The organism is Photobacterium obscurum (genome assembly GCF_026191635.1).
GTDB lineage: Bacteria > Pseudomonadota > Gammaproteobacteria > Enterobacterales > Vibrionaceae > Photobacterium > Photobacterium obscurum.
The window spans coordinates 115,344-171,966 of the sequence record NZ_JAKRRW010000007.1 but is presented as its reverse complement, the minus strand read 5'-3'; the positions used below and the strand labels follow the sequence as shown (position 1 = coordinate 171,966).

Below are 56,623 nucleotides of genomic sequence, written 5' to 3'. Positions count from 1 at the left end.
GCCACTATGATACACGCGAAGAAGCCAAGCGGGCATTAAATGCATTGCCAAGAGATGTAAAAAATTATGGCCCATTTATTAGAAGCTTGGATGAAATTAAATCATCACCATCACCTAAGCTGACAAAGCTGTATTAACTTATAAAAAGAGAGCCTAGCGCTCTCTTTTTTGTCTTTAACGGTTTAGCGAAGAGAATCGTTAAGCCGTCACTCTCTCACTTAATAGAAAAAGTTAAATTAGTAGTAATATTGTGGTTTTTATGACCGCTTTATGTGAATTTATTGAAGTTTTTCACCAATAAGCGGGTGGTAAGGTGCAATAGTCCGCTTTTTTTTATTACTATGGGACAAAATTTTAGTTCTGGCGTTAGGTTTTGAATATTCATTAACGCTGAACGGCAACATATAATTACTGGCAAGGCAATGGTTGCCAGTTTGTACTACAAGGGATGATAATGAGCTCAATCCACGTTTTATTACTGTGTGGCGGCGGTAGTGCCGAACACGAAGTTTCTCTCGTTTCTGCGAACTACATAGAACAGCAGCTCCAGCAGATTGAAGGCATTAGCTATACCCGCGTTGAGATGAAGGCCAACGGTTGGTTCGATAAAGAAGGTATGCACTGCCAGTTGAACCTTGATCGCACCTTGCAAGTGGGCGACGAGAAAACAGTTATCAACTATGTAATCCCATGTGTTCATGGTTACCCGGGTGAAACTGGCGATCTGCAATCATTCCTGGAGATGGCGCAGTTGCCATACTTTGGTTGTGGTGCAGAAGCGAGCACTAATTGTTTCAACAAAATCACTACCAAGCTGTGGTTTGATGCACTAAACATTCCAAACACTCCTTATGTATTCTTAAGCGAAAACAACGCAGAAGCCCACAGCCAAGCAGAGTCAGCACTTGAAAAGTGGGGCAAGGTGTTCATCAAAGCAGCTTGTCAGGGCTCATCTGTGGGTTGCTATCACGTTGCGGACAAAGCTGAACTTGCAGATGCGGTTAATAAAGCCTTTACCTATTCCGAACAAGTGCTAATCGAAAAGGCAATTAAACCTCGCGAGCTTGAAATCGCTGCTTACCAGTATGGTGACGAACTGGTGATCACTAAGCCTGGTGAGGTTTCGTGCCCGGATGATAAGTTCTATACCTATGAAGAAAAATACAGCTCAGACAGCCATTCAACTACTACGGTTGAAGCACCGGATCTGACGGAAGAACAAGTTGAGCTGATCCGAGGTTATGCGCGTAAAGCTTTTGTTCAGATGAAACTGAAAGACCTTTCTCGTATTGATTTCTTCCTAAGCGAAGACAATGATATTCTGCTAAATGAAATCAACACTTTCCCGGGTATGACTCCTATCTCTATGTTCCCTAAGATGTTGGAACATCATGGGCATAAGTTCCAGCTATTTTTGGAGCAAGCAATAAAGGCAGCTGCACAATAAGCGGCTGACATGGTGGGGCTGTTATTGTTGAGTATTCGATACTTGGCAATACAGCCCACAAGATTGTCAATATCAATTGGCGGTTTTAACTTAAGCTGTAATACTGGTTATAGGTGCTGAACAAGGAAAGCTATGCTGACAATAGAGCAAAAACGAGGGCGATTTAAGGCTTTGCAAGCTCGTAACTATCGAGCAAGCCTCCAGCTTGAGGGGTTTGATGTTGAGCCTTCTAAGAGAAATGTAGAGGCCGAGACATCAACTGAATCCGAGATAATAGCCAAACTGAAACGACAATATGCGAGATAAATATGGTGTAAGCCAAGACCCGGATTGTTATCCCAATACATCCGTTCTGAAAAATCTCTTATCTATCAAGGATGAAGATGAGCTTGAACTCGCCGAGAGAGACTTTACCCGAGTTCGAGCAGAGCATTTTGAACCTGAGTTTGACCAATTTAACCTCCCTTACCTGCAGAAAATCCATCAATACCTATTTCAAGATTTGTACTCTTGGGCCGGTCAAATACGGCAGGTTGATATTACGAAGGGGCAGACGCGTTTCTGCCATGTTCACAACATCCAACGGGAAGTGGAACGCCTTTTCCGGGAGTTAGAGCAAGATGATCTCCTTTGTGGTTTACCGTTTGAACGTTTTATACACGCCATAGCGCATTATTACTGCGAACTGAATGTCATTCACCCATTTCGTGAGGGGAACGGAAGGGTACAGCGTATCTTTTTCGAAATATTGGCCATCAATGCGGGTTACGAACTGTGCTGGGAAGGCATAAACTTGAAAGAGTGGGTTGAAGCCAATCAACTTGGGTACTTTGGAGATTTGGCGCCGCTAGAAAAACTGTTTGAACGTATAACTCTTCCTATCGATTACCAGCAGGGCTATGGAGAACACTGGACTGATAGCCCCAGTGGCTAATGTCATTGACTAGCTTGTGGCTGGAAACTACTGTTATCATGTTTAATCTAACGCACTATAACTTTGTATTATTCAACTTATCAAATACACATAACTACACTATTTCTCCCACGGCTTCTCCTTTACATATTTAGCTATTTCTTTGTCATGTAGGTCCGTATTACCGACGTACTGCGCAGGCATTGCTGGGCTTTTCCAGCGTCCCTGGTCCTGAATCTCACTAATTGATAATCCGGAATCTGCCAGATCTTTTGCTGCGCCAACACGAGGGGATTGGCCAGAAAAAATAATCGATGTAGGTAGGCCCAATTCATCACTGGCGCGGCGAAAAACACGGTAAATAGATGAATGATCGAGAGGGGCTTCGCCAATATTACTGTGCCGATCTATCCGGCGGAAGATATATCCATCGTTTATCATGCTGACAACTAACCAGCGCTGTAAAGCTTTAGAAGCTACCGAGCTCAGTGCGATGGTTTTATCCGCAACGGTAAGTTCAATAAGGCCATTGCTGTGAATCTCGGTGGCATCAAGGGTAAGATTAGCTAATTCACTTCGCTTTAGCATAGCTTCAAACGCTACCGCCCAGATTGCCATATCTCGGATATCTTTAACTTTGACCGAAAGTTCAAAGCGATAAAGCAATCGCTGCAAGTGCTCATCACGAAAGGGCGATGCATTACGATAATCATCGTGCTTTTCCAGTTGCTGTTTTTTCATCGCGAGGCGAATTTCTGTTTTTGCACAGGGATCTGGTAACTGATGGCATCGATGAACCAAACCAATCGTGACCACGTAACGTTTTAGGCTGGAGAGCTTACGTGTGCGTGACATGTGTTCTATATAGCGATGAACGGTATCTGGCGTCGATGGTAATGGCGTGACTTTGTTTTCAATACAGAATGCTAAGAAATTATTCCAATCATTTTTAAATGCGACTAAGGTATTTTTTGCATATTGTTGATGTGTGAGGATAGACCAAGGTTCGATCGAGTCTATATAACGGTTAAAAGTCACCATGCTGGATGTTTTTTGTTCATCATTATCAATTGGGGGGATGGTTTTCGCCATAGTATAAAATCTCTGATGCACTATAACTTTAAATATACAACATAAACAAAAAAAATCAGACTAAAAATGATGATCACTCACATAAAAAAATAAATTTATATGCTTATCAGGAAGACAAAAGTGTAACTTAATGCTTCAATATTAGGAGCTGATTGGTGTCTATCAAATGAAGATTGTTCATTTGAAGTAGCTCAGATTATGCTTATGTTTTGCACTGGTTTTAGCTCAACATCGTTGAGAGGCGTGAATGAAGAAAAGACTGTTCCATCGGGGGCACAATATTGAAAATTCGACTGGTGAGCCAGATGGTTGGAAAACTATCATTAACGGACGTCCAATCGAAAGTAAACTGACACTGGTTAAGAAAAGCATTGACTGGTGGTGTGATATGAAAGCATTTATGCCACCTGAAAAATTTGCAGGTATTGGTTCTCAATCACAACAAACAGCTAAAAATAGCGAAGACTACAAAGGCTTTAAGCTTATGAACGATAGCGGAAAGCCTAACGAGTGGTACGTTTTTTTACGGGGCCAGTTACTAAAAGGCTCACCAGCCGCCATTAAAAAACACTTAGATGCTGTTCTAGATAAATTACAACAAAAATAGAGCAGGGCAGATAAAACTAAACGCCACACCGGCGTTTAGTTCGTTTTCAATTAATCGTCTTCATCTAATTTATCGACATCGACCACATAATCACCACTTAGCCAATTACGGCCGATCAGTAATTTATAATCAAGTTTGCTTCTGTCTCGTAAATTAACTGCTACGGTTTTATGTTCACCATTCCAACCTAGATCCATTTTTACAGCATAACGCCGCTCGACACCTTGTGCATTTCGAATCTTACTGACTTTGATGATTTTGCCTTTATACGTCGCTTTATCACCATTTTCATTAATAGATGTAAACTCAACCATTTCACCAAGGTGATCACGCATATCTTCGCTATCAGGCTCTTCGCCATTTACTGTTATGTCTGTAGCGTGAATCGAGGTTGTCGCAGCTCCTGTATCAATACGGGCTTGAAAATCCATCTCCAGTTCATGGACTTTAATGGTTTCAATTTGTCCAACAACTGATTTCTGCTTGTTTTCTTCACCATTAGCCATAGCTAAGTTTGCGCTGGTCATCGAGAGCAAAATCAATGCAGGTAAGAGAAGTTTTTTCACACAGGCTCCTAAGCTTTCTAAACTGTTTAATCTATAGACATTAGATAGTTGATAATGTTCAACTTTACAAGAAAAGATAACTGAACTAACGCTGAATTTTGCGTACCGAGTTAGCTTGAGTATACAAGATATCAGGAGATACCTAGTAACACTCGAATATTGTTGATACATGATTCGCTTGGCTCAAATTGAACCGTCTGAAAGCCTAGAGCCTTAGCAGCATCAATATTAGCTGCATGATCGTCAATGAATAGTGTTTCGTCCGCGGCTAAGTCATAACGCTGAATTAACAGTTTAAAAATGTCGGGTTCGGGCTTTATCATCAGCTCTTTGCTTGAGACCAAACCGCCGTTAAACAGTGATATGAAGCTATTTCGTTCATTCAGAGTTTCAAAAAAAGCAGTACTCATATTGGTAAGATAATAGGCCGAATAGTCATGATCTAATACTTGGTATAAAAGCGCTAAGGTTGCCGTGTTTCTGACTAAGCTGTTTTGAATATGTTCGATGAAGTCAGCCATGCGGGACTCGGTAAACCCGGTTCTGGCGGCAAATTTGGGAATCTCTTCAGCCATGAGCATCGTACCACGATCGAGAGAAACCCAGTCTGGATGGTAAATAACTTCATGCAGCAATAGGTTTTGCTCATAGGAGGAATCTGTAAATGACTCCACAATTTGAGGTGGATTCCACTCAAAAAGGACTGCGCCAAAATCAAAAACCACATTACGAATCATAACAGTTTCCGTTTTACTACCATTTATTGATAATATTCAGTAACTGGTAATCCGCAAGGTCGAATGACAAACTTATTACCAGGCTCACAAATCTAAAAAGTAGACGAGATTTTTTCCCAATGAATGATAACAGCCGCTTAGTATTCTCAACAGAAACGGGCCGAATCAAAGAAGAGAAAGCAACACCACAACGTGTCAAAGGCGACGGTGTTGTTCGCATTCAACGTCAAACTAAAGGTAGAAAAGGCAAAGGTGTTTGCATCGTAACAGGCCTTGATCTTGAAGATGCTCAGCTAAAACTGCTAGCTGCAGAGCTGAAAAAAGTTTGTGGCTGTGGTGGTTCAGTCAAAGATGGCAACATCGAAATCCAGGGAGACAAGCGAGACGTTATTAAGGCTGCGCTTGAGAAAAAAGGCCACACAGTAAAACTGGCCGGCGGTTAAAACGCAAATTACCCAAAGCCCGAGTGAACTCGGGCTTTATACTATAAGGCTGGCCAAATAACCGCGCTGACATTTAATCCGTATATGAGTTTTTGGCTCATACATACAAAGTAAATTCTGAGACTTCATCAACAAGCGGTATGATTCACGCTGTTTAATTTCAGCTAGCTTTGAAGCACCAGGCAAACTGAACATTTGCAGCAGCGCTTAAAAATAGGTGTAAATTACCTATTTTATGGTAAATCAAGAATACTGTTAAATATACAGAATTACATGAACCTAACAAAAAAACCAAAACTACAATGTATGAAGTTATAGTAAACCCATCATATAAAGTTGGTAAGGGCTTAGAGAGGAGCTAAGTCATTGATCTTTGACTCATCATGAACCTAACTTAAAACCCAAACTATTTAACATAAGGTACATAATGCGCACTGAAGCTTGGGTTCACTCAGGGCTAGGAATCCAGTAATACCAAGGGTTAAGCCCCTAAATCCTTGGTTGCTTAACTTTGCCGTGATGTCCTGCCAAATCTGTTGTGCCTTAAAATTCTTGGCTTTATCAGCAGCTAGAAAAATTAACGCCTCATGTGGGTCTATGTTTGTACTTTCAGCTAAGAAAATTGCTTCTTCATCAGTAAGATAGCGTTCACCTTTGCGAATTTTGCTGACCTTTTGCGGACTGATAGCAAGGTCATGCGCAATTTGCTTGTCTTGGATATAGTTTTTGACCTGTTTATAGGCATCTAACAGTTTATTTGCGTACATGATTTGCCTCCGTTTTTATCCATTGTAGCTGGAAAATCCCGAAATTTGTCTATTTACAATCCCGATTATTGTCACTTACGCTATACACAAATCGGGATTTATAGGCACTGAGGCACGCATGGCGATTACTGTTCAACTTTCTGAAGGCACTCGTTTCTTTGATAACGGTCGTGAAATCATTGCCGTGTCTGCTTCCTATGCACCGACTTATCTCAAGTCAAAAGCCTATGCCCATAAAGAAGTTTTCGAGGTCAATGATTTGGCTAAGGAAGTTGCTGCTGGTCGTGCTATCTCGTTTTGGTCTGACTCTGTTCAGTCAGTTATCAAAACTGTTAAGGATTCCAAAAATGATTGATTGGATGTCTTTTTGTCTTGGTATGTTTGTTGGTTTGATTTTTTTTACTCTGCTTACTCAATTTAGTTAGGTTTTGATGATGCTTTCGCAGCTCTATTACGAAATCAACGATGACGGTACGGGTTTCGCCTTTATAGATGGTGAGCCTGAATACTTCCGCTCGTTGGCTGAGCTGCACCAGATTGGTTCTGAATTCTATCCCGCTGGCTATGAGCTTCATCAGGTTACGGCGGACAACTGGCAATCACTTTACGACTCGGGGGTTTTCGACAATGAATGCGATTATTGATTACCTCTCGTTTACGTGGACGCCTGAGGAATTGGCGCAAATCTTTGAACTAGCCAAAGTTGGTGCGGAAATTAAGGCTATACGCGGTTTTGAGTTCAACGAATATGGTGACGCGGTAACAAATCAAGCATTGGACACTGGTGCCATTGATTATAAGTCTGCGGTACGGGCAAAACTTCGTGATACGGAATTTGCTGTTGGTGCTGACTCTCGCAAGTTTTACGAAATTAAGCGTGACCTACTCGACCACTTTGGTCTGAATACCTTGGATGCGTTGTGCTGTGGTGAGGTTGACCGCTTTATCAATCGTCTTAACCACGGCTTGGGAAAATTTGGTAATGATTGGTCATTTTCTTTGCGTTCTGGTGGTTTCTCGGGTTATCCGCATTCAGCTAACATCTTGGTTAATGGTCAGCAAGCTGGTTTGTGTGCTTGGGGAGCCAAAAACCACGGTTGCTATGTGTCGTTCTCGGGTACGGGTACGGCGGTACTGGATTTAGAGCAGGTTCATAATGCGTTGCATCAACTGCCTGGTGCAAAAATTACGCGTGTAGATATCGCTCACGATTCATTGAATGGCAAATATGACATCAAGACAGCGCGAAAAATGGCGGAAAATGGTCAGTTTGTAACGCGTGGTCGTCCGGCTTCTTATTGCTATATCGAGTCTGGTCACTTGTCTCAAGTGGCTAGCTATCAGAAATCATCGGGTAACTGTGAGTCCGTCAAAAAACGATTTGGTTTTGTTGCCGACAAAGGTAAATCGTTTTATGTCGGTACGCGTGATGCGGGAAAAATGCTGCGCGTCTATGAGAAAGGAAAGCAACTGGACTGTAAACAGCATCCTGACTGGGTGCGCTGGGAATTGGAATTAAGGGCGAAAGACAGGGTTATACCGTTTGATGCGTTGTTGGAGCCTGCTAAATATTTGGCAGGTGCTTACCCTGCCCTCGCCTTTGTCAATTCTGAGGAGCAGTGTGCCATTGCGACCCATAAGCGCAAGTGGTTTACCAGTGTCGATAATGCGGTTAAGAACGGTGCTACCCAGTGCGGGAAATTGGTCAACTTCCTTAAACACTGTGTCGGCCTTGATAATCGCCAGATTGTTAATTTGCTGACGAATCACCTTGAACCATTTGAAATTCCAGACCGTTTAAACCAGCCCGTAATTGAAGATACGGAGCACTCAGAAAGCATTGAATTGCAATTTAAGCGGTTAATTAAATTCTCATACGATATTTATTCTAAGCACAATGAAAGGAAAATAAGCAATGACTACATTGACAGTGATGGTAATTGGCGCGGTTTTGGGTTCGGGGGTTTCAAAGAAATCGGGTTCGCCTAAACCGTACCAAATGGCAAATATTTCATACCTTGCCCCTGCTGAGGGTTTTATGAATGATGACCACAATATTCAGCGTTGCGGTATGGATGTAAAACAAATCCCGATGGTGTTTGATAATAATGTTTATGCGCAATTTGCCCGTGTGGAATATCCGGTTCAGCTGCAATTGATTCTGGAACCTGACCCTAAAAACCCAACTCGAAATGTGGTCGTTGATTTTGCCGATGCCTAGTGAGTTGGAATTATTTGAAAAGCAGTTTTACCAGTCGGCAATGAAGGCGGTTAGTTCTTACGGTTATTTGTCATTAGATACTTTGGTAAATAGCCAAATTAACCATCGTATGACGGGTTTGCGTCAATCATCCTTCAAGCCATTAGAGAAACAAATAACAGTTTGACTTTGGGTGAGGCAATGGAAAATCAGTGTGTACAAATTAATGAGCAAGGTTTCCTATTTGCTTCGCCTGAGCCAATTACGGAATGTACGGGTTATGTATTAGTCAGTCATTCCACTTATGACAGCTTTATAACTGATATTACGATTAATCCTGTTGATATAGCATCATCATTTACCTTTGGTTTTGCTGCGGTGATTATTACGGGTTATTTTGCTGCCTACCCTGTTGGAATAGCCAAAGCGCTAATCCGAAAACTTTAAACACTTTAACTTTATATTTTGGAGAGAAATTATGGCTGATATTTTTGCTGCTGTTGACCTAGCGGGTATTGCTACTTTTGTGGGTACTGCGGGTGTGGCGATTGTTGGTGTGGCAATGGCATTTAAGGGTATTACCTTGGCCAAACGTGCCGTTAACAAGGCTTAATTATGTCGTCGCTGATGGTTGACTTGATTTATACGGTGTGGTCGCTGATTGGTGCAATTACGGCGTATGCGGTCTTGCAGGGTTGGCGATAAATATAATTAATTCAATTAAGGCGGCTTCGGTCGCCTTTTTTTATGGGTGTTTTATGCGTCATTTAATAATTACACTGTTAGTGTTTATCTCTGTTGATTCTTTTGCGGTGCCTGCTGATGTTGTGCCAGTGAGTAATAATAATGTTGATTCTTTCTGTAGTGCGTTTAATCCGGGTTATCAAGTTAAGGGTACTGTTGATTCAAGGGGATATATTACTTGTTTAATGTTTAATGAAGAAAAAAACAGGTGGCAACAGTTCCATTATTCTAATCCTTCAACAGTCTTGTCTTGTCCCCCTGCTGGTTATCCTGAATATACAGATGGGCCTGATGGTGATGGTAATTGTAGTAATCCTAATCCTAACTATTGTGATACTTCAGGCGCTCAAAATGAAATTGATAGTAAGATAAATTCATGCGTTGCTGATACTCCAAATGGAATGACGGCTAGTGCGAATTATACTTGTGATTATCAATCAGAAAGAGTGACTGGATCGTGTGACTATACGCCTAAAGATGGTGGTGATACTGGCGGTGGTGATACTGGCGGTGGTGATACTGGCGGTGGCGATACTGGCGGTGGTGATACTGGCGGTGGTGATACTGGCGGTGGCGATACTGGCGGTGGCGATACTGGCGGTGGCGATACTGGCGGTGGCGATACTGGCGGTGGCGATACTGGTGGTGGCGATACTGGCGGTGGCGATACTGGTGAAGCTTCGGGCAATGATACGGCGGCTATTATATCAGCCATTAACAAGGGTAATGATTCGATAGCTAACCATCTTAATAAGCTGTTGGACGCTGATGTGGCGGTTAATTCAACGCTTGAGGAACAATTGGCTTTATACAATAAATATATTGCTACGGCTGAAGCTGCTAATAACCAAATGGAACACATGGCTAATTTTACTGAGCAGGAACTGAATGTATTACGTTCGATGCAAGGTGAATATGGCACTCATTTTGACCGCAACTATAAAAAATTAGATGAGGTTCGGCTGGCTATTAATAGTTCGTCAAATACCAATCATGCTGACAACAATAAAATCAATGACAATATTCAGGGTTCAAATAGCTTGCTGGCTAGTATCGAGCAATTAACCAAGGGGCTTGGTGATGGCTCTCAGGTGGCAAATGATTCCTTGGCTAATATCGAGCAACTAACCAAAGGGCTTGGTGATAATCAGGTAGCCAGTAATGAAAAAATGGATGATGTGAATAATGCATTGTTGGCTTTGAAAGAAACATTATTAGCCAGTGATGATAAAGATTCTGAGCGTAACCAACAATTATTGGAGGCAATAGCCAACCTCCCTAGCCTAGACGGTGACATTGATAAGTTATTGGAGGCACAAAACACGGGTAATGACTTGCTTGGTGATATTGGCTCTGGCATTGATGATATTGCGGGTAATTTGGATGCCTTGGCTGATTTAGATGTTTCGGGTGCGGGTGTGGTGCCTTGTTTTGCCAATAGTTCGTGTAAGGGGTATTACCAGACGGCCTATCCTGAGGGCTTGACGGGATTGGTGTCTGATTTTACTGATGATATGCGCCGTGGTGGTTCGTTCGCTTTTTTAGACCAGTTTAATGTTGATGTATCCAATGCGGCCAAACCGGACTTTTCAATTAATTTTGATTTGGGGCGTATGGGAAATTATGGTCGTCATAGTTTTGATTTGCCTCCCTATGTCTGGTTGTTTATTCGTGCCTGCATAATGTTTGGTGCGGCTGTCTTGTCTCGTTCTTTGGTATTTGGTGGGTAATTTATGTTTGATTGGATAGTTGATTTATATAATACCTTGCTTATATATCTGTCTAACCTTGTGGTTTCACTGGTGACAATGATTAGCGATATGTTGCTGGCTTTATTTGAGCAAATGTTAGTGGCGGCAAAGGGGCTGATATCGTTAATCAGTGACATGTTGTCGCCAATTGATATCTCACAATATTTGTCGGGCTTGCCTCCAAGTGTGGCTTGGGTGATGTCGCAAATTGGTTTGCCTCAGGCTCTAGCGATGATTATTACAGCCATTACTATTCGCTTGTTATTGCAATTAATTCCGTTTGTCAGGTTGGGCTCTTAATATGATTAACTTAATAATCGGGCGTCCGGGAGGCGGGAAAAGTTACGAGGCGGTGGTCTATCATATTATTCCGGCGATAAAATCAGGTCGCAAGGTGGTGACTAACCTCCCCTTGAATGTTGACCATTTTGTAAAGGTATTCGGTGAGGAGGTGCGAGAGTTAATCGTTATTATTGATTCCAAGCTGGATGACTTCGGTAATGTTAACCGCCCGTTCTCCAAGCCTGATGATTATCGGGATGAATGGAAAAACGAAAAGGGTCAAGGTGTGCTGGTTGTGGTGGATGAAGCGCACATGGTGTTACCGACTAGTGGTGCATCAAGGGAGGTGTTGGAGTTTCTGAGCCTTCATCGTCACTACGGCATTGATATTATTTTGATTACCCAGTCAGACCGCAAAATTAACAAGGATGTGCGGGATATGGTGCAATTGCAGTATCGTTGCTCCAAGAATACGGCGCTGGGCAGTGACAAATCATATACGCAAAAAGTGCAAGACGGTTGCCGTGGTGAGGTAGTCAATACAAACCAGCGTCGATACAACAAATCATACTTCCCCTTCTATCAATCCCACACGGCATCGAATACGGCGGTTAAGGAGGCGACGGCCAGTGACGTTAAACCGATATGGCAGCATTGGTCTATTATCGGGTCGGTTATTTTGTTAGGTGGTGTGCTGATATTTGTATTGAGTGGTGGTGTGAAAAATCCGCTGTCGGTGAAAGAGCCAGTTGAACAAAAACGCGTAGCGGTTGAAAAGCCCGTTGATGATAATTCGCCTGGTCAACAAAAAGCAGTCGTGCCGGCGATGCCCAAACAGCATCCCCTGTCAGATTTTGTATTGTATGTGACAGGTCATAGTCGCCAGTTGGCGATTAAGTCAGATAACACGTTTGATTTGGATTTGTCGTTTGACCGTGTGTATTTGGAGGCGTACCAAAACAACCTCAAACAGTTTGCATTGAACTCGGATGATTTACGCAAGCTTGGATATAAAATTACGCAAAAAGCTGACTGTATGTATTCTCTGGAGTATGAAGGCTATGATTCTTTGGTTGTTTGCAATAACAGCCGCGAAATTGAAATTGAATCGCCGATGAGCTTTATCTCTATCTGATGTTGATGCGGTTAGGAGGGGTTCCCCGCTCTGCGGGGAGGTGCCTAACTGTCATCAACAAACAGGCTTTGTTTTTTCATGCCGCTAGGCATATAAGGCCACTCGCCTAATCTAAATGTTTGCACCTTGCCCCTGTTGGCCGAAGCCATTCCTAATCTGAACAATCCGAAAATCCCCTCCTTCCTGCCAAGCTTGCTTTTGCGTGCAGCGCTCTCCTACCTTATTTGTGTCTGTAGTAGCTGTTTCCGGCAAAGTATTCGTTAGACCATTCAAGCTTGCACTTTACACAGATATAGCAGCGCTGTTTAAAGCTATACCTAATGATTGATGTTCCACTGCAACAACGGTTACAAATTTCGAGCTTATCTGGATACTTAGCTCTTAGTATTCGACTGTAAAGTTGAGGTTTACCCATAGCGCCACCACTGTATAAAAACACAGTATAGCGTAAAACCTTTACTTTTAACCGTTTTGAGGTGATTTCAGCCTTTAGCTCATTACGCGATTTTGGGTCTGAATTGTGGCTACACTCTGTTGTAAACTTTCAAGGCACACCTGTCTGGATTTCTGTATTTAGGGGTGTAGAATGCTGTTTAGCATACGATATGATGCTGAGTTGGCCGTTTTACTACGCTAAATCAGCTATTTAACGTAATTGGTATTATATGAACGAAATTTTGGTGGAAAATGGATAACTTGGATGCAATTTTAAGTCAGTATGATAAGAACTTATCTACATATACCAACTGTTCTAATTCTTTAAAGTCCCTATTAATTAGTATTTTTGAAAGTGAAGGAATTATTGTTCACTCTGTTTCATCCAGAGTAAAAGAGCGTAATAGTTTAGAAAACAAGACAAAGCAGAAGAATAAATATCAATCTATTAATGATATTACTGATATTGTTGGTGTTAGAATTATTACTCACTATTCTGATGATGTTGACAAAGTCTCTAATCTTATTGAAAGAGAGTTTAATATTGACAGTGCTAACTCAATTGATAAAAGAGCATCACTAGAGCCTGAGAAGTTTGGCTATTTGTCAGTACATTATGTAGCAAGATTTAATAATGACAGGGATAAGCTCTTAGAGTATCAACCCTTTAAAAAGATTAAATTTGAGATTCAAATTCGTTCAATTCTACAACATACATGGGCAGAGATTGAACATGATACAGGATACAAGACTGAGACAGACATACCTGCACATATTCGTCGTCAATTCTCTAGGCTTGCTGGTCTTCTCGAAATAGCCGATAGTGAATTTATTAGGATCCGAAATTCACTAGAGAGTTATGCAGATGAGGTAAATACTAAGATTGAAAATTCGACTGAAGAACTATTAATAGATTCAGTAACATTAGAACAATTTATTAAAAACAATTCATATGTTATTCAGTTAACTGAAAATATTGAAAATGTTTTTGGTGGTAAATCCCATGAAATTGATAGAGATACTATTTCACGTTATATAAATGAATTAAGCACATATGATATAAAATCAATATCTCAACTTCTTGACGCACTAAAAGAACATGAAGATGCCATCATGGAGCATTCAAACAATGTTTATGAAAAACTAAAGGACAAAATTGCAATTAGTCAACTAGATACTTTTCTTATTGGGGGAGTAGCAATTTACTATCTAATCAATATCCTTGAAGGCAACATAAGCGAATAGTTTTTTTCAACCCCGTCTAGTAATACGGGGTGAAAGTTTTTTGTGTGCGATGGCCTATCCGCGCGTTCTTGGCTAGGCCACCTACTCCTTAGTTTATGTTCCTCAATAACCTTGCAGCACGAATGATAATGGCTTTGCTTTGACGGTCGTTTTCGGCATTGATCTCTAGTAGTGCATTACCAGCTATGATGCGGTCAGGTGTCAAACTCCAACCGCCAGGTACTATCAATTCCTCTTTGCAGATGCGCCAATCCTTCCATTGTTCGTTTAATACACCTAGCTTCCTTCCTGAATACATCCTCATTAGCCTTTTACACTCGGGCGGTATCTCCTGCCCTGAATCCCACCGTGTGACAGTCCTCACACTTTTAAAACATAAATCTGCGGTCTCTCTTCTGGTTAAACCGCAAGTAAATTTTCTAAATATGTAGTTGTTAGTTATTTTTTTGGACATGGTGTCTCTTTTTGCATTCCCTCGTTTTCAGGAAATCGCATAATAACCACGGTGAATAGTGCATTGTTGGGTATGGGGCTGGATTATGCATTTAACATAACAAAATCATAATGCGCACTGAGATGTAAGATCTAATTAGAAGTGTCAGATTTGAGCCAGATTGAAATGTCCTGTTTTTCCTATATTGCTCAGACTCTATCTGGCCTGTGTGAGATTAACTTAACGATGCTGCTACCATGAATGACAAAGAGATTTTACGCCTGAGTGCTATTCGTGATGTTTGCGATAAACGTATTCGACATGTAGATGCCGCTTGCACTCAAATGTTCGTCAAGTCCCGCGTTTAGTTACACGCTCCGTCAACCAGGAGCTGTTGGTCTTGTTCATCAACACTGTGGTAAACCTTCTTCGAATAAAATTAGCAACAACATCCGTTATCACTGTCTCAATCTAGTTAATGAAAATATTCTGACTTTGGTCCGACACATTGCTAATGAAAAACTCACTGGCATTAACATTTCGTTTCGCAGTCTGCGTTAGTCTCAGTCAAACGCTGATTATCCGGCTAGACGGACGTCAACCCGATGGCTGAGAAACTGCTCATTATCTGTACCCGCGCAAATCTTGTAATAAATAGCTGCCGGATGATACCCGCTGGACGGGTTTTCGTATCGACGAGAATTATGCGGTGATCATTACGCCCACTGGGCGTCGGTTCAGTCCCAAGGAATTGGATTCGTGGGCGGAACGCTGTGACGAGTACCATGCGCTCAAACGGATGTATGAGCTGGATTATATTCCGGTCCGTTGCAACGTGGTCACGCCGCTGCCGTTCCGTGGTGGCCTACGGATTAAAGAGCCCAAATGTGACACGGTGACAAAAGAGAAAAAGAAGGCTTACCGTAAAGCTCAAGGCCAAGAAAGCTAAGTAGCTTCCCTAGCCTTTAGATATGAAAAAGCCCGCGATTGCGGGCTAAATTAATTTAGGCTTCATTCAAACAAACCAACGGCACAGAGAATTGCTTACTTTTCTCGGCAATCTTTGAAGGTGGTAGCGATTTTTTATTAGAAGTCGTCTTATAGTTAATGCTGGATTCGTTCAAGAAAATAGTAAACATCGAAGACTTAGTGGACTCTTTCTTCATGTCATCAGTAACCAATCCAATAACTGCGCCATTTTCTGCAATTACAGGGCCACCGACGTTTCCTTGATCAACTGCATTGATCCTGACATCATTTTTGCTCCATGACGCAGAGCTAATGATTCCGTCAGTGATTTTTCCTTGGATTGCAATTAATGTTAGGAATGCACGATGCTGAGAATGGTGTTAATGCGACAATAAGTGCGCCTACTACGACGTAATTTTAAGTTCATCTATGAGTGGCTATAACCTGAAGCACTTCAAAAAAAACACCAAAAGTATTTTGCTATCATGGTATTAGCTTCAGGAAGATAAGATGACGTCTTTTTCAAGGAGGTGAAATGGGTGCATTTTCAAAATCACAAATTGATCTGCGGCAAATGATTATTGCTATCGAAGCCGCTGTGTCTCTGGTTGGAATGAATGACACCAACCATGGGAAACGTGTTGGCTATATTGCCAGCCAGATAGGAAGGCAACTTGGCTTTAAAGACGACGCCCTTCAGTTCGCTTTTGAGCTTGGGTTATTACACGATTGTGGCGTCTCTACCGAGATGATGCACTCGAAGCTCGTCAGTAATCTTTTCGGGAATGATACCCAACACCATTGTGAGGTTGGCTACCATTTGTTGAAGCAATTCGAGCCACTATCAGACTTTGCGCTACCTATCCTTCATCACCATACCCCTTGGCAGCAGCTGAAGGAACTCAATATCGATATGCAGAGTGTTATAATGGCCAATCTTATATTCCTGTCTGATCGTGTTGATATTTTAGCTGCACCTTATTACGAGAAAGGAATTTTACAGGCCAGAGAAGAAATCGTTCAGACAATTGAGAATTACGAAGAAACACATTTTGATCCTCTTATTGTTAGTGCATTTAAGCGTGCTGAAAAGTCTGAGGCATTCTGGATTGCATTAGAGGATCGTCATATCACCCGATACACCTGGGATATCGAGAAATTTAAGAGTAATCGACCGTTATTAAATGTCTCCCAGCTTAAGCAACTTTCAATGATTATGGCCTGTATCGTGGATCAGAAAAGCCCATACACTGCTCAGCACTCCATAAGGGTTGCTAAGTTAGCGAGATACTTGGCATCCCATTTCGGGTTAAGCCCTGAACAATGCGATAAGATTGAAATTGCTGGGCTGTTGCATGATCTCGGCAAGCTACATATACCAGATAAGATCCTTGAGAAGCCGTGTCGCTTGAATGATCTTGAACGCTCAATTTTCAAGCAACATAGCTTCGAGACATATGAAATTCTGCGGCATATAAAGGGATTTGAAGAAATTGCTCGGTGGGCAGCTTACCACCATGAAGGGTTGCACGGTATAGGCTACCCTTTTCATCCTAGCAATAAAGACTTGAGCATTGAGGCTCGGGTACTTGCTGTAGCTGATGTTTTTCAGGTCCTTGTACAGGGAACACCTTACCAGCATAGCATGCCACTCGACAAGGCCATTGAAACTCTTGATGATTTAGCCCGTCAAGGAAAGCTCGAACCAAATATTGTCAATTTGCTCAAACAAAACCAAAAAGAATGCTTTGCGATAGTTCAAGGCAACAAAGATTAAAGAGCACAGCCCGCCACCACGGCGGGCTTATTGTTCTAATAAACTTGAATATACAATTCTGACTCAGGTCGAGAATGGTTAAAGTTAATCTCGACAGTCCAACCGTTATCTTCGAGCAGCTGAGATAGCCTATTTTTTACCTCAATAACGACACCTGGTACGCAGCTATATCGGAACTCCTTATTAATATAGCCTTGTTGTTCTAGAATAGAAGCAACTTGGTGCAGTGTTTCGTCATAAGTTTTTGATATCAGTAGCTCGTGTTTATCAATAAACTCTTGCCTCTTAAGCATCGTCAGATCCCTTCAAAACATGCCAATTACACTTAAACAGTAGCCTATCCTCATAACTGATGAATTGAATTTCATCACATATTTCATGTGATGCTCAGTCACAATCATAATCCAGCCAGTTAAGTTGTTACAGTGTAATGGCGCGTATTTAAACGACACTGTATAGTTACAGTTGAATCGACTCAATCAGAGTTATTTTGTTTATATGTATCGTTTATGCACAAAACTCAGCCTAAAAACTCAGAAATAAGTGACTTTAGTACCAACAAACAGTCATTTCTTTATATATATAAAAATTTAATGCATATACTCGTGATGTGATAGTTAGCGGAGATCATTATGCGTTATATGTGTGTATTAATTTTGTTGTTTGGCTCTGTGCCCAGCCAAGCTACATCAATAGATCAGTACAAGAAGCAATACAGAAACTTGCCTTGTGACGACATTACAAATGCTATCTCTGGTATTAAAACAAAACAACATGATGCCAAGGTCAAAACTAAAGAGTTCACCAAAATCTATGTTGCACTAGCCGAGCTTCGCTTAGCTAAAAGCTGTATTGGTAAGGCTTATAGCTAATCAGCTTCCTTCCCAGGTAGCAACGGCGCCTACTAACAATTCTGTAGAATCGACTATAGAGCAGGTTATTTAGCCTGCTCTTTATACTTCTGAGCATTAGCGTACCAGACATCAGCATCTTTAAATAATTTAATGTAATACCGGTTGCAAAATGACAGCCCCACAGATGCAGGTGACGATTTCCCTTTCTTCATCAACCCAATACTCTTCATATTGGCCGCAATACGGGCAAGGCTCAAAATCAAAATTAGTAATCAATTGATACTCCTTGGTAATAACCTACAAGCACTAATAGCATTGATAGATAGAATATTAATCCTAAGATCAGCAAGTGTAGGGGTACCTCTCACTTTTATTGCACATCTCTAACGGAAATACCGCTAAATTCAGATTCACTACACACAATTGAGAGTTTGCGTGGAATTGCCAATTGTGACACTGTGACATAACCCTGATTATCTATCATACAGTGATTCTGTCACCATTATCATAGGCTTTTTCTACGAAATTTAATTCTAAAAAGTAAGATATTTCTACCTGATGGGACAATGAAAGAACCCATACACCGGTATTAAAAATGGCACATTGTCTCAACACGCACCTCACTATTCTGATCAACATATTAAGAATAAGAAGAGAGTTGGCTATGCGTGGAATACTGACACTAGTGATGCTAATTGCAGCTTATAGCTTCGCATCTATTGATGAGTACATTGCTCCCCCCTCCGAAATCGAAAAATCATTGTCTGACGATATCTTCGAAGGCACGGTTATCGATATTCGAGACGATGGAACAGGTACATACAACATAATTCACTTGCGTTCAGGTGATCTTGAGTGGTCGATAAGATACTTTGATCAAGTTAAAAACGATGACTCTGGCCTGGTTAGTTTGCGAGAAGCAGCAAGACAGAAAGGAAATATCAGAGTAGAGCTTGATTGTGTTGGTGAGAATAAACGAGATGACCTATATGTCAGGACATCAAATCAAGGGCGCTTACTAAGGAATATCCATATTATTCCCAATAAAAAAGGGACATGCCAGGTTATCTCGTCAACGATGCTTTAAATCATAAGCTCAATTTATGTGACAATGTCACAAATAGAGCAATACATCTTTCAATACAAAGAAACATAAAGTTAAGTGCGTCGAAGGAATAACGGTGCAATTAGACTGACGATACGGCTAACACTATGAATTTCTTATAATCTGCTAAGCAGTATTAATTATGGGAAATTGTGATGATTAGGATGATTGGCTTTAGTTTGGTGATAGCTTTGGTTGGATGCGGGGGTGATAACGCCTCTGATGGAGATTACAATAAGATAGAAGACAGCAAAAACGATCTGGCAGGTGATGTGATCATTAATAGTATCTACCAGTCAGAAGACGCTGTAATGTTGGTTGATACTGAGGCTAGCAACAATGGTGTAATTATCGTAGACAATAGCGGCTATTTGTATAGCTTTGATAATGAAACCAAAACAACAGATTCAATGCTTCTAACAGGCGTTCATGTTAGATCGGCTTATCAATATTACTACGACCTATCTCAAGAAGTATCTATCAGCTTCAGTGACTCAAGCGCAGATGTCGCCACATCAATTAACAAGCAACCCTTTGTACACTCCTTCACTCGTAAAGCTTACAGCCTTCGGCTGGACCAGTTAAAAGGGATATACCTGAATAGTGATGATGAAGCACAATGGATGATTGATGAGGTGGGTAATTTAGTTATTGATAGTGTTTGTTATCTCAGCGGTAAGCTAAAACAAGCAAATTATTATTACTCATTAGATGTCACTGCTGAACAATATGATAAACCTGAACTAAATGGTGAATACAGCGGTGTATTTTTTACTGTTTCCTCTAATGGAAAAGCAGAAATATATAGTGTACTAAATAATAACGAACACCAAATCTTCGGTTCAGTTACTATCAACTGACATTGAAGTCAGAGTGTATAAAAAGCAGTTTATGCACTCTGAGTGTACCCAATCAAATAAAAAAATCACTGCCCCATATGCTCCAAACCCACAGGGCTTGTTGCATACTTGTTAACCTGAAATTAAGGCAAGCCTTTTTAAGTGACCGCGTCACTCTTTAGCGGCGCCCTTTCCTTCTCCACTGCTTCACCATTTATATATAACGTTCATTATCGTGAATACTCTTGGCATTGGTCAATAACACACTGATTATATTGTCAATATTAGCGGCATATACTCTTACTGCATTTCACTAAGGATATCATGCTATATATAGAAAAGATGGCTAGATATCATCGCTAACACCGGTTCTAATAACAAACCGTTATACCTATTTGTTATTTTTTGCAACTTAACGAATGGAATATGCAACATGTGTGTGTTAGTGTCATAAGTAACAAATAATAAGGATAAATAATTAGATCGGACGCTTTATTATTGAGGGAAATGATATGGATATCAAATCACAAGAAGCACAAGGTTTTGATACAGATGTTATTCATCTATATCTTCAGGATATTGCGCAAAAGCCACTACTTTCAAAAAATGAAGAGATCTTGTATAGCCGTAAGAGTCTATTAGGCGATAAATCAGCCAAAGCAACAATGATTGAAAGTAATCTGAGATTGGTTGTTAGTATCGCGAAAAAATATCGTGGTAGCGGTATGCTGCTAAGCGACTTAATTGATGAGGGAAATATTGGATTAATTACTGCTGTCGATAAATTTGATCCCGAGCGTGGTTTTCGCTTTTCAACGTATGCCACATGGTGGATAAAACAGACAATTGAGCGTTCGATTCACAACCAGGCTCGTACTATTCGCCTCCCCGTTCATGTATCAAAAGAAATAAACACCATTATCCGTACACATAAACAATTGATGAAAAGCTCAAATCAAGAGCCCACTCATGAAGAAATTGCGGATAAGCTTGAACGGAGTGTTGATGATATTTCAGGGATTCTCGCATACGATGCGCCGGTTATGTCAATCGATCAAGCTATAACAGATGATACGAACTCTCAGACAATATCTGCATTTATTGCCGATGATTCATCGACACAGCCAGACAGCGAAGTGAACCAGCAAGACATAAGTCGGTTGGCAATTTCAATGCTAGAGTGCCTAAATTCACGTGACCGGGAAATTCTGTGCCGTCGTTTCGGTTTATTAGGCTATGAATCACAAACCTTACAGCAAGTCGCTGACGAAGTGGGTCTAACCCGCGAACGAATTCGCCAACTACAGGTTAGCTCTTTACATAAACTCAAAAAAGCCATGAAACGAAACAACTATGATCTTGAGATCCTCTTTTCTGAAACTGCTTGATATTGTCATAATGAGTGTCCAGGTTGCTTTGGACACTCGTTATGAACAGCAACCTGCTTTTTAGTAAATACGCTGTTACTTGATATCTGATTCTGTGCCTTTCCTCCAATCCACCGCTTATCCTGCTGTTTGAAACTATTGGACTTCTTATACTGCCTGAATAATTTCAAACTAGGTGTTTAACGATGAAACAACAATTAAAGCTGTTCCTAGCAGTTATCATAATTGCTATGTGCTTTTCCTCTCATATTTTGGCCAAGAGCAGCAAAGCTGACAAATGTTTGAAAACTAGAGAAAAAATAGTGAAGATCAACAACAAAATGCGTCATCAGTACTCAAATAAGCAAGGCGCAAAATACCGTAAAAAACTAGAAAAATTGTATAAAGACGAGTTTAACTACTGTTTTTAATCTGTCTCGATTTTGCACTGGCATAATACTGAGTGATTGTTGATACTTGAACGAAGCTTAGTACTCAATTTATAGGTTTTCAGTGAAGAATATACACGTTCTAATTATGTCCTTCTTGTTATCGTCCTGCGTTAGTTACAGCGTAACAGAGGAAGAAATCCAGGATTATCTTGATAGTCGGGCATCCTTTGAACGCACAGTGGGAATCAAAGGCTTAGCTTACGCTAATGTAAAGTTCAGTGATATAAAGGTTGGTATAGGACGTGTATCGAACGACCGCGTCAATTTAGATGCAAAGTCTCAGGCTAAAATTATGATATCTGGCCAACCTCAGCAAGAAGTTATGATTGATGTCAGTTTTAGTGCTATCCCCTATTATGACAAAGACGAAGGTGCCATTTTTTTAAATGATCTTGAAGTCGAGTCACTTGAATTACAACCAGATGAGTTAACTAATTTTGCTGGCAAACAACTCCTTACACCCATCGTTGAAATGATCGGTCAATTAATCCTGACTAATCCTGTTTACCGTTTAGATGAAGATGATTTTGAGCAGTCTGCATTGAAAACAGCTAAGCCTGAACTATTAATAAAAAACCACTCCTTGGTTGTACAAATATGAGCCTTGGCTTCCCACAATGAAGCCAAGGGTTACTGTTGCTTTTTTGATTGTTCTAAAAAATTGGTTCCTGCAGCTTCATCTATGATATGAACAGCTCGCTCAGCTTCAAACGCTTTCCTCATCGCTTCAGCCGCGTAATTCCTTACTGTTTGACCTTGGGTTGAGATAACCAAAGCAATTAGCAAAATAATAGCTAGAACACCTGAAGAGACGATAAACATTACCTTTTTAACGATACGCTTTTCAGACTGATGGAGTTCCTTTTGCATCAGCTCAAGTACGTCATAATTTGTTAGGTTCGGACGAACCTTTCGTTGCTGTGTCATGGTTGAAACCCAAGTTAAAACTAATGATTGGACTTTAACAGTCGTTACTTAACATTAGCTTAATCAATATCCTAACCACACTGTCTTGTATGACTTTACGGTTGTTTGTTGAAATATTAATCTTAGAAAATATGATTTCTGGATATTATTTTTCTTTTTCAAAGGAAAAGTTATAGTGCGCTAGAACTCAAATAAGGAGGCGGCAAGATGTTTGCCGCCTCTCTGACAACTTTAAATGAAAAACTTATAAACACCCAGTAATACGATTAACACCCAAACCGGGCAATTTCGGTATTTAAGAAGTAGGTATCCTAGCACAACAGCAGCAACATCAAAGATAGAACCGATAGATGTCAACAACACTGGCTTTACAAAAGCACTAGCTAACAAACCTACGACACATGCATTTACCAATAGGATTGATGATTTAAGCTTATTATTGCTAAATAACGCATTCCAGGCCGGTAAGAATGCAAACAACAACAAGCTACCAGGTAGAAAAACTGCAATTGTCGCAATTAGGCTTCCTAACACAGGGCTATCTACCATTGCAGAAGCCCCCAAATAACTAGCCATGGTAAACATTGGCCCCGGTACCAACTGAGCTGCAGCATAGGCGCTCAAGAATGTATCAGGCTCAACCATCCCATCCAACATTGGCTCAAGTAGTGGAAGTACAACATGTCCACCTCCAAATACAAAACTACCCGCTTGATAGAAAATGTTAAACAGACTAAAAAAATGAGATTGATTTGCCACTAACGGCATTACAAACAACAAGATTACGAACATGCTTAGAACGAACAAGTTCGGCTTTATCATCAGATTATGATTCGAATTTGATTCCGATTTAAACGATAACAAATAGCCAATCGAAGCCGCTAATAGAATAGGAAGGATCTGTCCGATAAGACCCGTACTAAAGAAAACACTGATAGCTGTCAGTAAAGCAACTACCAATGTCAGCTTGTCGGTAATGTTCTTTTTAGCCATACCCCATAACGCATCGGCAACAACCACAACAGCCAATAACTTCGCCGCAGAAATTAGGGAATCAATGATAGCAACATCGTTGTATTGCTGATTCCCAATAGCCAAAAAAGTTAACAGTAGAAAGGAAGGGAAAGTAAAGCCGGCAAACGCACATAACGCGCCCAGATAACCAGCCTTCTTATAGCCGATATACATTCCAAGCTGACTGCTCGCTGGCCCAGGAAGAAACTGGCACAAAGCGACGGCATGAGTGAAATCTTGATCGTTAAGCCATCTCTTGTTCTGAACAAACTCTCTTTGAAAATAGCCTATATGGGCAGCAGGTCCACCAAAGCCATATAGCCCCAATATAAAAAATTGGTACAACACTTTAAACATAAATCCTCCTAATGAAAGGATATGTTATGCATTTACAGTTAATTAATGAAATCGTTCATTTTAATCCCGCCCATCGATTTAATTAATTGAAGTTCAAGATCTTCTGTGGATCAGCATGAATGACTAGAGTTGATTAACCATGAAAGTTAATTACAACACCACACACATCATTGTGCACACACAGAAACCACCAGCGTAACCCATTGTTTAAAATGAATTTTTAATGCAGGGCCTAATTTTATATTGTTCAGATAAAATGACTGGTACGCGATAATGTTCTGAATTCGTACAAGCACAGCGATCTTAGTTTGGATCTTGCGGGACTTATACGCAGCTCTAATTTGTTAGTGAGTTGTAGCTCATCATATAGATTGCTAGTGCCTTGAAATGTTGATAGTTGTGACATTGTCACAGTGTCGAATCTTGTTTATTTACCAGTTACGAATCAATGGTATACTCAATATGTAGTCTCTTTATGGTTCTCCCCTATGCTAGAAAATCTTCAACAAATGGTAATCCTCGCGACTGTTGGCCACGAACAGAACTTCACACGTGCAGCTGAACGTCTTGGGATATCAAAATCTCAAGTCAGTAAACAAATACGCTTCTTGGAAGAACGTTTAGGCTGCCAGCTCGTTCAGCGAAGTACACGTGCCGTTGCTCTGACTGATATTGGTTTACAGTATTCTGAGTACGGACAGCAGCTGCTTGATACCGTTAATGAAGCAGAAGCAATGGTTGCAGGTTATCGAAATGAGATAAAAGGGGTGCTTAGAGTCGGTATAGCGCAATCATTTGGTAATCGACACATAACTTCGGCACTGGCTGAATTTCAAAAAGCACATCCAGACTTAGAGCTGGAAGTAAGCCTTTTTGATCATCGCCCTAACCTTCTTGAAGAAGGCTTTGACTGTTGGGTAGCTATTCATGAGCATCCGCCAGAAGGCATGGTGGCACGCAAACTATCCGACTGTAAGTTTACTGTTGTTGCGTCACCAGAATACATCAAGGAACACGGTGCGCCTTCCGCGCCCAGTGATTTGCGTAAACATAACTGTATTACCTACCAAAGCCGCGAAAGAAAATATGTGAATTGGGAATTTACCCGTGATGGTGTCCGGCAATCAATTCGAGCTCGAGGCAATTACAGGATTGATAATGCACCGGCTGTTCTTGATGCAGCCAAGTCAGGGCTTGGGATTGCCTACCTGGCAACCTATCTAATGACCGATGAATTAGAAACCGGTACGCTTGTACAGTTGCTGCCCGAATGGAAAGCTGATGTAGAATTACCGATTTATGCCGTTTACCCTCGACGTAAATATTTAGCGCCCAAAGTACGGTCATTTATTGATTTTATGTCTGAACGGATGTCTGTCCCTCCCTATCGTAATCCTAATCCAGTAACAGATCAGTAAGCCTTCGTTCTCAATATAGTTGTTGTGATTCCATGAAGATGTTCTAAACCTAAAGTAACAGCTTAATGCTTTAGGTTTAGTAATGACGTGCTTTAACAAGCGATTTAGTATTCTCACTTCTCTTATTCTTTCCAGTTATATGCTGGTTGGATGTGGCAATGGAAGTGACAGCGTAACGAGCAACGCAGGCAAACAGTCGAACACACCTATCGTCCCGAACGCGCAAATTCTGCTAACCGAACTCCCTGAGATGAAGCAAGTTGTTTATTTCGAGAATAACAGCTTCGAACTTGATCCCAATGACCAGCTCCTACTCGATCCACTTGCAGTACGCTTGAGACAACATCCGGACAGTTTTTTAATTGTTGTTGGCCACAGCGATAACTCAGGCAATGAAGAAGAGGATATTGTTCTTTCTTATGAAAGAGCATTCAGTGTCGCAATTTACATTTCGTCTGTTTTTGGCATCGCGGAGGAAAGAATTCAGTTGGTTGCAGCCGGTAGTAGTGAGAGATTATCGACAGGAACAAGTGAAGCCGAGAGACAGCAAAATCATCGTGTAGAAATTTTATCGCCAAAGGCAATAGTCCGAACGCTGAGTGCAACTCAAGATCAAAGCTATTAGAAGGATAGTGCTGGGCAGCAGGCTGGCTTCTCCTGCTGCCCAAATTATAATTATTGCTTTTTAATTGCCGGAAATGCGTACATCTTCTTCAGAATGCTAGCTACCCCTTCAGGTTGATCGGCTAGCTTTTTCTCAAAACGAGATTTCTCTGCAGGAGTTGCTGATTCGTGCTCCTGCTCGGCCGCAATATAGTTAGCCGGAAATAGGTGATAATTCTGGGTGATCTGTCGATCGATTTCTTCCGCAAGTTCCTCAGGAGCTTCAAACTGGGACTTGATGACTTCACCAAAACTTACGTGAATCCGGCGCTTCTCGCCGACAATCCCGTTAATGATACTTTCAATATCTTCAAATTCACCTTTCTCGTAACTACCCGATGTTTGCTTTTGATATAACTCATTAGCTTTAGCGATGTCACAAGGATCGTTTTCGTAAGAGATTGAAACCGGAACAATGTTAAGGCCAGCCATGAAGTCAGCAAAAGATTGCTTGCGCTTACGGCCTTCCATATAGAACATCTTCAGGATAGCTGGATCCGTTTTATCATTTCCATCTTTGGCTCGCCCCTCTTTTTGAGCAATCCAAATTGAATTACCGGTTTCAAGTGAGTGAGAAATATAACTAGATAGTAAGCCTAGTGTTTTCATCATTTCTCGCGGGCCTTTTGCCGAGCGCTTAACGATGAAGCTTTTGTTTAGGCGCATTAGCTCAGTCGCGCAGGGCTTTTTCAGCAAGTTATCACCGATAGCAATACGGACTGTTTTAAGTTTATGTTCAAACAGGCACCAGTTAACCATCGCAGGATCCATCGCGATATCACGATGATTAGAGACAAACAGGTAAGATTGATTCGGGTCTAGCTTATCCAAGCCACTATTTGTTACACCGTCACATGAGTGAGCAATGGTTGCATTCATGTATTTTGCAACTTGTAGTTGAACATCTTCAACGGTTTTGACGTTTGACCACTTTTTGATTAAGAAACGTTTGATCAATGGGATCAATACCCAGCCAAGTACGCCAGATAGTTGAGGAAAACGATAATTAAGGATTGCTGTAATAAATTCCTTATCGTTCACAAGACGCTGGATTGCACCACTTACTTCGTCGTCGTTATACGGACGAATTTCTTTATAAATATCGTTATCTGTTTGCACAATAATGCTTCGTATAAAATAAAAACCGCGACATTTTACGCAGATTTATCAGTTTGCCCAATGACATGACGCAACAACCGCAATGGTTGGAGGTCTTACCACATGATTACGTTTAATTTTCATACACATTAACCTAATTTTCTAGGTCTCGTCTGTTGTTAGGCTAGCAATTCCTGCTAAAAAAGCATCAAAACTTACGGTAAATAGTCTCAGTTATTGACGATTTGCCCAAAACAGAACAATATGTGCGTGCTTTTTTGCTAGAGACTCACTATGAAACAGGCTATTGAATTTTCACACAGCACCCAGGACTTCCTCCATGTCGGCGCACGCCGTAAAAGTCATACCTCTTATATGATTGTTGTAACAAAAGGCTCTACGCTTATCCGACTGGGTAAACAAGAATTTTTGGTTTCAAAAGGCTCTGGTTTTTGGCTACCTTTCGACTGCCTACATGCTCTAACCGTGCTACCAGGTACTCAATTTGATAAGGTAGAGTTCTCATCGCGTTTAACCACACCTATATGCAAAGAAGCCGGATTCTTCACGGTTACACCTTTAATCACAGCGTTGTTAAATGAGTTACGTCAAGAAGCCAAGCACAATACATCACTTAGCCTAAGTGAGCCAGCAGGAAACCTGCTACGTGTGATGGCAGACCAAATTGCTAAGCTAAAGGTCAGAACAAACTCGCTCTGCCCTGCTTTGCGTACCAACTATCACTCTCAGCTTAGTCAAATGATGAAAGGTGACAAGGTAACGGATAAATCGGCCTTGTCTGCTATCTCTGAGGTTATTGGTTTTTCCTGCGGGGAATTTGAAGCATGCATGATCATGCGTGAGGCTTTAAAGCTATCTCGCTCTGGCCGTAAAATCACTCAAATCGCAGAAAGTCTAAACACAACTTCCGAAGCAATTTCTGCACTAGCAAAACCAATACTTGGTCAGAGCATCGCTTAATGCCCCAAAATAGGAAAAGCGACGTCTGCAAAACGTCGTTTTTTTATTTTCAAGATAAGCAAAATGGTTACTGGAAAGGAATTTCAACTTGAAGGAAAATATTATCGAGATTGTCATCATGCCATCGATAATCAAACCTTAACCTTGGCGAGTTACCATCGCCTCCACCGACTCCAAAACTCATTTGCACACCATGGCTTCTAATCCATTCCTGCGCATCTTCGAGAGTCAATATATCAAAGTCATCATATTTATCGGGTAACCAGACGCCTAAGCCATAAAATGCAGAATCCGACTTTGACGAGAGTACCGGAGAATCACTGAAACCAGCCCAGTTATCCCAGAACTCACCATCACCATCGTCACTATCTTCCTCCCAGGCGACAACTATCGGTTGCGAATGGTTAGAGTCATAGGTGGATTCATCCCTAACAACCGTACATGTCGCCACGAAGCTTTCTTTTTCTTGATCTGACAATGCAGCAAGTTGAGTGACATCATATTTCTCACACTGCATTGACCATGTATCAAATGCAATGAGAACACCGCCAGCAAACACACAGGTGAGTAATTTCATATTACAGCGAGTCACACTGGAACCCTTCTACATCAATAGACGATTACAAGTATATAGAACGACAGGCTGCTACAGTTTATCAATTTTATGAAAATTGTAACGATTCCTATCAGCAAGCATTGTAGCGACTTTTGCTGTCGTTAAGTGTGAAATAGACCGATTATTGACAATATTATCACGTATTTCTGTGCTTCTAATCTTGACTGTCTCTGGGCAGGCAAGAACCTGCCACTGGCTAAGGATCTCTGATGATTTATAAAATTTTGAAAAATTTAAGAAGTTGTCAGGTCCAACTACAAACGTGAACTCAGCATCGGGTATTTGTGCTTGAAGCTCAGTTAATACCGCGAAAGTCGTAATGGGTTCACTTCCAACTGCCATCTGTTGTTCTAATCGAGACAGTTCTAAATTCGGTAAGTTAAGTTCGTCAATAAAGGCAGATACCAGCTCACAGCGCGCATCATAATCAAGCATCTCTTTGCCCCACGCGTGAGAAAAGCTGGGTAAAAGTAGAACGCGATCAAAGTGCTGTAAACGTTCCAGTACCGATTTATGCCCTAAACTTGGCGGGTTAAATGCGCTACCGAACACTGCAATTGATGCTGTCATGACTAGAATGCCCCTTTTTTATACCGATTTACTGTTAATTCTATTTGATTGTAAGTTGAGGATTGATCCTGCCTTAGAGTTATCGCATGATTTGAGCAAAGGTTTAATGCAAAAAGCGTTTTTTTTGCATTCAGTTACACTAGATGATTAGAAACTGGGCACTCCCCTGAGGATTCTTTACCATGGAACAGCTAATTCGCACTGAAATGCGCGTATTGCCAGAAATTGATGTTGATTTTGAAATTCAGCGCCGTATAGGTTTTATTCAACGTAAGCTAAAGCAAGCCCATTGCAAGTCCCTTGTTCTTGGAATAAGCGGCGGTGTCGATTCTACACTTTGTGGACGATTAGCTCAGTTGGCTATCAATAGATTGAATGACGAAACCAACACTCAAGAGTACCAGTTTATTGCTGTTCGCTTACCTTATGGTGAACAACACGATGAAGACGAAGCCCAACTTGCCCTTTCTTTTATAAAGCCAAACCACTCGGTTAGCGTAAATATCAAAGATGGTGTTGACGGAACACATGCAAGTACCCTCCAGGCTCTAGATGGAACAGGACTACTTCCTGAATGCCATGCTAAGGTTGATTTTGTTAAGGGTAATGTTAAAGCTCGTACTCGTATGATTGCCCAATACGAGATTGCCGGTCTTGTTGGCGGTATGGTACTTGGAACTGATCATTCGGCTGAGAATATTACAGGCTTCTATACCAAGTTTGGAGACGGCGCTTGTGATCTTGCCCCTTTGTTTGGTCTGAATAAGCGCCAGGTTCGTCAGCTTGCTGCTGCACTAGGTGCGCCAGAATTACTGGTTAAAAAAATACCGACCGCTGATTTAGAAGAGCTGGCGCCACAGAAACCCGATGAACATGCGCTTCTCGTCACCTACGATCAAATTGATGACTTCCTTGAAGGCAAACCTGTAGAGACAGAAGTTGCAGAACGCCTTGTGGAAATTTACCAATCAACACAACATAAACGTCAGCCAATTCCTACCATCTATGATGAAGAATAATCTTTGATTAGTGCTGAACTAAAAAAGGGGCCTCGAGCCCCTTTTATATCGAAGTACAACCTGAGAAGGCTCATAAGAAACAACTTACGAAGCTTCTGAATATTTCAATAGATTATCAAGCTCCCACCAAATAGCTTCGCACAGGCCTTTTCGATAGACGGCTTTTTTAAAATTGGGATGCTCTTGCTTATACAAACCAAAATACTTCTCGGGACTTTTCAAACTTGCCCTGACGTTTGCTAAGCGATCACAAGCCTTAACAATTAAAGCAATTCGAGCCGCTTCCTCATCAATATCAAGTGAAGCTAATCTGTAATTAACTTCTTGTTTCCTAGCCTGTCTATTTTCTAACTTACCATCGCTCATATAAGCGACTGCATCAGCAACTAAGTAACCAAAGTCAGCGGCAAGTTCCTCAACACTAGTTTCAGTGTCTTCAACAACATCATGCAGCTGAGCAACTATCATAGCATCTGTACCAAATGGACTGGCTAACCGAGAAACGGCTTCGAGATGGACATAATAAGGAACAGCACCATACCTTTGATCTTTATGTTTTGCTCTGGCTAACGTACGTGCTTTCAGGTAACGGTTATTCATCCTGCCCCCTGTTTAAAAGTCCTTATACCTGACTAATTTATTCTATTTCAGCATGAAGATGTTTGCTAAGGGCAGATCTGACAGTTGAGATTTAACGCACATTTTGATGAAAAAACAGGCGCCATATGACACCTGTTGAACTGGTAGAGGGGTAGCTTAAAACGATTTAGTTACTGTTCTGCTTCACTCTGTGCCGCTTGTTTTTTTGCGTCAGCCTCACGAATTTCGTTGGCAACAATCATAATTGCTTCTCCACTACTGATGCCTTGAGCCATCAGTTCATGAATCTTCTCAGCAGCTTTCTGTTGCTGCTCGTGAGTTAATGTCGGCACGTTGTTAAACATAACTGTAAGTTCTACTCTACTAAAAGGGCTGCCATTTTAGGGACAATCGGCTTTCTTGTCACCATTTATGCCAAACTGATTAAGTTTGTCGGTGACGCGCCGTTCAATACAAATGATATTTTATTGCCAGTTAGCCTGGGCGTCCGTCTAACCGTGGTTTAGTTAAGATTGGGAAGTATACAACAGTAAAGGTCATAAACGCTACGGCCCACAAAATAGCTGAAATGATATAAGCATTCAGTATTAACGCTGGGAATAAAATTACCACTACGGTTCGTACTATCGCCGAAGCTAATAGTGCAACAAAGGCAGCAATCATGACCCGATTAATTTTTAAAGGTCGTCCGGTGTGTCCTAACGAAACACGAGCAATCATCGCAAGAATCATGCAACCAATCCCACCAACTGTGATGAAATGTAACGCGACACTGTAACTGATTGCACCAGTTTGAAGGTGAACGGCTAAAAGTAACATACCGATAATCATGAACATATAAGCAAAATGCAATAGCCATAATAACGGTGTCTTCAAGGTCGATAAGGTACGCCAGCGAGCAAATCGAATAAGGTGTAAGCCCCCTGTTGCGACAAGCAATACTGGCAATGTGAACTGGCTAATTAATTCTGGAATTGGTAACAGAACGTTCACCAACAATAACCAGCTAGGAATTAAAGCACCCAACTCAACCCACTTCACGCGCGTGATCTGTTCAGTATTCGTGCCTCGCCATGTAAAAAACGGGATTACCCTGCCACCAACTACCAATACTATTACAGCGACGACCATTACCACCATAAATGATACTGAACGAAGATCTGTTTCACCTATACCAAGTATATTAAAGTGATAAAGCACATTAAGATAAGTTAACAGTATAATTAGCGGTGCAAAAAACAGGTTATTCCACTGCTTACGAATAATTATTGGTTTAGCTAAAAAATAAGCGGCCAATGGCATCCAGATCAGGTCGGCAATCATCAGAGCGATGTTAGGTGTTCCGACTAACAAACCAACACGAGCAATTAACCAAAATATAAAAATCGAAGCAAGTTTCCACCCTCTGACCCCCGGATTACCTGTCCAGTTTTGTACTGCAGTTAACAGAAAACCGACAATAATCGCACCAGAAAAGCCAATCAACATTTCGTGACTGTGCCACCATAACGGATTGCCATACATCAAAGCACTGACATTCACGTTACCTGACCAAAACAAGGCCCAGACCAACATTGCGACAACTGAAAATGCACTGCCAGCAAGAAAAAAAGGACGGAAAGCTAAGCGAAAAACTGGAATGATCCGTTGCTCTTTTTCATTATCAAGGATCTGCATCATAGGAAAACCTATACCACTTCTAAAACATGCATTAATAATACACCTTAAAAGGCGCAATTAAAATACATGTTTATAAATATACTTATCCTGATTTAGAGTTCAGCTGATAGAGAATTGTTTACCTTTTAATTTTCAGATTCTTAGATAGCTTAAAAACCAGGATAATCCACAGGACGTGTTATCGTTTGGATGTCTAAAACTGAAATCTCTCCCTGCCAACGACTTTCTATAAGCCCGACACTCAACCAATAACGCCCGTCAGGTACATCGATTCTTGGTAAAGTAGTAGGCAGCTTGCCATCAACCTCTTCCGTCCATAATGGTGTCCAAGAAGTATCGTTTAAGTCATAGATGCTCATAGACAATATCGTAGACGGACAAGCCTGATTAGGTAAGGTCCCTCTTTCTATTCGCCAATTTTTACTGTCTTTCCAGCCAATTCTCTGTTTAACCGCAGGTTCGGTTAATATAACCCAGCGATTGAAGCTTTCTTCTGCATCAGTTGTTATGGTCAGTTGATATAGGCCAGCATTTGTTGGCTTCTCAAGACGCCGTGTTTCTACCGCAAAATAGCCACCGGTCTCAATAATTGGAGTCGTGGAAACAATGTTCTGCTCCGGCCACTCAGTAAATTTAATCTCGGCGATCTTTGAATGCGTTACTCCTGTGATTGATAACTTGAGCATTATTTGATTTAAGTTCTGAATCACCTCACGTTGAATCACCAGACTAGGTAACCATTCAGGCAGAACGTTTTGATCTAGACTGCGCCCACAATCTTCAGTTATAGCTAAGTTGAGCAAATCGTTCAGATTCTTTTTCTGCTCAAGATTTGGACTCTGCTGCCAAGCTTGCACCATGTTATCGAAACTCTCCGCAGACTTCCCTTCCAGAAGCCTTTGATGAGCTACAGTGTACAGATCTTGCCCAGTAAACCACTTCGCTTCTACACTCGGAGCAGAAAGCACCGAGTGTAATAAGACCAGTGAACAGGTGACAGATAATTTGCTCATTATCACGAAGATTTCATTCGGTAACCAACACCCCGTAATGTCTCGATCTCAATCCCAGACAATTTCTGTCGTAACTGGAGGATATGGGTATCGACCGTACGTGTTGTTGGGTAATGGTTATAACCCCATACCTGATCAAGAAGCTCATCTCGGGTAAATACCCGACCAGAGTTTTTAGCAAGGAAAACCAGTAGTTCAAATTCGGTTCGAGTTAACGTTACAAGGTCACTTCCATGTTTAACTTCTCGACTGTCCAAATCGATAACAATCGTACCAACAGTAATCACATTGGCACTCTTGGCCTCGGGAGTACTATTACGTAAGTGCAGCCGAATTCTTGCCAGTAACTCTTCGACGGCAAAGGGCTTTGTAAGGTAATCTTTCGCGCCTGAATCAAGCCCAACGACTTTGTCTGACACAGACACCATCGCTGTAAGCAAAATAACAGGCACCCGCTTAATCAAAAGCCAGTCATTCAAGTAGTCTAACGAGTCGCCTTCAGGTAACTGACGATCTAGAACAACCAGATCAGCATTTGGCCATAAATCAGCAACCTTTGTAGCACAATCTGCGTACAGGCATTCATAGCCAGCTTCTTTCAAGCTCTCGAGTAAACCATCGGCAAGGTTGCGGTCATCTTCAACCAGAAGCAGAGTTTGATTCACACGGTATCTCCAAAATAAATGTGGTAGGAGGGCCAACAAGTTTCATTCGCCCTCCCATTCTACGTATCATCGATTCTACGATTGTAAGACCAAGCCCCAAGCCTTTTTCACTTACAAAGGGCTTCCTTAATCTAGCCCAGTCTTTTGCACCAAGCTGTCCTTTGTCCTCAACTCTTACAACCAGTTTTCCATCTTTAAACGATGACGTTAATGTTATTGGCGCAGCGCCGTACTTCTGGGCATTTGATAATAAATTATCAATACAAGTTCCCAGCCAGTAGATATTCACGTTTACAGCCCTGTCTTCGCTTAGTTGCAAAGACACATCATAAGATTCACTGAGATATTCGATCCATTCGTTAAACGACTCGACGTGCTGAACACTCAGTTCTTGTTGATTTGCCTGTAAATAGTCTTTACTCGCCTCAGCAAGTTGCCTCAGACGACGAGAGTCCTCAGTGAGGCGTCTAAACTCATCATATAGACTTTCTGGTAATGCATCAAAATTACGCCTAAAACCTTCGACTGTCATCCCCAAGCTCGCAATAGGTGTACGCAGTTCATGAGTTAGAATTTGCAGCACTAACATCCGCTCTTGCATCGCTCTACGACGTATTCTGAAACGGTAAGCGCCCCAACCTATCAGTAACGCTACGTTGGCCACGAGCAAGCCGACCAGCAGGTAAAAAGTTAGATGAGATGTATCTTCTTCTTGCCAGCAAATATTACCGCTTTTTACCAAACAGAAGTCTGTCTGATTCAAACGCGTAAAATTAATATCAAACTTGTTGATCGCAAATGCCCATGTTGGTTGGTCATATACCCGATATTCATTACCGTTTCTGATCCATAGTTCGCCATTAGAGATAAATGCCTCCGCCCCTACGATATACACCTGGATCTCTTCACTGCTCATCCGCTGCAAACGGCCAAGAATGGTATTGGTCGGCGCTAATTCACGCTCTTGAATATGCAAATACCCGTTAAGCACATCAGAAGAGGACGGATGCTTTTCTAAATAACGAAAGGCATAGCTGCCACCACCAGGATGAATGTAGCCAGAGCGTACAAACCAGCCTTTGGGTAGTACCGTGTTATTACAGATTGCTCGTGTAAAAACGACAGGGTGAGTAACTAGAGGGCTGACAGGCCATGGGCCCTTACAGCTAACCGCATTGCTATATAGCCTTTTTAAAGACTTTAATGGATAAGAGGCTGACTGCGGTAAAAGACTAGAAGGTAACAGCAGTGGATTAGGAAACCGGCTCTGAAGTTGTCGAAAGTCGTATGTCGCTAACGGTTCACTATTGAGTAGCTCAGAACGCACCGCGTCCAGACGATCGGGCAAGTTTTCAACTGAAGCATGGCTAACCCCAGAGAACAATAGCGATATTAATAAGACATACTTTTTCATAAGCAAAGTGTATCATTCAATGCTTAGTTAATGTCAGAAAATTGTCATTAGTTTAAGGTGGTTAAGGATAAAAAAAGGGAGCCTTTAGCTCCCTTTATCTAATACATCAATCTACGACTAGTTAATGTGCTCTAGGATCTTATTACAAGAGTCTTTCGCATCACCAAATAGCATCTGAGTATTTTCTTTAAAGAACAATGGATTCTGAACACCGGCATAACCTGGGTTCATCGAACGCTTGAACACGATAACATGCTTCGAGTTCCAAACTTCAAGAACAGGCATACCTGCGATTGGGCTGTTTGGATCTTCCATTGCCGCCGGGTTTACTGTGTCGTTAGCACCAATAACCAGTACCACGTCAGTTTCACAAAGGTCATCGTTGATCTCGTCCATTTCAAGCACGATATCGTAAGGCACCTTCGCTTCAGCAAGCAATACGTTCATATGACCAGGCAGACGACCCGCTACAGGGTGAATACCAAATCGCACGTTAACGCCTTTCTTACGTAGCTGCTCAGTGATTTCATGCACAGGGTACTGAGCTTGTGCAACCGCCAGACCGTATCCTGGAGTGATAACAACAGACTTAGCGTCGCACAGCATTTCAGCGACTTCTTCAGCAGAAGCTTCACGATGCTCGCCATAGTCTTGATCTGAAGACTCAACAACTTCAGTACCGAAACCACCGGCAATAACACTAATGAATGAGCGGTTCATCGCCTTACACATAATGTAAGAAAGGATTGCACCGGAAGAACCAACTAGAGCACCTGTTACGATAAGCAAGTCATTGGCTAGCATGAAACCTGCTGCTGCCGCTGCCCAACCAGAGTATGAGTTAAGCATAGAAACAACCACTGGCATATCCGCACCACCGATTGAAGCAACCAGGTGGTAACCAAATGCAAATGCGATCAGTGTTACGACGATAAGCGCGAATGTGGAGCCTTCTACATTAACGAAGTAAATCATCAGTAGAAGTGAAACAATTAATGCCGCTAGGTTTAACTTGTGACGGTGAGGAAGCATTAACGACTTCGAATCAATAATGCCGCGTAACTTACCAAATGCGACAATTGAACCGGTAAACGTTACAGCACCAATGAATACACCTAAGAACACTTCAACAAGGTGAATATTCAGTAACGCGCCAGTTAGCTCACCATGATCAATATAAGTGTTAAAACCAACAAGAACAGCAGCTAGACCAACAAAGCTGTGAAGAATAGCAACTAGCTCTGGCATTTCAGTCATTTCAACTTTCTGTGCCAGACGGATACCAATAGCACCACCGATCACCATTGCTAGAATAATCCAGCCTGTGCCTTGTGCTTCAGGGCCGAAAATCGTTGCAATAAGCGCGATTCCCATACCCGCAATACCGTAATAGTTACCAGCTCGGGCTGTTTCTTGCTTGGATAGTCCAGCAAGAGACATGATAAATAGTACCGCAGCAACAATGTATGCCGCTTGTACGATTCCTGCAGACATGTGTTACTCCTTATTTGTCTTTACGGAACATTTCAAGCATCCGCTTGGTAACAAAAAAGCCACCAAAGATATTAATGCTTGCAATGAGTACGGCGATAAATGCCAGGAAGGTAACGAAACCTATCCCCTGACCAATCTGCAACAATGCACCAACAATGATGATGCCCGAGATTGCGTTTGTTACCGACATAAGCGGCGTGTGAAGAGCGTGAGTAACATTCCAGACAACGTAATAACCCACTACACATGCCAGTACGAAAACCGTAAAGTGTGCAAGAAATTCAGCCGGTGCATAGTTCGCAATCCAACCAAATGCCGCAATACCAGCAGCCATCAGACCATATTTTTTAGCCGGAGATGTTGGCTCTTCTTTTACTTCTTCTGGTGCAGCAACTTCTTGAACGGGTTGCTGCGGCTGAGCTGACACTTTGATAGGTGGCGCAGGCCAGGTAATTTCACCATCTTTGATTACGGTTAGGCCACGGAGCACTTCGTCATCAAAGTTGATATCAATGTTACCGTCTTTCTCTTTGCACAGAAGCTTAAGAAGATTAACCAGGTTAGTACCATATAGCTGAGATGACTGGGTCGGCAGGCGACCAACCATATCGGTATAACCGATGATCTTAACGCCATTCTCAGTTGTGATAACTTTATCGGCTTCGGTGTAGGCACAGTTACCGCCATTCGCAGCCGCAAGATCGACAATCACACTGCCCGACTTCATTGAGTCAACCATTTCTTTGGTGATCAACTTAGGAGCTGGACGACCAGGAATTAGTGCAGTTGTAATGATGATATCAACATCTTTAGCCTGCTCAGCATATAAACGCTCAGCCGCTTTATTGAACTCATCAGACATTTCTTTTGCGTAGCCATCACCAGTGCTGGTGTCTTCCTTGAAATCAACCTCAAGGAACTCGGCACCCATTGACTCAACCTGCTCTTTTACTTCAGGACGAACGTCAAATGCACGGACAATAGCACCTAGGCTACCGGCTGCACCAATTGCTGCAAGGCCAGCAACACCCGCACCCGCAACAAGTACTTTCGCAGGTGGAACTTTACCTGCTGCAGTAATTTGGCCTGTGAAAAAGCGACCAAATTCATGAGCAGATTCTACGACAGCACGATAACCAGCGATGTTTGCCATCGAGCTTAGGGCATCAAGTGCCTGAGCTCGTGAAATGCGTGGCACTGAGTCCATCGCCATGATGTTAATGTTTTTACCTGATAGTTTCTCTAGCAACTCAGGGTTCTGAGCTGGCCAAATGAAACTGACTAGGCTTGCGCCTTCTTTTATCAGGTCAAATTCATCAACACCTGTTTCGTCGTTAACCTGAGGGGCGTTTACTTTCAGAATTAAATCTGATTGCCACACTTCCTCATTAGAAACGACGGTCGCACCAGCAGCTTCATAAGCTGCATTGTCGAAGCTTGCAAGAACACCAGCATTTTGCTCAATAGCAACGCTGAACCCCATTTTTAAAAGCTGCTCAACCGTTTTAGGTGTCGCAGCCACTCGCGTTTCGTTGGCGAGTATCTCTTTTGGCACACCAATCTGCATTATTATTCCCTGAACATTGGCAAAGAAGTAACAATTTTGTATCCAACCCACAAGGTAATATCAAGCACTTTGTAGGAATAATACAAAACTTTCCAACATATACGTTGTTATTTACAACGAATGTTACCTTCTAACAGAAAGAAAAGAACGTTTTTAACACCTGGACAGAGGTCAAACCACGAATAAAATTAATAAAATACGTACGCATAGATACATAATTAACCAATTAACGCGTGATAAACCACTTTATCGCCCAAAACGAGCAGTCCAGACACCCTGAACTGTCGTTTAAAACACATCAAGAAGAGATAACGTAGTGAAAGCTTTAAGGCTGACTGCAGACCCATCTATCCCTGATGAATATTTCTCATTGCCAACTACTTTTCAATAGCTGTACCTGCCAAATGAAAGTAAAAATATGCTGACGGCAGGTATCAGCACATTCTATTTTTAAGATCAACGAAACATGCTATCGCCATTCTGGTCGATAAACATTTTGGCCTTACTCAACATGAATGATTCAGCATCTTGTTTCGAGGCGAGTAGATCGGAGCGAATAAACGTATGGGTCTTGATCTCACCATCAATTTGCTTGCAGATCCGGCCAGCAATACGAAATTGTCCGCCTTCGGCGATGGGTTCCGGATAAATCAGATACCCTTCATATTCTACCGGTTCCGTTTCAACAACTTTGGTTTCTTTACCTAGTCCAAATAGCTTCGAGAAAAAACCCACTTAATTTATCTCCGTGGTTCATACACATACGACGTTATCATGCCATATTCTCATAAAAAATAATTAAACCAAGATTAAAATATGAGAAAAAAAAGCAATAAAAAAAACGCCAGCCGCAACAATGCGATAACAACTCAGATAAGATAAATTAAAGAATAAAAAAACGCCGGCATAGTGCCGGCGCTTTTAATGTTCGATGTTCAGAATGTTCGTTATCGATAGATACCGATATCCTTCTGCAGATGTGCAGGTAAATCAGAAACATTGTATTGTTTTGGTGCTTTTGGACCACCAAAAATGATATCCAATGCGTGTGCAATCAATCCTTTGATGTTAACCGCATAGGCTTTTCTGTCCATTGCGGTAGTCGTTGCGATGGTATCAAAATTCATTGCCTGTGCCATGATTGCCTCTCAATTTGATTTATTCTTAAACTGAGGCAATATTAACTGCTTATTTTCCGTTCCAAAAATGACAATATTTCCATGTCAAGATTAGTTTTTCTAATATGTTAAGCAGCAGTTACAAGTCAATTTCAACAACAAACTAAACCTGCACCATTAGTGCATAACTAACCGAAAAGCCTGCAAAATTATAGCTCATTTGGAATAAACTTGCATTTCTTTGCCGTACTGTATAACAATAGCGCAACAAATCATCAGGTGAAATTATTTATGCTTAGCATATTGGCAAGACACTCATCACTATTATTAATACTTGCAGCCATGCTCGGGTTTATTTTCCCTACTGCATCAGCGGTTATTTTCCCGACCCTTCCTTATGTCTTGTTCTTCCTCATGCTATTTACTCTACTGGGCATGAAGCAAAGATTACTCGTCGAATTACTCACTAAAAGCAATATTTGGTTATATGCATGCTTTCATTCAATCGCACTGACTTTGATTAGCATCCTTTTTGCAAAAGCATTAGGTGCAAATGCTAGCCTGACGCTGGCCATCTCTGCTGTTGGCGCAACAGGTTCTCTGTTCGCGACTCCCGCTATAGCGCGTTCTGTAAACTTAGATCCGCTAAAAGCCATGGCGATGACGATTGCTTCAACACTACTAATGCCAATCGTTCTTTATACGAACTTGCTACTATTTCAAGACGACAACTTTACGCTTGATATGCACAGTTATATTCAACGCTTAGTGATCTTTATCTTTGGCCCTATGCTTTTCTCGGCGATATTTTATCGCTTTACTCCCCATCAGCTCTTACACCGTATTCATGGAAAGCTTTCCCAGGTAACGATCATTCTTGTTCTGGCCTTTCCTTTTGGATTAATTGGTTCATTTAGAGAAGTCTTTGATCAATCGTTATCGGAAGGTCTTTTATATCTGGCTATCGGAATCGCTATCTGCACCCTCTACTTCATCGTAGGTTTTCTATGCTACCGCCGCAATGGCATTGATGAAGCACTGCTAGCAGCGATTACCTCTGCTAATCGCAATGTACTGCTCACTTTTACAGTTGCAGGGAGCTACCTAGGGCCAGACTTCCTTATTCTAATGGGCGCTATTCAGTTACCAACCTACTGTTTACCGATGTTAGTAAAATGGCTTAACCGCTATCTAAGTCAGAATAAAGTGCACAAAGCAATAAACAGCTAACACCGTATTAAACCGCTATCAAACTGGTTATCAATTAATCATAAATCACTCATTATCCTTTATAGTTCAAAGTTATGATGCAAAATCAGCACTTTCTCTTGCGTCTATAAATTGATTTCCTTAAGATTTCTACGAATTCTCAGGGCGGGGTGAAATTCCCCACCGGCGGTAGTTCACAATAGTAATACATACTTAGTGAAAAGCCCGCGAGCGCTTAATCAAGCTACTTTTTGAGTTGCTAAATTGAGGTCAGCAGATCTGGTTCAGTATTTACTCCGTAGATATGATTCCAGAGCCGACGGTTATAGTCCGGATGAAAGAGGATCAGTGGAGGAGATATTTCCTCTTGCTTTTACAAGATGAACTGGTGCCAGCTGCACCCATTTGTCATACATATGTGTAAAGCTATTTCAGTCTCGCTGAAACGCTGCCTTTCGATGCCCTGATTCTGGTATATTTTTTATTTGGAGTATTTATTACCATGAATCAGTCTCTACTATCCCCTATTGGTACGCCATTTGAGCGTGTTGAAGCTGGCCTAGATGCTATCCGTCAAGGTCGAGGTGTTCTTGTTGTCGATGACGAAGATCGTGAAAACGAAGGTGACATTATCTTTGCCGCAGAAACACTTACCCCAGAACAAATGGCCATCATGATCCGTGAATGTTCAGGTATTGTTTGCCTGTGCTTGACTGAAGAACGTGTACAACAGCTCGAACTACCTATGATGGTCGAGAACAACACCAGCGCGAACCAAACAGGCTTCACGGTAACAATTGAAGCAGCCAAAGGGGTTACAACAGGTGTCTCTGCCGCAGATCGCGTAACAACAATCAAGGCTGCTATTGCCGATAATGCTGTTCCTGCTGATTTAAGCCGTCCAGGGCATGTTTTCCCACTGAAGGCAAACCCGAAAGGCGTTTTGGCTCGCCGCGGCCATACTGAAGCAACGATTGATCTTATGCGCCTATCTGGTTTGAAACCTTACGGCGTATTGTGCGAGCTGACAAACCCAGACGGTACAATGGCACGACTTCCTGAAGTTATTGAATTTGGTAATAAATTCGATATGCCGGTACTAACGATTGAAGATCTAGCTGCTTACCGACTAGCAAAAGAAGCAATTAATACAGAAGAAGAAGCCGTCGCGTAAGTTCTAGTAGTCATCAAAAAGCCGAGCTTTGCTCGGCTTTTCTAAATCTGTATCAACTAAATGTCGAAGCATTAATGTCGTATTGATATTAAATGCCAACGGCAGGAATCATATAAATAAGAACGCCCCAAGCTGCTATCCAACCAGTCACCATGGCGATATCTACCCAATCACGATTCATATTTCCCCCAAACCCTACTTTACTGACTGTAATTGTTATCGACATGGAAAAATTATTCTTTAAACATTTTTCATGGTTATTTTAATAAAATCACCAATAAAAATATATCTGCAACCTGGCTCTTTTCGCAATATTCAAAATATAAAAAAACGCCAACTTGCTGGCGCTTTTAAGGGTAATGCAAACAATATATTGACGGCTTGCATACGTTATAATAATTTATCAAATATTATCGAAGAGAAAATTATAATCGCACTTTATCAAGCTACAACTTGCTCACACCCACACGGAATATATGAGATCAAGCTGTTTTCCTGAGGAGATAGTATTTTCACTTCCTTCGCATAAAGCTCAAAAGCATCAGCCATTGTTACATTAAGAGCCTGAGGCTCTCGTTCATATTCGAGTAGCGCGCCGTACCCTTCCTTGCCCGTTGCCGTGTATCCTGACGAGACAGACGTGTAGGTTTCGTCATCTTCAATATCAACCCACAATCCATTCCTAATAGTCTGAAGGTTCTCGATACGTTGTCCTTCATCTGCACAACATCGATAGGTAAACCTGAGATTTGAAGTATATGGAAAACTGCCGCTTCCTGTCCCTTCGACACCATTATCAATGGCATTATTGATAGCGCCTTCCAGGGCTTCCCTGACACGTATACCTTTAACCTGATACACCATCAGCCCAATTGCAAAAGGCAGTAACTTACCCGCTATATCTGCAGAGGTGATCGGTCCCGGATTTAAGGATGACCTCACACCACCAGCGTTATGGATCCCGAAATCAACATCGTGACCTAATTGGCGCCCTTGCCAAACAAAGCTTTCAACCACCAGCGGCGCTATCTGGCTGCCACCTTTATGATCTGGAATACGAACATGCCGCAATGGTTCTGCGGCTTCTGCGATATGCTGAGTTTGTAGCTGACGCACCGCAGGGCGATAATCTGTATTCAAGATATTTTCAATAACTGGGTCTTTGGCACAGTAACGAATATTTTCCTGAGCAGTCAGATACTGCTTAACGGCTTCATGACTATCGTCATCAAGGTGCTCACTTCTTGTAGCATCTACTGTAAACTGACGCCCTAGCAGCAACTGATTGACACCAGAAGCACTAGCAACACTACCGTCTGGATTAAAATCCAGTTCTAATTGACCTAAAGCCAGAGCATTACAACCGGCCTGAACGACACAGGTACCACTTACCATCTTGGCATATTCATCAGAAACGCCATAACCGACATTGGTAAAATCGCCTTGCATGGTATGGCTATGGCCACCAATAATCGCGCCCAAGCCCTTCACCTGCGCCGCCAGTTCAAGATCCCTGTCATAGCCAAGGTGACTTAACAGTACAATCTTATTTATACCTTGCTGATGAATAGCCGCAATCGTCTTGTTCGCCACATCAACAACATTCAAAAAGAACGTATCCGGATCGGGATTGGCAATACCTGCCATGTTCTCAATTGCTAAACCGAATACTGCGACGGGCTCACCATCAACGTCCTTCACGATATAACGACCATGCCCAGCGGCACTATCATAAGCATAAATATTATTTTTCTCGCGGAGAGGATTTGGTTTGCTTTGGCTTTCGCTTGCGAGATCCCAGTTAGCCACAAGCATTGGAAAATTCGCAGAGTCCAGAAAATCAGCGACAACCCCATTACCCATGTCTAGCTCATGATTACCCAGTGCCATTGCCTCAATCCCAATTGCATTTAGTAACTTGGCGTTGGCTAGCCCTTTGTACAAAGAGAAAAATAGCGTTCCCTGGAAGCAGTCACCGGCATGAACAAACATAAACTCACGCCCTTTGAGGTGCGCTTGCATTTTGACATCCTTAACCGCTGAAGACACGCGAGAAAAACCACCACAACTAGCGTATACCGAAGTTTCAGAATCCAGAACTTCTTCAGGTAACGTCAACGAAATCGAAGATGGCTCAAAATGTGAGTGTGTGTCATTGATATGTGCGAAAGTGATTTTCGCTGAGCGGTTCATTGTCATAGAAGATTTATGTTCTCCGAGTACAGGATAGTGGACATATCATAATATAATATGATTCATATCACATACTATAGTTTGTATTTCTCTAGGTTAAACCCAAAATGTGACATAAAACAATAGTTAAAATTGAATTATACGGTTACTAAAACCAGTAATCGCGACCTATAAGCAACTTAAATGTAAAGACAGAAAATCAATTGCAATAGGCAGCGAATCGGCATTGAGAAGACGTATTATAGTTAGTAGAACAGAATCACTACAATCTGATGACAGGCATACATTATGCTTTCATATTTATTGCCCATTTTACTCGCGGGCCTGGTTGGAAGCCTTGCTCAAAAAACGGGACTCTGCATGGTCAGAGGGGTTCAGGAGCTATTGGCCAAACGTTCGGGGTTTCTAGCTGCGATTCTCTGCTGTGGCTTCTGGTTTTGGCTAGTCATTCCTAGTGCCATTGGTGACAGCGTAAGCATCACTATGAGCAGGTACTCTGCCAGCCCCCTCTTCGGCTTGGGTGGGTTCTTATTTGGTTTGGGTGCCGCTCTCAACAAAGGCTGCTCGATATCAACCATCTCGAAGTTATCCAAAGGGCATTTCTATATGTTTTCCACTGTATTAGGTTGGATGCTTGGTTGGAGCTTTCTCGCCTCAATACCTGTTAGTTTCGAATACAACACGTTATCTTCCATTAATAGCCCCCCTATTACAGTTAGCGCCGTTCTGTTTACCCTTGTCGCTTTAATTCTCTTTCGTATACCACAGCAAAGAAGGCCAATTTTACTCGGCATCATCTTATTTGGCATTATCGCGAGTATTCTGACCTATCAGGTTCCGCATTGGTCTCCTAGCCAACTACTAAAAGATATTTCTGCCGCAAGTATTCATGGCGAAAGTGAGAAATGGCCATCGCTTCAACGTTACTTGATCATTCTCGGTCTCGTCTTCGGAATGGCAGTCAGTGCAAAGAAAAGACTCCCACTCAATGAGTTCAAATTAAGACCTTTGCAATTGATATTGCATTTATGTGCTGGTGTTATCATGGGTATTGGCGCCTCTTTAGCACTAGGAGGCAATGACTCACAACTATTAGTCGCCCTACCTTCCTTTTCGCCTGCAGGAGCCATCACCATCATAAGCATGATCGTGGGGATCAGTAGTGGGATTTTAGTGAGAAAAGCGATACACCGCTTTACCAGTAAGGCGACGAAAGACATAAAATAAAAATCGCCACCACAGGTAAACTGAGGCAGCGATCAATATATAATTTGAATTGAAACTAATATTCTTACTGGTAACGACCGTGGCGTTGCAGGAATTCAATTTTATATCCATCAGGATCCTGGACAAAGAAGAATTTCGCCAGTAGCTGACCTTCACGGAAAAACTCTTTAACGTCAGCTGGCTCGTAACCTAGGTCGGTCAACTTCGCGTGTTCTGCTTCCAGATCCTCAACAGCAACTGCGATATGGCCGTAGCCTGAACCATGGGTATATGCTTCCTCCGTCCCTTCATTCCAAGTCAACTCAAGCTCCATGTCGTTCTCGTCATTTCGCAGATAAACCAGGCTGAAGCCTTCAAAATCAAGTCGCTCTGCAATAGCTAGATCGAGTGCTTCTTTGTAGAACTTTAGTGATTTCTCCAGATCCAGAACACGAACCATTGAGTGGATAATCTTAGCCATCTGATATCTCCGGTAATACAGTCATCAATTTGATTAAACCTAAGCAATTGAAGTTACGTCAAATGCTGGATTTTTTATTATTGGGCGGACTATAACAACCCGCATTCAGCATCACAAGTATTTCCCAGATGATGCTTAATTTTCATGTTAATCAATTAGTTCACTGTTCTGTGACATCGGCATGCACATCAGTGACAAAGGTAGGTTAACCTTAATCTTAGAGGTGAACTATGCAGTTAAAACGAATTGAAGTATCCGGTTTCAGAGGTATCAAACGCCTGTCACTAACTTTCGACGAATTAACCGTGCTCATAGGTGAAAATGCCTGGGGTAAATCATCCTTACTGGATGCCTTAAGCATCGCCCTCTCACCTGATGCTAAATTCTATCATTTCAAATTTTCAGATTTCCACGTCGACTATTCTGCCGGGCATACCAAAATGACTCAGTTGCAGATAGTGCTCCACTGGTGCGAAGACTATGAGGGAGAATATCAGGCACGACGTTACAAAGCATTCGCACCATTATGGATAACAGACGATGATGGTGTCAGGCATCTTTACTATCAAATAAACAGTATTGTCAGAGACGACAAAATCATTAGCCAACGGGTATTTCTAAATAGAAAAGGCAAAATAATTCATTGTGAAGACAGCGACAAACTAGCCCGACAGCTCATGATATTGCATCCTATTGTTCGTATTCGCGACGCCCGCCGTTTGCGCCAAAATTATTCAAATGGCAACGGTAATGGCAATGGCCATAACGAGAAAGACAACAGCGAGAGCGCACGTATACAGCGTCGGCTTGATAATACCTGTATGCGGCTGATGACTCGCCCAGGACACGTAAGCTCTGAAGAGATAAAGAGCAGTATCAGTGCATTACGAACCTTAGTTGACCACTATTTCGCATTTACACCTCATAACCGATCCGCGCAATTTAACCGAGCTCATTTTCCTACCCAAGCGCAGTACTCAGTTAACCCTCTAGAACAACTCACTAAGCCACACATGACCAAACAAGGGCGATTAGTCTTGATGGGCTTGCTTAACGCGTTTATCCGTGCGCGTGGCCCAGTTGAACTAAAACGTATCTCCCGCCCCATCATGATTCTTGAAGATCCCGAAGGCCGACTCCATCCGACTATTTTACATCAGGCCTGGACATTCGTAGCCAGTATGCCCATGCAGAAGATCCTAACAACCAATAGCCCGGATCTCACTTCCGTCGTTCCTCTCCATTCGATTAAAAAGCTGATCCGCGAGCCAGACAAAACCCATGTCTACTCTGTATTACCAAGGGTTTTAAGCCGAGATGAAGAACGCAGGGTTACCTTCCATGTCCGGCTTCACCGTCCGAATGCCTTGTTCTCACGAGCATGGTTACTCGTCGAAGGAGAAACCGAAGTTTGGCTGTTCAACGAGTTTGCGCGGATTTGTGGCTATAATCTCGCAGGGGAAGGCGTTCAGATTATTGAATTTGCACAAAGTGGTTTAAAGCCACTCATTAAAGTCGCCAGAAACCTTGGCATTGAATGGCATCTCGTTGCCGATGGAGATATGGCCGGTAAAAAATATGCAGAGACTGTGCGTCATTTATTAGGTGCTGACGCGGAAAGACATCGCTTAACGGTACTGCCAAACCGTGATATTGAGCACTTCCTATTTCAGAACGGGTATGAGCCTTTATTTCGCCGGCTTGCCAATATTCCACACGATACACCGGTTACCCCTAAAAAGATCATTGTTAGAGCACTTAAACGACATGCAAAACCCGATGTAGCGCTGGCAATCGTTGAATATACAGATGAAGCGAACCTAGAAGAGATTCCGCTACTGCTTCGTTGGATCCTGAAGCGAATAGTGGTTATGTCACGTGGAGTCAGCTGATAATTATCGATAAAATATAAAATGCCATATAGAGTTCACATTTTAACAACAAATATCAACTTTTCGACATCTCAAGTTTGTTGCTAACTTGTAATTCGATAAAATTATAAAATAACTATAAAAGATTCAGTCTTATAAAAAGTGAACAGAACAAGGAAGCACTTTGATCAACGACCTACTTCACGCTCATAGAGCTTTTAATAAAATATTAAAAATGCTCGCCTTAGGCAAAAGCCAAGATAAGATGCTAGAGCAACTCATTAGTGTTACGGAAAGTATTTTTAACGACCGTTTAACGTCGATTCTGTTACTTAACCCAAACACCAACACGTTGCATTTTGCCTGCGCTCCGAGTTTACCAGAGTTTTATTATGAGGCTATTGATGGCGTAACAATTGGCCCTCAAATCGTCTCATGTGGTGCAGCGGCTTACCACAGACAAAAAGTCATCACCGAGAACATTGATGAGCACCAAAACTGGAGTGACTTTCTTCCTTTAGCCCAGAAAGCCAATCTAGCTTCTTGTTGGTCCGTCCCTATTATTTCATCTAAAAACAAAGTACTCGGCACATTTGCCACCTACGGCAATGCCCCGTCAAAACCAACGCCGTTTGAACTCGAGGTGTTAGAGATGGCAGCATCAGTTTGTGCAGTTACGCTTGAAAAGCACGAAATTGAGCAAGAGCTGATGCAATCGGCCACCTATGATTTTCTAACAAACGTCTATAATCGCCGGGCATTTTGCCAAAAGCTCCAGCACGAGCTCGATGACTTTGATAATGATCGTGGCTTACTGGTACTGTTCTATATTGATATAAACGACTTCAAGGCCATTAATGATCAATATGGCCATATTTTTGGTGATAAGATATTAGTTGAAACGGCTAACCGTTTAACTAAACTTTGCCGCCAGCCAGATATTGTTGGACGGTTAGGGGGAGATGAATTCGTACTATTAGCATCGTTGAGCGATGAAGAGGAATTCACTCAACTTTACCAACAGCTAATCTATGTTATCAGTAACAAAGTTTCCCTTGAAAATGTGAGCTTTTCTGCTTCCGTCGGATATTCGATCGTAAAGCAATGTGAGTTGGAGAACTACAATATTCAATATTTGATAAGCGAGGCCGATGCAAATATGTATAACAAGAAACAAAAACTTAAGCAAAGCCGTTTATAGCCATACCAGGCATCTTATTGCTTTTCAAAAAACAGGGTTAACGTACCTACGGTAAAACCCCACTTTTTCATTTTGGCAATATTGAACATCCGCTCCTTATCTTGTCTAAACATCCAATCATCAAAGCTAATATCATAGGTGGTTTCGTCAACAGGTACACGTAACACATACTGCCAGTTCAATGCATTACCAATCGCCTTACCGGTAGCTTCACCGACTACATCATCAGCTCGGCCAATATAGCTTCCATCCATAGTACGGGTGATCACCCAGGTTCGTTGTTGTTTTTCCCCGTCATCAAAAGTGAAATCTTCTTCAAGAGTCAGAATATTTCCCTTAACTCGGCCAAAGATAGTCACTTCCAAGCGGCGAATCTGTTTACCGCTCCGATCCTGAAGCATCCCCCAGGCCAAGGTTTCCCCCTCAAAGTATTCAAACAAATTAAACTCTGGACCAGCTGCTCTATACTCGTCAATCGACGTAGAACATCCCATCAATAACGTTATAACTGTCAAAAATACTAGCTGCTTGATCCGCCTAAATAGCATTGCTGTCTCCTACTTTATTCCGGCAGCCAGCACTCAACTCCGGCCATAACTCGTGACTAGGTTTTACCTATTAACTGACGACGTATGTGTGGATATGAAGTGTCAGGTGATAGCCAGATATGCAAAAACGCATTCGACATCTCACTATCCTTCATCACGCCAATCTTGGTGTTATCCTGATAAAAAACCCCATCACCGTTTTTAATAACAAAAATCAGACGATCGCCTTTTTTTACATCGGGCCAAATTTGAGAAAGGTGCGCTAACCATAGGCGGCGCTTATCTGCCGGTACCCCGAGGTGCTCCCACTGCTCCCCGGTCGCCTCAAGCAAGTCCTCACGCGCGATATCTCTCTGGTACTTGATCACCAAAGCTAATTCATCAGAGTTATCTTGATAATAACCTGTTGGAGTACGAAGTTCGGAGTCATAAATAACCCAGGGGCCCCACTTCAGTTGGGCGTCCCCAACCATCCGCCATGCTTGCCAAGTTGAGGATTGCCAAGACATTGTGGCTGTTGCTGACGTAGGAACACTGAGTATTAGCATAATAAGCATCAACATGGTTCGCTTTGACGTTAGGGCAAAGCATCTTTTGGTAAACGCGAGAAAAATCATACTTCCTCCGCTTTCTGTGTGTCATATCTTCTTATCAGTACCAGTGTCAAAGCAGAAAAACATAACCAGCAAGCGAATAAACTTAATGCTGTTACGGTTATACCTAACGGCCAGTTAACAGCGCCTAGGCGGTAGCCTGCCAAGTAACTCAACATACCACCTAAACCTCCGATACCAATCACGACATAAGATGAATAGACAACAATAATATGCCTCGTGACCCAAACAAATGAGCCAAAGCCTAACCACAACATGACTAACCAGAACGGCAGAACAACTGAGTGAAACTGGAATAATCCTAACAGACTTAATACTATGTCCATTGATATTCCGGCAGTCCCCAAGATCAAGGCGAAACGCCATGCATCTCGATAAAACCACCAGCACCCTAACAGGCAAATAACCAGTAGCCACTGATAATGGCTTTGTCCGATGACTGCCAGCAACCAATAACTATTAAATACAACACCAACTATCAGCAATTCACGAATCGTCATCTTTGCCCCCAATACCGCTAAGGCTACTATTCTCGCCATCCGGATCGGCTGGCGACCAGTTGTACCGTGCTGATACTGCGCTCTAGGAACCCACCCTCACAGTAGGAAAAGTAAAAGCGCCAAGTACGAATAAACCTTTCATCAAAACCTTGTTTAGTCAGCTGCTCTATACAGCCATTGAAGTTACGGTGCCAATCTGACAGCGTTCTGGCGTAGTCGATACCTATGTCTTTAATATCCCGGATAACGAAATCGCTGTGCTGAGTCAGCTGGTTAGCTATGGTCGTTATCGACGGCAAAAAGCCTCCGGGGAAAATATGTTTCTGAATAAAATCCACACCTTTGCTATAACTTTCAAAACGTTGGTCAGCAATCGTTATCGCCTGCAGTACCAACAGGCCATCTGGTTTAAGCAGTGATTCACATTTTTTGATATAGGTTGTTAGATATTCTTTACCAACCGCTTCTATCATTTCGACGGAAACTATCTTGTCATACTGACCTGTCAGCTCTCGGTAATCACTCCGCAACAGAGTGACTTTTTCAGACAGTCCCTCTTGCTCAATACGTTGTCTAGCCCATTCATGTTGAGCATCAGATATAGTGGTGGTTGTCACTTTGCAGCCATAATACTTGGCGGCATAAATTGCTAATGCCCCCCAGCCGGTACCTATCTCCAGCAAATGATCAGATTCTGTCAGTTTCAATTGGCTACATAGGCGATCCATTTTATTGATCTGCGCCTGAAACAAATTTTGGTGTTCATCATCATAGATAGCCGCAGAATAAAGCATGTTCGTGTCTAAGAAGGTACGATAGAAATCATTGCCCAGATCATAATGAGCCATAATATTTTTCTTCGAAGAGTCTCTATTATTTCGGCGCGAACGGTGCAACCACCAATCCGCCAGATTACTCAGCCAACTTACTTTTGCTTCAAGGCGTTCGAGAACCGCTAGATTCATTGCGATAACCCTTACTACCAGAGTCAGATCTGGGGAATCCCACCAGCCATCAATATAGGCCTCACCCGCTGCAATACTGCCACCTTTCAGGACCCGTTGATAAAATGATGGGTTATTAACGATCAGCTGGGCCTGGCAAGGTGCCTGACGATCGCCAAAATGATAAGTTTCTCCCTCAACTTCCGAAACAGTCACCCCAGAGCCCTGTAATTGCCTAAGGATGCCAAAGATCACGGTTCGCGCGATATTGTCTGTAACCTTCATCATTGGTACTGTTCGGCCAGCATCACTATTCAACATCTTCAACCTCTCAACTTATTGTTCCATATTATGTTTTGTTGGCATGTGCTTTGATGGCTGCGCCACACTTGGTCGATGACTATAGAAAGGCGCCCCTTTCCGCCATAAACGCAATGCCTGCCAATAAATACCAACTACAATTTTTAAGGTTTGGATTGGTGTTTTTGCTATCAGGTGCCAAAGTACTTTAGAAGTAAATGGCTGACGCTTCATAAGCATTGTCGCATCGAGAACTTTCTTGTTCCCCTCCATAGAACGAATATCAAGGTGAAGCTGCAATTGCTTTTCAGGAGCCCTAAATCGCCAGTTATATTGCTGGCTCATCGGGTTAAATGGTGAGACATGAAAGGCTTTATCCTCTTTCCAGGAGTCTCCCGACCAATCACTCTTAGCAGGAAGCACATAATAGTGCCGTTCGTTCCAAGGGGTGTTACTGACTTCGGCTAAAACCCAGCGCCAGTTATCATGTTCGTCGTACAGGTAATAAAGATTAAGCGGACTGAAATATAGTCCTGCATACCTTAGTTGGCACAGGAGCATCACCCTTCCATCGACACGTTCACCCGTCAGGCTCTCGACCTTATCAACAACTGCCATCTTCAGGGACATTGCTTTGTTATCAGTGACGATATTAGCCGCTTCATCACTATACTGACGGTCGTGACCGCGAAGATAGTCTGCCGTTCTAAACCGGGCAAAATTCAAAAAATGTAAACCAAAGCCTTTAACCGATGACTGAAGATCTTCAAGCTCATCGAGATCAATCAAAGGCATAAACATGGGATAGGTGAAGGCATGCTTAACCGGACTAAAACGACGGTGCCGAATACTGCCAACAAAAAGTGCACTATTCATATTTTCGCTCCTGAATCCGGCAGGCAATCGCAGGCTCTGCGCTACCAACCAGGCCGCCAATCGTTAATTTTTCTATCCCCTCAACAACGTCAAGCGCACTGCGAACACCATCTTCGTGAAAACCGTTGTACCAATATGCCCCACAAAACCAAGTGTTTTGCTTACCGTTGATATCTCCCCTTGCTTGCTGAGCCAGCACGCTGGTAGTTGAAAACACCGGATGGGCATAGACAAAGCGCTTAATGATCTTTTCCGGTGCAATATTTTCCGTTCGATTCAACGTCACACAGAAGGTTTCTGGCGCAGAAATACCCTGAAGAATATTCATGTTGTAGGTCAAGCTAGCCAGTTGATTGTCTCGATGCTGACCATTCTCACACTCGGGCCCCAGGTGGTAATTCCAGGCCGCCCAGGCCGCACGCGTCTTTGGAAGCATGCGAGTATCGGTATGAAGCACAACTTCATTATCCTGATACTCCATTTCCCCAAGGATTCGCTGCTCATCAGCACTTGCATCTGCCAGCATCGACAACGACTGATCGCTGTGACTGGCAAAAATCACTTGGTCGAATACTTCTAACCCAGTTGCACTTTCTACCAACACTTTTTCCGACTGGCGGGTTACTTTGCTTACCGGGTGGTTCAATCTGATTTTGTGTTCAAATGGGATGATAAGTTTTTTTACATACTCACGTGACCCACCGGGTATCACGTACCATTGAGGTCGGTTGACTACCTCAAGCAAGCCGTGGTTACGGAAAAAGCGAATAAAAAAGTCGAGAGGAAAAGATCGCATATCTGACAATGTCGACGACCAAATAGCAGCCCCCATCGGCAATATATAATTCTCGGTAAAATAGTGGCTGAATTTATAATGGTGAAGAAAATCACCCAGCGTACAATGTTTTTCAATCGTCAAATCTACATTACGAGCCAAGCTATTGAAGCGCAGAATTTCATAAACAAAGTAATAGAATTTGGGATTCACACAATTACGTGTCTGAGCAAACATCGTTGACAAGCTATGACCGTTATACTCCAGTCCGTTTACATCATTTTGAACACTAAAGCTCATCTCGGTTTTCTGGCCGGAAATATCAATCTCCGCAAGCAAACGCTCAAAATTCGGGTAGGTTCGATCATTGAAGACGATAAAGCCGGTATCAATGGCATAATCACCGCTCGGTACAGAGACATCCACTGTCGCCGTATGCCCACCGATGTAACTATTAGCTTCATACACCGTAATATCATGCTGACGGTGCAGGTGCCACGCACAGGTTAGACCGGAAATTCCAGATCCAATAATGGCTATTTTCATTACTTTCTCCCAGTCATACGTTTAATAACAGCCAGTTGCAACGATGAGGGCAATAACCTGATTAGTTTTAGAATTAGGCTAAATTGAAACGGGAAATGAATTTCCGTTTTCCCTGTCGCAATACCTTGACGTATTTTTTGCGATGCAAATTGAGGCGTCACTAGCATCGGCATTGCAAAATCGTTCTTATCCGTCAGCGGGGTTTTAACAAACCCCGGACTAACCAGCGTAACCTTTACCCCAAGATGTTCTAGATCTAACGCAAGTGTATTCGCTATATAAGCAACAGCGGCTTTGGATGCCCCATAAGCCTCGGCCCGCGGCAACGGAATATAGGATGCTGTCGAGCCAACGATAACCAAGTGGGTATTTACATCAAAGCTCTCTTGCAAAGCCTGTATACAATTAAGCAAACCAAACACATTAACGTCAAAAACACGCTTAAATAACGCAATATCAATGCGTCCATGCTCGATATATTCGCAAGTACCTGCATTCAAAATGATCAACTTGGGGATTTGCGGTAATTTAGCCACCGCCTGCATAACCTCATCAGTGTCAGTTACACTAAACTTAATCGTGTGTATATTGTTACTGGACTCTTGAAGCATTCTGAGACGTTCCTCTGATTGTCCACAAGCAATGACCCGCCAACCGTCTATGGCATAGTCCTTAGCTAACTGCTCACCAATACCAGAACTCGCCCCTGTTATAAGTACATTCGCCATAATCACAAACTCGCTTTTATTCGACGCACAATAGAACCGAGCAGCGGAATGCCTTCGTAAATCATTTCCCCCATATCGAAATAGTCTCGGTGTTTAATTACCTGACCATCTTGGAATTCCAACCGTGAACAACCTTTAACCCTACGTGGCTTTCCTCCGGCAATTCGAGGGTGGTTAAACGTCATGGTCCATTGAATATAAGCTTTATCTTGATCAAAAAGCGTGTCATGGATTTCAAAGCCACAATCATTAACCTCGCCAAATAGCCGAGTGAAATAATCATGCAAGCTCTTCCACCCGATAACTTGGTGTGCTGGATCTTCAAAAACCACATCAGGATGATAAAGATCTTTAAGATCCGTTAGGTTATGTTTGGAAAGTTGGGTATAGGCTTCAACAAACTTACCTGTTACCAACTCTGACTGCTCAGCCATATATTGCTCCTTCTCACAATACCTCAGCTATCCACTCAGTTAACGTGCCCCATCTTTAAATGCTTTTGCCGACTTAAATGCCTCGATGGCTCTGAGGCGAGCACTTTTATGGTCAACAATGGGTTCGGGATAATCCAAGCTATCGGCCTGTGGCCATAAATACGGTTGATGAATATACTTATCAGGCACGTCTTTTAACTCATGTACCCATGTACGTATAAAGCGACCTTCAGGATCAAACCTTTTGCCTTGGGTTGTCGGATTAAATACCCGGAAATAAGGCTGTGCATCCGTACCAGTTGAAGCAGCCCATTGCCAACCGCCATTGTTTGCAGCCAAATCCCCATCAATAAGCTGCGACATAAACCATTGTTCGCCAGCTTGCCAATGAATCAGTAAATCTTTGGTTAAAAAACTGGCCGTAATCATCCTCAATCGATTATGCATCCACCCAGTATCTCGAAGCTGACGCATCGCTGCATCAACGATGGGGTATCCCGTCAATCCTTGCTGCCAAGCACGTAACATCGATTCGGACTCCTCCCAATGCACACGACGCGTCCACTCCAGAAACGGTTGATTACGGCTTATCTTCGGCCAGGCAACCATCAAATGTCGGTAAAACTCACGCCAGATGATCTCATTAAGC

General features: G+C 42.2%; 67 protein-coding genes and 1 riboswitch (2 of these 68 only partly in view). Of the genes, 33 read left to right on the top strand and 34 right to left on the bottom strand.

Annotation, left to right across the window (positions count from 1 at the left end; all coding sequences use genetic code 11):
* The 4 genes from MD588_RS11450 to MD588_RS11440 all read left to right on the top strand — a co-directional run.
* Positions 1-137, top strand: partial view of an SPOR domain-containing protein gene (locus MD588_RS11450; protein ID WP_265697380.1) — the final stretch only. 439 nt of this gene lie to the left of the window's left edge; only the last 137 of its 576 coding nucleotides appear in the window; the start codon falls outside the window, past its left edge; the stop codon is at positions 135-137.
* A 317-nt stretch (positions 138-454) separates the two neighbouring features.
* Positions 455-1,447 carry a D-alanine--D-alanine ligase gene (locus MD588_RS11445; RefSeq protein ID WP_265697379.1) on the top strand — a complete coding sequence of 331 codons (993 nt, stop codon included), beginning with the start codon at positions 455-457 and terminating at the stop codon, positions 1,445-1,447.
* A 132-nt stretch (positions 1,448-1,579) separates the two neighbouring features.
* A complete protein-coding gene (locus tag MD588_RS26120) occupies positions 1,580-1,753 on the top strand; it encodes a YhfG family protein (protein ID WP_407676564.1) in 174 nt (57 codons plus the stop codon).
* Positions 1,743-2,381, top strand: a complete 639-nt coding sequence (locus tag MD588_RS11440; RefSeq protein WP_265697378.1) for a putative adenosine monophosphate-protein transferase Fic — start codon at positions 1,743-1,745, stop codon at positions 2,379-2,381. Before MD588_RS26120 ends, MD588_RS11440 begins: the two co-directional genes overlap by 11 nt.
* Before the next feature lie 99 nt (positions 2,382-2,480).
* On the opposite strand, the gene MD588_RS11435 is transcribed toward MD588_RS11440, so the two are convergent.
* Positions 2,481-3,452, bottom strand: a complete 972-nt coding sequence (locus MD588_RS11435) for a tyrosine-type recombinase/integrase (RefSeq protein ID WP_265697377.1) — start codon at positions 3,450-3,452, stop codon at positions 2,481-2,483.
* Between the two features lie 247 nt (positions 3,453-3,699).
* Here MD588_RS11435 and MD588_RS11430 point away from each other — a divergent pair, with 247 nt between their 5' ends.
* On the top strand, positions 3,700-4,059 hold the full coding sequence (locus MD588_RS11430) for a DUF3319 domain-containing protein (protein WP_265697376.1): 360 nt from the start codon (positions 3,700-3,702) through the stop codon (positions 4,057-4,059).
* A gap of 50 nt (positions 4,060-4,109) precedes the next feature.
* Here MD588_RS11430 and MD588_RS11425 read toward each other — a convergent pair whose 3' ends face one another.
* Positions 4,110-4,625, bottom strand: a complete 516-nt coding sequence (locus MD588_RS11425; RefSeq protein ID WP_265697375.1) for an ATP-dependent zinc protease family protein — start codon at positions 4,623-4,625, stop codon at positions 4,110-4,112.
* A gap of 131 nt (positions 4,626-4,756) precedes the next feature.
* Entirely contained in the window at positions 4,757-5,362 is a 606-nt protein-coding gene (locus MD588_RS11420) for an HAD family hydrolase (protein ID WP_265697374.1), read from the bottom strand.
* 119 nt (positions 5,363-5,481) lie between these two features.
* Here MD588_RS11420 and yciH point away from each other — a divergent pair, with 119 nt between their 5' ends.
* A complete protein-coding gene (gene yciH / locus MD588_RS11415; RefSeq protein WP_265697373.1) occupies positions 5,482-5,805 on the top strand; it encodes a stress response translation initiation inhibitor YciH in 324 nt (107 codons plus the stop codon).
* A gap of 410 nt (positions 5,806-6,215) precedes the next feature.
* Here yciH and MD588_RS11410 read toward each other — a convergent pair whose 3' ends face one another.
* A complete protein-coding gene (locus MD588_RS11410; protein ID WP_265697372.1) occupies positions 6,216-6,572 on the bottom strand; it encodes a DUF3693 domain-containing protein in 357 nt (118 codons plus the stop codon).
* Positions 6,573-6,690: 118 nt separating this feature from the next.
* On the opposite strand from MD588_RS11410, the gene MD588_RS11405 reads away from it, so the two are divergent.
* The 10 genes from MD588_RS11405 (at position 6,691) to MD588_RS11360 (ending at position 14,364) form a co-directional block, all read left to right on the top strand.
* Complete coding sequence (locus tag MD588_RS11405) at positions 6,691-6,927, top strand: hypothetical protein (RefSeq protein WP_265697371.1); 237 nt, start codon at positions 6,691-6,693, stop codon at positions 6,925-6,927.
* Between the two features lie 79 nt (positions 6,928-7,006).
* On the top strand, positions 7,007-7,216 hold the full coding sequence (locus tag MD588_RS11400; RefSeq protein WP_265697369.1) for a hypothetical protein: 210 nt from the start codon (positions 7,007-7,009) through the stop codon (positions 7,214-7,216).
* Complete coding sequence (locus MD588_RS11395) at positions 7,200-8,561, top strand: replication initiation factor domain-containing protein (RefSeq protein WP_265697368.1); 1,362 nt, start codon at positions 7,200-7,202, stop codon at positions 8,559-8,561. The genes MD588_RS11400 and MD588_RS11395 overlap by 17 nt, the downstream gene beginning before the upstream one ends.
* Positions 8,488-8,793 carry a hypothetical protein gene (locus MD588_RS11390; RefSeq protein WP_322784246.1) on the top strand — a complete coding sequence of 102 codons (306 nt, stop codon included), beginning with the start codon at positions 8,488-8,490 and terminating at the stop codon, positions 8,791-8,793. Before MD588_RS11395 ends, MD588_RS11390 begins: the two co-directional genes overlap by 74 nt.
* Before the next feature lie 180 nt (positions 8,794-8,973).
* Complete coding sequence (locus MD588_RS11385; RefSeq protein ID WP_265697366.1) at positions 8,974-9,219, top strand: single-stranded DNA-binding protein; 246 nt, start codon at positions 8,974-8,976, stop codon at positions 9,217-9,219.
* Between the two features lie 31 nt (positions 9,220-9,250).
* A complete protein-coding gene (locus MD588_RS11380) occupies positions 9,251-9,385 on the top strand; it encodes a hypothetical protein (protein WP_265697365.1) in 135 nt (44 codons plus the stop codon).
* 145 nt (positions 9,386-9,530) lie between these two features.
* Positions 9,531-11,246, top strand: coding sequence for an MlaD family protein (locus MD588_RS11375; protein WP_265697364.1), 1,716 nt, complete (start codon positions 9,531-9,533; stop codon positions 11,244-11,246).
* 3 nt (positions 11,247-11,249) lie between these two features.
* Positions 11,250-11,567: a DUF2523 family protein gene (locus MD588_RS11370; protein WP_265697363.1), complete on the top strand. Its 318-nt coding sequence runs from the start codon at positions 11,250-11,252 to the stop codon at positions 11,565-11,567.
* A gap of 1 nt (position 11,568) precedes the next feature.
* Positions 11,569-12,684: a zonular occludens toxin domain-containing protein gene (locus MD588_RS11365; protein WP_265697361.1), complete on the top strand. Its 1,116-nt coding sequence runs from the start codon at positions 11,569-11,571 to the stop codon at positions 12,682-12,684.
* Positions 12,685-13,371: 687 nt separating this feature from the next.
* The gene (locus tag MD588_RS11360) at positions 13,372-14,364 is read left to right on the top strand and encodes a GTP pyrophosphokinase (RefSeq protein ID WP_265697360.1); all 993 of its coding nucleotides are present in this window, start codon (positions 13,372-13,374) and stop codon (positions 14,362-14,364) included.
* Positions 14,365-14,452: 88 nt separating this feature from the next.
* Here the strand turns inward: MD588_RS11360 and MD588_RS11355 are convergent, their stop codons facing one another.
* Positions 14,453-14,662 carry a DUF3653 domain-containing protein gene (locus tag MD588_RS11355; protein ID WP_265697359.1) on the bottom strand — a complete coding sequence of 70 codons (210 nt, stop codon included), beginning with the start codon at positions 14,660-14,662 and terminating at the stop codon, positions 14,453-14,455.
* Positions 14,663-15,506: 844 nt separating this feature from the next.
* Here MD588_RS11355 and MD588_RS11350 point away from each other — a divergent pair.
* Positions 15,507-15,746, top strand: a complete 240-nt coding sequence (locus MD588_RS11350; RefSeq protein ID WP_322784245.1) for a DUF3653 domain-containing protein — start codon at positions 15,507-15,509, stop codon at positions 15,744-15,746.
* 555 nt (positions 15,747-16,301) lie between these two features.
* Complete coding sequence (locus MD588_RS11345; RefSeq protein WP_265697358.1) at positions 16,302-17,543, top strand: HD-GYP domain-containing protein; 1,242 nt, start codon at positions 16,302-16,304, stop codon at positions 17,541-17,543.
* Positions 17,544-17,578: 35 nt separating this feature from the next.
* Here the strand turns inward: MD588_RS11345 and MD588_RS11340 are convergent, their stop codons facing one another.
* Complete coding sequence (locus MD588_RS11340; protein WP_265697356.1) at positions 17,579-17,836, bottom strand: hypothetical protein; 258 nt, start codon at positions 17,834-17,836, stop codon at positions 17,579-17,581.
* Positions 17,837-18,175: 339 nt separating this feature from the next.
* Between MD588_RS11340 and MD588_RS11335 the strand changes: the two genes are divergently transcribed.
* Positions 18,176-18,415 carry a hypothetical protein gene (locus MD588_RS11335; protein WP_265697355.1) on the top strand — a complete coding sequence of 80 codons (240 nt, stop codon included), beginning with the start codon at positions 18,176-18,178 and terminating at the stop codon, positions 18,413-18,415.
* Between the two features lie 129 nt (positions 18,416-18,544).
* On the opposite strand, the gene MD588_RS11330 is transcribed toward MD588_RS11335, so the two are convergent.
* Positions 18,545-18,673, bottom strand: a complete 129-nt coding sequence (locus tag MD588_RS11330; RefSeq protein ID WP_265697354.1) for a hypothetical protein — start codon at positions 18,671-18,673, stop codon at positions 18,545-18,547.
* Between the two features lie 388 nt (positions 18,674-19,061).
* On the opposite strand from MD588_RS11330, the gene MD588_RS11325 reads away from it, so the two are divergent.
* From MD588_RS11325 to MD588_RS11305, 5 genes are all read left to right on the top strand, one after another.
* Positions 19,062-19,484 carry a hypothetical protein gene (locus MD588_RS11325; RefSeq protein ID WP_265697353.1) on the top strand — a complete coding sequence of 141 codons (423 nt, stop codon included), beginning with the start codon at positions 19,062-19,064 and terminating at the stop codon, positions 19,482-19,484.
* Positions 19,485-19,657: 173 nt separating this feature from the next.
* Positions 19,658-20,362 carry a hypothetical protein gene (locus tag MD588_RS11320; protein ID WP_265697352.1) on the top strand — a complete coding sequence of 235 codons (705 nt, stop codon included), beginning with the start codon at positions 19,658-19,660 and terminating at the stop codon, positions 20,360-20,362.
* A gap of 491 nt (positions 20,363-20,853) precedes the next feature.
* Positions 20,854-21,729, top strand: coding sequence for an RNA polymerase sigma factor RpoS (rpoS, locus tag MD588_RS11315; RefSeq protein ID WP_265697351.1), 876 nt, complete (start codon positions 20,854-20,856; stop codon positions 21,727-21,729).
* A 185-nt stretch (positions 21,730-21,914) separates the two neighbouring features.
* Positions 21,915-22,139 (top strand): hypothetical protein, encoded by a 225-nt coding sequence (locus MD588_RS11310; RefSeq protein WP_265697349.1) that lies wholly within the window; start codon positions 21,915-21,917, stop codon positions 22,137-22,139.
* A 106-nt stretch (positions 22,140-22,245) separates the two neighbouring features.
* On the top strand, positions 22,246-22,761 hold the full coding sequence (locus MD588_RS11305) for a DUF1439 domain-containing protein (protein WP_265697348.1): 516 nt from the start codon (positions 22,246-22,248) through the stop codon (positions 22,759-22,761).
* Between the two features lie 29 nt (positions 22,762-22,790).
* Here the strand turns inward: MD588_RS11305 and MD588_RS11300 are convergent, their stop codons facing one another.
* Together MD588_RS11300 and chrA are read right to left on the bottom strand one after the other, a co-directional pair.
* Positions 22,791-23,087, bottom strand: a complete 297-nt coding sequence (locus MD588_RS11300; RefSeq protein ID WP_265697347.1) for a hypothetical protein — start codon at positions 23,085-23,087, stop codon at positions 22,791-22,793.
* A gap of 231 nt (positions 23,088-23,318) precedes the next feature.
* A complete protein-coding gene (chrA, locus tag MD588_RS11295) occupies positions 23,319-24,458 on the bottom strand; it encodes a chromate efflux transporter (protein ID WP_265697345.1) in 1,140 nt (379 codons plus the stop codon).
* Positions 24,459-24,946: 488 nt separating this feature from the next.
* On the opposite strand from chrA, the gene MD588_RS11290 reads away from it, so the two are divergent.
* Positions 24,947-25,876 (top strand): LysR family transcriptional regulator, encoded by a 930-nt coding sequence (locus MD588_RS11290; protein ID WP_265697344.1) that lies wholly within the window; start codon positions 24,947-24,949, stop codon positions 25,874-25,876.
* Positions 25,877-25,958: 82 nt separating this feature from the next.
* Complete coding sequence (locus MD588_RS11285) at positions 25,959-26,501, top strand: OmpA family protein (RefSeq protein WP_265697343.1); 543 nt, start codon at positions 25,959-25,961, stop codon at positions 26,499-26,501.
* A 50-nt stretch (positions 26,502-26,551) separates the two neighbouring features.
* On the opposite strand, the gene MD588_RS11280 is transcribed toward MD588_RS11285, so the two are convergent.
* The gene (locus tag MD588_RS11280) at positions 26,552-27,658 is read right to left on the bottom strand and encodes a 1-acyl-sn-glycerol-3-phosphate acyltransferase (RefSeq protein WP_265697342.1); all 1,107 of its coding nucleotides are present in this window, start codon (positions 27,656-27,658) and stop codon (positions 26,552-26,554) included.
* Between the two features lie 273 nt (positions 27,659-27,931).
* Here MD588_RS11280 and MD588_RS11275 point away from each other — a divergent pair, with 273 nt between their 5' ends.
* Positions 27,932-28,618: an AraC family ligand binding domain-containing protein gene (locus MD588_RS11275; protein ID WP_265697341.1), complete on the top strand. Its 687-nt coding sequence runs from the start codon at positions 27,932-27,934 to the stop codon at positions 28,616-28,618.
* A 67-nt stretch (positions 28,619-28,685) separates the two neighbouring features.
* On the opposite strand, the gene MD588_RS11270 is transcribed toward MD588_RS11275, so the two are convergent.
* Complete coding sequence (locus MD588_RS11270) at positions 28,686-29,210, bottom strand: hypothetical protein (protein ID WP_265697340.1); 525 nt, start codon at positions 29,208-29,210, stop codon at positions 28,686-28,688.
* Between the two features lie 54 nt (positions 29,211-29,264).
* Entirely contained in the window at positions 29,265-29,804 is a 540-nt protein-coding gene (locus MD588_RS11265) for a nicotinate-nicotinamide nucleotide adenylyltransferase (protein WP_265697338.1), read from the bottom strand.
* 182 nt (positions 29,805-29,986) lie between these two features.
* Between MD588_RS11265 and nadE the strand changes: the two genes are divergently transcribed.
* Entirely contained in the window at positions 29,987-30,823 is an 837-nt protein-coding gene (nadE, locus tag MD588_RS11260) for an ammonia-dependent NAD(+) synthetase (protein ID WP_265697336.1), read from the top strand.
* Between the two features lie 84 nt (positions 30,824-30,907).
* Here nadE and MD588_RS11255 read toward each other — a convergent pair whose 3' ends face one another.
* The 10 genes from MD588_RS11255 to MD588_RS11210 all read right to left on the bottom strand — a co-directional run bounded on the left by MD588_RS11255 (position 30,908) and on the right by MD588_RS11210 (position 40,395).
* A complete protein-coding gene (locus MD588_RS11255; protein ID WP_265697335.1) occupies positions 30,908-31,423 on the bottom strand; it encodes an HD domain-containing protein in 516 nt (171 codons plus the stop codon).
* A gap of 170 nt (positions 31,424-31,593) precedes the next feature.
* The gene (locus MD588_RS11250; protein ID WP_265697334.1) at positions 31,594-31,767 is read right to left on the bottom strand and encodes a YoaH family protein; all 174 of its coding nucleotides are present in this window, start codon (positions 31,765-31,767) and stop codon (positions 31,594-31,596) included.
* A 130-nt stretch (positions 31,768-31,897) separates the two neighbouring features.
* Positions 31,898-33,103: an NnrS family protein gene (locus MD588_RS11245; protein ID WP_265697333.1), complete on the bottom strand. Its 1,206-nt coding sequence runs from the start codon at positions 33,101-33,103 to the stop codon at positions 31,898-31,900.
* Positions 33,104-33,252: 149 nt separating this feature from the next.
* Positions 33,253-34,116: a DUF2861 family protein gene (locus tag MD588_RS11240; protein WP_265697332.1), complete on the bottom strand. Its 864-nt coding sequence runs from the start codon at positions 34,114-34,116 to the stop codon at positions 33,253-33,255.
* Positions 34,117-34,118: 2 nt separating this feature from the next.
* Positions 34,119-34,781 carry a response regulator transcription factor gene (locus MD588_RS11235; protein ID WP_265697331.1) on the bottom strand — a complete coding sequence of 221 codons (663 nt, stop codon included), beginning with the start codon at positions 34,779-34,781 and terminating at the stop codon, positions 34,119-34,121.
* The gene (gene vxrA, locus MD588_RS11230; protein ID WP_265697329.1) at positions 34,756-36,195 is read right to left on the bottom strand and encodes a sensor histidine kinase VxrA; all 1,440 of its coding nucleotides are present in this window, start codon (positions 36,193-36,195) and stop codon (positions 34,756-34,758) included. Before vxrA ends, MD588_RS11235 begins: the two co-directional genes overlap by 26 nt.
* Before the next feature lie 117 nt (positions 36,196-36,312).
* On the bottom strand, positions 36,313-37,689 hold the full coding sequence (gene pntB, locus MD588_RS11225) for a Re/Si-specific NAD(P)(+) transhydrogenase subunit beta (RefSeq protein ID WP_265697328.1): 1,377 nt from the start codon (positions 37,687-37,689) through the stop codon (positions 36,313-36,315).
* A gap of 10 nt (positions 37,690-37,699) precedes the next feature.
* Positions 37,700-39,256, bottom strand: a complete 1,557-nt coding sequence (gene pntA / locus MD588_RS11220; RefSeq protein WP_265697327.1) for a Re/Si-specific NAD(P)(+) transhydrogenase subunit alpha — start codon at positions 39,254-39,256, stop codon at positions 37,700-37,702.
* Between the two features lie 456 nt (positions 39,257-39,712).
* Entirely contained in the window at positions 39,713-39,991 is a 279-nt protein-coding gene (locus MD588_RS11215) for an HlyU family transcriptional regulator (protein ID WP_265697326.1), read from the bottom strand.
* A gap of 212 nt (positions 39,992-40,203) precedes the next feature.
* A complete protein-coding gene (locus MD588_RS11210) occupies positions 40,204-40,395 on the bottom strand; it encodes a hypothetical protein (protein WP_265697325.1) in 192 nt (63 codons plus the stop codon).
* Positions 40,396-40,605: 210 nt separating this feature from the next.
* On the opposite strand from MD588_RS11210, the gene MD588_RS11205 reads away from it, so the two are divergent.
* Both MD588_RS11205 and ribB read left to right on the top strand, forming a co-directional pair.
* Positions 40,606-41,604, top strand: a complete 999-nt coding sequence (locus MD588_RS11205; RefSeq protein WP_322784244.1) for a hypothetical protein — start codon at positions 40,606-40,608, stop codon at positions 41,602-41,604.
* Between the two features lie 131 nt (positions 41,605-41,735).
* A riboswitch (FMN riboswitch) is annotated at positions 41,736-41,933 on the top strand.
* Between the two features lie 152 nt (positions 41,934-42,085).
* Positions 42,086-42,757: a 3,4-dihydroxy-2-butanone-4-phosphate synthase gene (gene ribB / locus MD588_RS11200; RefSeq protein ID WP_265697324.1), complete on the top strand. Its 672-nt coding sequence runs from the start codon at positions 42,086-42,088 to the stop codon at positions 42,755-42,757.
* Between the two features lie 88 nt (positions 42,758-42,845).
* Here ribB and MD588_RS11195 read toward each other — a convergent pair whose 3' ends face one another.
* Entirely contained in the window at positions 42,846-42,983 is a 138-nt protein-coding gene (locus tag MD588_RS11195) for a hypothetical protein (protein ID WP_265697323.1), read from the bottom strand.
* 215 nt (positions 42,984-43,198) lie between these two features.
* A complete protein-coding gene (locus MD588_RS11190) occupies positions 43,199-44,956 on the bottom strand; it encodes a bifunctional metallophosphatase/5'-nucleotidase (protein WP_265697322.1) in 1,758 nt (585 codons plus the stop codon).
* A gap of 282 nt (positions 44,957-45,238) precedes the next feature.
* Here MD588_RS11190 and MD588_RS11185 point away from each other — a divergent pair, with 282 nt between their 5' ends.
* Complete coding sequence (locus MD588_RS11185; RefSeq protein ID WP_265697321.1) at positions 45,239-46,177, top strand: YeeE/YedE thiosulfate transporter family protein; 939 nt, start codon at positions 45,239-45,241, stop codon at positions 46,175-46,177.
* Positions 46,178-46,241: 64 nt separating this feature from the next.
* Here MD588_RS11185 and MD588_RS11180 read toward each other — a convergent pair whose 3' ends face one another.
* Positions 46,242-46,637 (bottom strand): VOC family protein, encoded by a 396-nt coding sequence (locus MD588_RS11180; protein WP_265697320.1) that lies wholly within the window; start codon positions 46,635-46,637, stop codon positions 46,242-46,244.
* A gap of 230 nt (positions 46,638-46,867) precedes the next feature.
* On the opposite strand from MD588_RS11180, the gene MD588_RS11175 reads away from it, so the two are divergent.
* Both MD588_RS11175 and MD588_RS11170 read left to right on the top strand, forming a co-directional pair.
* A complete protein-coding gene (locus tag MD588_RS11175) occupies positions 46,868-48,529 on the top strand; it encodes an ATP-dependent endonuclease (protein ID WP_265697319.1) in 1,662 nt (553 codons plus the stop codon).
* 163 nt (positions 48,530-48,692) lie between these two features.
* Positions 48,693-49,709, top strand: coding sequence for a sensor domain-containing diguanylate cyclase (locus MD588_RS11170; protein WP_265697317.1), 1,017 nt, complete (start codon positions 48,693-48,695; stop codon positions 49,707-49,709).
* A gap of 14 nt (positions 49,710-49,723) precedes the next feature.
* Here the strand turns inward: MD588_RS11170 and MD588_RS11165 are convergent, their stop codons facing one another.
* From MD588_RS11165 to phrB, 9 genes are all read right to left on the bottom strand, one after another.
* Entirely contained in the window at positions 49,724-50,257 is a 534-nt protein-coding gene (locus tag MD588_RS11165) for a DUF3833 domain-containing protein (protein ID WP_265697316.1), read from the bottom strand.
* Positions 50,258-50,313: 56 nt separating this feature from the next.
* Entirely contained in the window at positions 50,314-50,766 is a 453-nt protein-coding gene (locus MD588_RS11160; protein ID WP_265697315.1) for a chalcone isomerase family protein, read from the bottom strand.
* A 104-nt stretch (positions 50,767-50,870) separates the two neighbouring features.
* Positions 50,871-51,371, bottom strand: a complete 501-nt coding sequence (locus tag MD588_RS11155) for a DUF2878 family protein (protein ID WP_265697313.1) — start codon at positions 51,369-51,371, stop codon at positions 50,871-50,873.
* 26 nt (positions 51,372-51,397) lie between these two features.
* Complete coding sequence (locus tag MD588_RS11150) at positions 51,398-52,636, bottom strand: SAM-dependent methyltransferase (protein ID WP_265697312.1); 1,239 nt, start codon at positions 52,634-52,636, stop codon at positions 51,398-51,400.
* Between the two features lie 15 nt (positions 52,637-52,651).
* Positions 52,652-53,491, bottom strand: a complete 840-nt coding sequence (locus tag MD588_RS11145; RefSeq protein ID WP_265697311.1) for a DUF1365 domain-containing protein — start codon at positions 53,489-53,491, stop codon at positions 52,652-52,654.
* A complete protein-coding gene (locus MD588_RS11140; RefSeq protein ID WP_265697309.1) occupies positions 53,484-54,812 on the bottom strand; it encodes an NAD(P)/FAD-dependent oxidoreductase in 1,329 nt (442 codons plus the stop codon). The genes MD588_RS11145 and MD588_RS11140 overlap by 8 nt, the downstream gene beginning before the upstream one ends.
* Positions 54,812-55,540, bottom strand: a complete 729-nt coding sequence (locus MD588_RS11135) for an SDR family NAD(P)-dependent oxidoreductase (RefSeq protein WP_265697308.1) — start codon at positions 55,538-55,540, stop codon at positions 54,812-54,814. Before MD588_RS11135 ends, MD588_RS11140 begins: the two co-directional genes overlap by 1 nt.
* Before the next feature lie 2 nt (positions 55,541-55,542).
* Positions 55,543-55,974 (bottom strand): nuclear transport factor 2 family protein, encoded by a 432-nt coding sequence (locus MD588_RS11130; protein WP_265697307.1) that lies wholly within the window; start codon positions 55,972-55,974, stop codon positions 55,543-55,545.
* 39 nt (positions 55,975-56,013) lie between these two features.
* Positions 56,014-56,623 carry the final stretch of a deoxyribodipyrimidine photo-lyase gene (gene phrB, locus MD588_RS11125; RefSeq protein ID WP_265697306.1) on the bottom strand. It continues 863 nt past the right edge of the window, so only the last 610 of its 1,473 coding nucleotides appear in the window; its start codon lies off the right edge, out of view; it ends in the stop codon at positions 56,014-56,016.

Coding starts and splice junctions, on each gene's coding strand:
- MD588_RS11445 (WP_265697379.1), top strand. CDS start 455: ATGAGCTCAATCCACGTTTTATTACTGTGTGGCGGCGGTAGTGCCGAA.
- MD588_RS26120 (WP_407676564.1), top strand. CDS start 1,580: ATGCTGACAATAGAGCAAAAACGAGGGCGATTTAAGGCTTTGCAAGCT.
- MD588_RS11440 (WP_265697378.1), top strand. CDS start 1,743: ATGCGAGATAAATATGGTGTAAGCCAAGACCCGGATTGTTATCCCAAT.
- MD588_RS11435 (WP_265697377.1), bottom strand. CDS start 3,452: ATGGCGAAAACCATCCCCCCAATTGATAATGATGAACAAAAAACATCC.
- MD588_RS11430 (WP_265697376.1), top strand. CDS start 3,700: ATGAAGAAAAGACTGTTCCATCGGGGGCACAATATTGAAAATTCGACT.
- MD588_RS11420 (WP_265697374.1), bottom strand. CDS start 5,362: ATGATTCGTAATGTGGTTTTTGATTTTGGCGCAGTCCTTTTTGAGTGG.
- yciH (WP_265697373.1), top strand. CDS start 5,482: ATGAATGATAACAGCCGCTTAGTATTCTCAACAGAAACGGGCCGAATC.
- MD588_RS11410 (WP_265697372.1), bottom strand. CDS start 6,572: ATGTACGCAAATAAACTGTTAGATGCCTATAAACAGGTCAAAAACTAT.
- MD588_RS11405 (WP_265697371.1), top strand. CDS start 6,691: ATGGCGATTACTGTTCAACTTTCTGAAGGCACTCGTTTCTTTGATAAC.
- MD588_RS11400 (WP_265697369.1), top strand. CDS start 7,007: ATGCTTTCGCAGCTCTATTACGAAATCAACGATGACGGTACGGGTTTC.
- MD588_RS11395 (WP_265697368.1), top strand. CDS start 7,200: ATGAATGCGATTATTGATTACCTCTCGTTTACGTGGACGCCTGAGGAA.
- MD588_RS11390 (WP_322784246.1), top strand. CDS start 8,488: ATGACTACATTGACAGTGATGGTAATTGGCGCGGTTTTGGGTTCGGGG.
- MD588_RS11385 (WP_265697366.1), top strand. CDS start 8,974: ATGGAAAATCAGTGTGTACAAATTAATGAGCAAGGTTTCCTATTTGCT.
- MD588_RS11380 (WP_265697365.1), top strand. CDS start 9,251: ATGGCTGATATTTTTGCTGCTGTTGACCTAGCGGGTATTGCTACTTTT.
- MD588_RS11375 (WP_265697364.1), top strand. CDS start 9,531: ATGCGTCATTTAATAATTACACTGTTAGTGTTTATCTCTGTTGATTCT.
- MD588_RS11370 (WP_265697363.1), top strand. CDS start 11,250: ATGTTTGATTGGATAGTTGATTTATATAATACCTTGCTTATATATCTG.
- MD588_RS11365 (WP_265697361.1), top strand. CDS start 11,569: ATGATTAACTTAATAATCGGGCGTCCGGGAGGCGGGAAAAGTTACGAG.
- MD588_RS11360 (WP_265697360.1), top strand. CDS start 13,372: ATGGATAACTTGGATGCAATTTTAAGTCAGTATGATAAGAACTTATCT.
- MD588_RS11355 (WP_265697359.1), bottom strand. CDS start 14,662: ATGTATTCAGGAAGGAAGCTAGGTGTATTAAACGAACAATGGAAGGAT.
- MD588_RS11345 (WP_265697358.1), top strand. CDS start 16,302: ATGGGTGCATTTTCAAAATCACAAATTGATCTGCGGCAAATGATTATT.
- MD588_RS11340 (WP_265697356.1), bottom strand. CDS start 17,836: ATGCTTAAGAGGCAAGAGTTTATTGATAAACACGAGCTACTGATATCA.
- MD588_RS11335 (WP_265697355.1), top strand. CDS start 18,176: ATGCGTTATATGTGTGTATTAATTTTGTTGTTTGGCTCTGTGCCCAGC.
- MD588_RS11325 (WP_265697353.1), top strand. CDS start 19,062: ATGCGTGGAATACTGACACTAGTGATGCTAATTGCAGCTTATAGCTTC.
- MD588_RS11320 (WP_265697352.1), top strand. CDS start 19,658: ATGATTAGGATGATTGGCTTTAGTTTGGTGATAGCTTTGGTTGGATGC.
- rpoS (WP_265697351.1), top strand. CDS start 20,854: ATGGATATCAAATCACAAGAAGCACAAGGTTTTGATACAGATGTTATT.
- MD588_RS11310 (WP_265697349.1), top strand. CDS start 21,915: ATGAAACAACAATTAAAGCTGTTCCTAGCAGTTATCATAATTGCTATG.
- MD588_RS11305 (WP_265697348.1), top strand. CDS start 22,246: ATGTCCTTCTTGTTATCGTCCTGCGTTAGTTACAGCGTAACAGAGGAA.
- MD588_RS11300 (WP_265697347.1), bottom strand. CDS start 23,087: ATGACACAGCAACGAAAGGTTCGTCCGAACCTAACAAATTATGACGTA.
- chrA (WP_265697345.1), bottom strand. CDS start 24,458: ATGTTTAAAGTGTTGTACCAATTTTTTATATTGGGGCTATATGGCTTT.
- MD588_RS11290 (WP_265697344.1), top strand. CDS start 24,947: ATGCTAGAAAATCTTCAACAAATGGTAATCCTCGCGACTGTTGGCCAC.
- MD588_RS11285 (WP_265697343.1), top strand. CDS start 25,959: ATGACGTGCTTTAACAAGCGATTTAGTATTCTCACTTCTCTTATTCTT.
- MD588_RS11275 (WP_265697341.1), top strand. CDS start 27,932: ATGAAACAGGCTATTGAATTTTCACACAGCACCCAGGACTTCCTCCAT.
- MD588_RS11265 (WP_265697338.1), bottom strand. CDS start 29,804: ATGACAGCATCAATTGCAGTGTTCGGTAGCGCATTTAACCCGCCAAGT.
- nadE (WP_265697336.1), top strand. CDS start 29,987: ATGGAACAGCTAATTCGCACTGAAATGCGCGTATTGCCAGAAATTGAT.
- MD588_RS11255 (WP_265697335.1), bottom strand. CDS start 31,423: ATGAATAACCGTTACCTGAAAGCACGTACGTTAGCCAGAGCAAAACAT.
- MD588_RS11250 (WP_265697334.1), bottom strand. CDS start 31,767: ATGTTTAACAACGTGCCGACATTAACTCACGAGCAGCAACAGAAAGCT.
- MD588_RS11245 (WP_265697333.1), bottom strand. CDS start 33,103: ATGATGCAGATCCTTGATAATGAAAAAGAGCAACGGATCATTCCAGTT.
- MD588_RS11240 (WP_265697332.1), bottom strand. CDS start 34,116: ATGAGCAAATTATCTGTCACCTGTTCACTGGTCTTATTACACTCGGTG.
- vxrA (WP_265697329.1), bottom strand. CDS start 36,195: ATGAAAAAGTATGTCTTATTAATATCGCTATTGTTCTCTGGGGTTAGC.
- pntB (WP_265697328.1), bottom strand. CDS start 37,689: ATGTCTGCAGGAATCGTACAAGCGGCATACATTGTTGCTGCGGTACTA.
- pntA (WP_265697327.1), bottom strand. CDS start 39,256: ATGCAGATTGGTGTGCCAAAAGAGATACTCGCCAACGAAACGCGAGTG.
- MD588_RS11210 (WP_265697325.1), bottom strand. CDS start 40,395: ATGGCACAGGCAATGAATTTTGATACCATCGCAACGACTACCGCAATG.
- ribB (WP_265697324.1), top strand. CDS start 42,086: ATGAATCAGTCTCTACTATCCCCTATTGGTACGCCATTTGAGCGTGTT.
- MD588_RS11195 (WP_265697323.1), bottom strand. CDS start 42,983: ATGTCGATAACAATTACAGTCAGTAAAGTAGGGTTTGGGGGAAATATG.
- MD588_RS11190 (WP_265697322.1), bottom strand. CDS start 44,956: ATGACAATGAACCGCTCAGCGAAAATCACTTTCGCACATATCAATGAC.
- MD588_RS11185 (WP_265697321.1), top strand. CDS start 45,239: ATGCTTTCATATTTATTGCCCATTTTACTCGCGGGCCTGGTTGGAAGC.
- MD588_RS11180 (WP_265697320.1), bottom strand. CDS start 46,637: ATGGCTAAGATTATCCACTCAATGGTTCGTGTTCTGGATCTGGAGAAA.
- MD588_RS11175 (WP_265697319.1), top strand. CDS start 46,868: ATGCAGTTAAAACGAATTGAAGTATCCGGTTTCAGAGGTATCAAACGC.
- MD588_RS11165 (WP_265697316.1), bottom strand. CDS start 50,257: ATGCTATTTAGGCGGATCAAGCAGCTAGTATTTTTGACAGTTATAACG.
- MD588_RS11160 (WP_265697315.1), bottom strand. CDS start 50,766: ATGTCTTGGCAATCCTCAACTTGGCAAGCATGGCGGATGGTTGGGGAC.
- MD588_RS11155 (WP_265697313.1), bottom strand. CDS start 51,371: ATGACGATTCGTGAATTGCTGATAGTTGGTGTTGTATTTAATAGTTAT.
- MD588_RS11150 (WP_265697312.1), bottom strand. CDS start 52,636: ATGTTGAATAGTGATGCTGGCCGAACAGTACCAATGATGAAGGTTACA.
- MD588_RS11145 (WP_265697311.1), bottom strand. CDS start 53,491: ATGAATAGTGCACTTTTTGTTGGCAGTATTCGGCACCGTCGTTTTAGT.
- MD588_RS11140 (WP_265697309.1), bottom strand. CDS start 54,812: ATGAAAATAGCCATTATTGGATCTGGAATTTCCGGTCTAACCTGTGCG.
- MD588_RS11135 (WP_265697308.1), bottom strand. CDS start 55,540: ATGGCGAATGTACTTATAACAGGGGCGAGTTCTGGTATTGGTGAGCAG.
- MD588_RS11130 (WP_265697307.1), bottom strand. CDS start 55,974: ATGGCTGAGCAGTCAGAGTTGGTAACAGGTAAGTTTGTTGAAGCCTAT.